The sequence below is a fragment of the Bacillus sp. LNXM65 genome (genome assembly GCF_002998575.1).
GTDB lineage: Bacteria > Bacillota > Bacilli > Bacillales > Bacillaceae > Bacillus.
Map to the genome: position 1 here is coordinate 1 of NZ_PVRB01000004.1, position 55,969 is coordinate 55,969.

At 41.2% G+C, this 55,969-nt stretch carries 65 protein-coding genes and 1 other RNA gene (1 of these 66 cut by a window edge); 20 read left to right on the forward strand and 46 right to left on the reverse strand.

The features are described from left to right. Positions 1–156: 156 nt before the first annotated feature. The 4 genes from prpB to C6Y03_RS08390 all read right to left on the reverse strand — a co-directional run bounded on the left by prpB (position 157) and on the right by C6Y03_RS08390 (position 4,376). Positions 157–1,074, reverse strand: coding sequence for a methylisocitrate lyase (prpB, locus tag C6Y03_RS08375; protein ID WP_106039169.1), 918 nt, complete (start codon positions 1,072–1,074; stop codon positions 157–159). A gap of 12 nt (positions 1,075–1,086) precedes the next feature. After that, a complete protein-coding gene (locus tag C6Y03_RS08380; protein ID WP_106031095.1) occupies positions 1,087–2,523 on the reverse strand; it encodes a bifunctional 2-methylcitrate dehydratase/aconitate hydratase in 1,437 nt (478 codons plus the stop codon). 2 nt (positions 2,524–2,525) lie between these two features. Beyond that, on the reverse strand, positions 2,526–3,668 hold the full coding sequence (gene mmgD, locus C6Y03_RS08385) for a citrate synthase (RefSeq protein ID WP_095285285.1): 1,143 nt from the start codon (positions 3,666–3,668) through the stop codon (positions 2,526–2,528). A gap of 168 nt (positions 3,669–3,836) precedes the next feature. Further along, positions 3,837–4,376 carry a DUF420 domain-containing protein gene (locus C6Y03_RS08390; RefSeq protein ID WP_003215636.1) on the reverse strand — a complete coding sequence of 180 codons (540 nt, stop codon included), beginning with the start codon at positions 4,374–4,376 and terminating at the stop codon, positions 3,837–3,839. Positions 4,377–4,574: 198 nt separating this feature from the next. Here C6Y03_RS08390 and C6Y03_RS08395 point away from each other — a divergent pair, with 198 nt between their 5' ends. After that, entirely contained in the window at positions 4,575–5,087 is a 513-nt protein-coding gene (locus C6Y03_RS08395) for a GNAT family N-acetyltransferase (protein ID WP_223260750.1), read from the forward strand. Positions 5,088–5,240: 153 nt separating this feature from the next. On the opposite strand, the gene C6Y03_RS08400 is transcribed toward C6Y03_RS08395, so the two are convergent. The 8 genes from C6Y03_RS08400 to C6Y03_RS08435 form a co-directional block, all read right to left on the reverse strand. Then, entirely contained in the window at positions 5,241–6,032 is a 792-nt protein-coding gene (locus tag C6Y03_RS08400) for a LysM peptidoglycan-binding and 3D domain-containing protein (RefSeq protein WP_060596542.1), read from the reverse strand. A gap of 256 nt (positions 6,033–6,288) precedes the next feature. Continuing rightward, entirely contained in the window at positions 6,289–8,070 is a 1,782-nt protein-coding gene (recQ, locus tag C6Y03_RS08405; RefSeq protein WP_106039170.1) for a DNA helicase RecQ, read from the reverse strand. 133 nt (positions 8,071–8,203) lie between these two features. After that, positions 8,204–8,389, reverse strand: a non-coding RNA gene (ssrS, locus tag C6Y03_RS08410) — 6S RNA. 132 nt (positions 8,390–8,521) lie between these two features. After that, positions 8,522–9,022 carry a TraR/DksA family transcriptional regulator gene (locus tag C6Y03_RS08415; RefSeq protein WP_066030771.1) on the reverse strand — a complete coding sequence of 167 codons (501 nt, stop codon included), beginning with the start codon at positions 9,020–9,022 and terminating at the stop codon, positions 8,522–8,524. 91 nt (positions 9,023–9,113) lie between these two features. After that, positions 9,114–9,761, reverse strand: coding sequence for an SDR family oxidoreductase (locus C6Y03_RS08420; protein WP_060596544.1), 648 nt, complete (start codon positions 9,759–9,761; stop codon positions 9,114–9,116). A gap of 172 nt (positions 9,762–9,933) precedes the next feature. After that, positions 9,934–10,272, reverse strand: a complete 339-nt coding sequence (locus tag C6Y03_RS08425; RefSeq protein ID WP_106039171.1) for a PH domain-containing protein — start codon at positions 10,270–10,272, stop codon at positions 9,934–9,936. Between the two features lie 443 nt (positions 10,273–10,715). Further along, positions 10,716–10,853: a DUF4025 domain-containing protein gene (locus C6Y03_RS08430; protein ID WP_223249850.1), complete on the reverse strand. Its 138-nt coding sequence runs from the start codon at positions 10,851–10,853 to the stop codon at positions 10,716–10,718. 49 nt (positions 10,854–10,902) lie between these two features. Beyond that, a complete protein-coding gene (locus C6Y03_RS08435; RefSeq protein ID WP_012010250.1) occupies positions 10,903–11,115 on the reverse strand; it encodes a DUF6501 family protein in 213 nt (70 codons plus the stop codon). A gap of 213 nt (positions 11,116–11,328) precedes the next feature. Here C6Y03_RS08435 and C6Y03_RS08440 point away from each other — a divergent pair, with 213 nt between their 5' ends. The 4 genes from C6Y03_RS08440 to C6Y03_RS08455 all read left to right on the forward strand — a co-directional run bounded on the left by C6Y03_RS08440 (position 11,329) and on the right by C6Y03_RS08455 (position 16,724). Beyond that, on the forward strand, positions 11,329–12,813 hold the full coding sequence (locus C6Y03_RS08440; RefSeq protein ID WP_060596545.1) for an aldehyde dehydrogenase family protein: 1,485 nt from the start codon (positions 11,329–11,331) through the stop codon (positions 12,811–12,813). A 104-nt stretch (positions 12,814–12,917) separates the two neighbouring features. Then, a complete protein-coding gene (locus tag C6Y03_RS08445; RefSeq protein ID WP_106039172.1) occupies positions 12,918–14,792 on the forward strand; it encodes a terpene cyclase/mutase family protein in 1,875 nt (624 codons plus the stop codon). Continuing rightward, the gene (locus C6Y03_RS08450; protein WP_106039173.1) at positions 14,785–15,606 is read left to right on the forward strand and encodes a superoxide dismutase; all 822 of its coding nucleotides are present in this window, start codon (positions 14,785–14,787) and stop codon (positions 15,604–15,606) included. Before C6Y03_RS08445 ends, C6Y03_RS08450 begins: the two co-directional genes overlap by 8 nt. A gap of 158 nt (positions 15,607–15,764) precedes the next feature. Further along, entirely contained in the window at positions 15,765–16,724 is a 960-nt protein-coding gene (locus tag C6Y03_RS08455) for a bile acid:sodium symporter family protein (protein WP_060596548.1), read from the forward strand. A 26-nt stretch (positions 16,725–16,750) separates the two neighbouring features. On the opposite strand, the gene odhB is transcribed toward C6Y03_RS08455, so the two are convergent. The 7 genes from odhB to cdaS form a co-directional block, all read right to left on the reverse strand. Beyond that, positions 16,751–18,007 carry a 2-oxoglutarate dehydrogenase complex dihydrolipoyllysine-residue succinyltransferase gene (gene odhB, locus C6Y03_RS08460; protein ID WP_034660924.1) on the reverse strand — a complete coding sequence of 419 codons (1,257 nt, stop codon included), beginning with the start codon at positions 18,005–18,007 and terminating at the stop codon, positions 16,751–16,753. A gap of 14 nt (positions 18,008–18,021) precedes the next feature. Then, complete coding sequence (gene sucA, locus C6Y03_RS08465) at positions 18,022–20,856, reverse strand: 2-oxoglutarate dehydrogenase E1 component (RefSeq protein WP_106039174.1); 2,835 nt, start codon at positions 20,854–20,856, stop codon at positions 18,022–18,024. Between the two features lie 224 nt (positions 20,857–21,080). Further along, the gene (locus C6Y03_RS08470; RefSeq protein ID WP_106039175.1) at positions 21,081–22,997 is read right to left on the reverse strand and encodes a vWA domain-containing protein; all 1,917 of its coding nucleotides are present in this window, start codon (positions 22,995–22,997) and stop codon (positions 21,081–21,083) included. 11 nt (positions 22,998–23,008) lie between these two features. Further along, a complete protein-coding gene (locus tag C6Y03_RS08475; protein ID WP_106039176.1) occupies positions 23,009–23,887 on the reverse strand; it encodes an AAA family ATPase in 879 nt (292 codons plus the stop codon). An 89-nt stretch (positions 23,888–23,976) separates the two neighbouring features. Continuing rightward, a complete protein-coding gene (locus C6Y03_RS08480; RefSeq protein WP_106039177.1) occupies positions 23,977–24,555 on the reverse strand; it encodes a superoxide dismutase family protein in 579 nt (192 codons plus the stop codon). A gap of 76 nt (positions 24,556–24,631) precedes the next feature. Continuing rightward, positions 24,632–25,939 carry a C40 family peptidase gene (locus C6Y03_RS08485; RefSeq protein ID WP_142393302.1) on the reverse strand — a complete coding sequence of 436 codons (1,308 nt, stop codon included), beginning with the start codon at positions 25,937–25,939 and terminating at the stop codon, positions 24,632–24,634. Between the two features lie 404 nt (positions 25,940–26,343). Then, positions 26,344–26,970, reverse strand: coding sequence for a sporulation-specific diadenylate cyclase CdaS (gene cdaS / locus C6Y03_RS08490; RefSeq protein ID WP_034660930.1), 627 nt, complete (start codon positions 26,968–26,970; stop codon positions 26,344–26,346). Between the two features lie 78 nt (positions 26,971–27,048). On the opposite strand from cdaS, the gene C6Y03_RS19485 reads away from it, so the two are divergent. Continuing rightward, positions 27,049–27,174, forward strand: coding sequence for a hypothetical protein (locus C6Y03_RS19485; RefSeq protein WP_262416988.1), 126 nt, complete (start codon positions 27,049–27,051; stop codon positions 27,172–27,174). A 58-nt stretch (positions 27,175–27,232) separates the two neighbouring features. Then, positions 27,233–28,594, forward strand: a complete 1,362-nt coding sequence (locus C6Y03_RS08495) for an MATE family efflux transporter (RefSeq protein ID WP_106039179.1) — start codon at positions 27,233–27,235, stop codon at positions 28,592–28,594. A 46-nt stretch (positions 28,595–28,640) separates the two neighbouring features. Here the strand turns inward: C6Y03_RS08495 and bshB2 are convergent, their stop codons facing one another. The 4 genes from bshB2 to rarD form a co-directional block, all read right to left on the reverse strand. Further along, entirely contained in the window at positions 28,641–29,306 is a 666-nt protein-coding gene (gene bshB2, locus C6Y03_RS08500) for a bacillithiol biosynthesis deacetylase BshB2 (protein ID WP_034660932.1), read from the reverse strand. Positions 29,307–29,324: 18 nt separating this feature from the next. Next, a complete protein-coding gene (locus C6Y03_RS08505) occupies positions 29,325–29,675 on the reverse strand; it encodes a YojF family protein (protein WP_034660934.1) in 351 nt (116 codons plus the stop codon). Beyond that, positions 29,672–29,953 carry a hypothetical protein gene (locus C6Y03_RS08510; protein WP_034660935.1) on the reverse strand — a complete coding sequence of 94 codons (282 nt, stop codon included), beginning with the start codon at positions 29,951–29,953 and terminating at the stop codon, positions 29,672–29,674. The genes C6Y03_RS08505 and C6Y03_RS08510 overlap by 4 nt, the downstream gene beginning before the upstream one ends. A 78-nt stretch (positions 29,954–30,031) precedes the next feature. Then, the gene (gene rarD / locus C6Y03_RS08515; protein WP_106031086.1) at positions 30,032–30,937 is read right to left on the reverse strand and encodes an EamA family transporter RarD; all 906 of its coding nucleotides are present in this window, start codon (positions 30,935–30,937) and stop codon (positions 30,032–30,034) included. A gap of 95 nt (positions 30,938–31,032) precedes the next feature. Here rarD and C6Y03_RS08520 point away from each other — a divergent pair, with 95 nt between their 5' ends. Next, positions 31,033–31,506 carry an Hsp20/alpha crystallin family protein gene (locus C6Y03_RS08520; RefSeq protein WP_106039180.1) on the forward strand — a complete coding sequence of 158 codons (474 nt, stop codon included), beginning with the start codon at positions 31,033–31,035 and terminating at the stop codon, positions 31,504–31,506. 40 nt (positions 31,507–31,546) lie between these two features. Here the strand turns inward: C6Y03_RS08520 and C6Y03_RS08525 are convergent, their stop codons facing one another. Both C6Y03_RS08525 and C6Y03_RS08530 read right to left on the reverse strand, forming a co-directional pair. Then, positions 31,547–31,762 (reverse strand): hypothetical protein, encoded by a 216-nt coding sequence (locus C6Y03_RS08525; protein ID WP_034660939.1) that lies wholly within the window; start codon positions 31,760–31,762, stop codon positions 31,547–31,549. Positions 31,763–31,837: 75 nt separating this feature from the next. Beyond that, entirely contained in the window at positions 31,838–32,170 is a 333-nt protein-coding gene (locus C6Y03_RS08530; protein ID WP_034660940.1) for a winged helix-turn-helix transcriptional regulator, read from the reverse strand. Between the two features lie 139 nt (positions 32,171–32,309). Between C6Y03_RS08530 and C6Y03_RS08535 the strand changes: the two genes are divergently transcribed. The 3 genes from C6Y03_RS08535 (at position 32,310) to C6Y03_RS08545 (ending at position 34,860) form a co-directional block, all read left to right on the forward strand. After that, a complete protein-coding gene (locus C6Y03_RS08535; protein WP_034660941.1) occupies positions 32,310–32,927 on the forward strand; it encodes a nitroreductase family protein in 618 nt (205 codons plus the stop codon). Positions 32,928–33,163: 236 nt separating this feature from the next. Next, positions 33,164–33,367, forward strand: coding sequence for a DUF3311 domain-containing protein (locus C6Y03_RS08540; RefSeq protein WP_034660942.1), 204 nt, complete (start codon positions 33,164–33,166; stop codon positions 33,365–33,367). Further along, on the forward strand, positions 33,367–34,860 hold the full coding sequence (locus tag C6Y03_RS08545) for a sodium:solute symporter family protein (protein ID WP_034660944.1): 1,494 nt from the start codon (positions 33,367–33,369) through the stop codon (positions 34,858–34,860). The genes C6Y03_RS08540 and C6Y03_RS08545 overlap by 1 nt, the downstream gene beginning before the upstream one ends. Positions 34,861–34,901: 41 nt before the next feature. Here the strand turns inward: C6Y03_RS08545 and C6Y03_RS08550 are convergent, their stop codons facing one another. Then, positions 34,902–36,287 (reverse strand): S41 family peptidase, encoded by a 1,386-nt coding sequence (locus C6Y03_RS08550; RefSeq protein ID WP_034660946.1) that lies wholly within the window; start codon positions 36,285–36,287, stop codon positions 34,902–34,904. A 151-nt stretch (positions 36,288–36,438) separates the two neighbouring features. On the opposite strand from C6Y03_RS08550, the gene C6Y03_RS08555 reads away from it, so the two are divergent. Both C6Y03_RS08555 and C6Y03_RS08560 read left to right on the forward strand, forming a co-directional pair. Continuing rightward, entirely contained in the window at positions 36,439–37,137 is a 699-nt protein-coding gene (locus tag C6Y03_RS08555) for a class I SAM-dependent methyltransferase (protein WP_106039276.1), read from the forward strand. A 92-nt stretch (positions 37,138–37,229) separates the two neighbouring features. Beyond that, positions 37,230–37,481: a hypothetical protein gene (locus C6Y03_RS08560; RefSeq protein WP_003216113.1), complete on the forward strand. Its 252-nt coding sequence runs from the start codon at positions 37,230–37,232 to the stop codon at positions 37,479–37,481. Positions 37,482–37,531: 50 nt separating this feature from the next. Here the strand turns inward: C6Y03_RS08560 and C6Y03_RS08565 are convergent, their stop codons facing one another. From C6Y03_RS08565 to C6Y03_RS08585, 5 genes are all read right to left on the reverse strand, one after another. Further along, complete coding sequence (locus C6Y03_RS08565) at positions 37,532–38,362, reverse strand: M15 family metallopeptidase (protein ID WP_060596558.1); 831 nt, start codon at positions 38,360–38,362, stop codon at positions 37,532–37,534. 69 nt (positions 38,363–38,431) lie between these two features. Further along, positions 38,432–39,127: a purine-nucleoside phosphorylase gene (deoD, locus tag C6Y03_RS08570; RefSeq protein ID WP_012010274.1), complete on the reverse strand. Its 696-nt coding sequence runs from the start codon at positions 39,125–39,127 to the stop codon at positions 38,432–38,434. Between the two features lie 112 nt (positions 39,128–39,239). Next, positions 39,240–39,557 carry a YodL domain-containing protein gene (locus tag C6Y03_RS08575; protein ID WP_012010275.1) on the reverse strand — a complete coding sequence of 106 codons (318 nt, stop codon included), beginning with the start codon at positions 39,555–39,557 and terminating at the stop codon, positions 39,240–39,242. A 54-nt stretch (positions 39,558–39,611) separates the two neighbouring features. Further along, positions 39,612–40,220, reverse strand: coding sequence for a phosphatase PAP2 family protein (locus C6Y03_RS08580; protein WP_106039181.1), 609 nt, complete (start codon positions 40,218–40,220; stop codon positions 39,612–39,614). Between the two features lie 50 nt (positions 40,221–40,270). Continuing rightward, positions 40,271–40,441, reverse strand: coding sequence for a YozD family protein (locus C6Y03_RS08585; protein WP_066030762.1), 171 nt, complete (start codon positions 40,439–40,441; stop codon positions 40,271–40,273). A gap of 119 nt (positions 40,442–40,560) precedes the next feature. Here C6Y03_RS08585 and C6Y03_RS19490 point away from each other — a divergent pair, with 119 nt between their 5' ends. Further along, entirely contained in the window at positions 40,561–40,695 is a 135-nt protein-coding gene (locus C6Y03_RS19490; RefSeq protein ID WP_258182067.1) for a hypothetical protein, read from the forward strand. On the opposite strand, the gene C6Y03_RS08590 is transcribed toward C6Y03_RS19490, so the two are convergent. From C6Y03_RS08590 to cgeC, 7 genes are all read right to left on the reverse strand, one after another. Continuing rightward, complete coding sequence (locus tag C6Y03_RS08590) at positions 40,692–41,372, reverse strand: hypothetical protein (protein ID WP_012010279.1); 681 nt, start codon at positions 41,370–41,372, stop codon at positions 40,692–40,694. The genes C6Y03_RS19490 and C6Y03_RS08590 overlap by 4 nt on opposite strands. A 144-nt stretch (positions 41,373–41,516) precedes the next feature. Continuing rightward, a complete protein-coding gene (locus C6Y03_RS08595; RefSeq protein WP_003215834.1) occupies positions 41,517–41,741 on the reverse strand; it encodes a YozE family protein in 225 nt (74 codons plus the stop codon). Positions 41,742–41,820: 79 nt separating this feature from the next. Next, positions 41,821–42,102 carry a YokU family protein gene (locus tag C6Y03_RS08600; RefSeq protein ID WP_080869528.1) on the reverse strand — a complete coding sequence of 94 codons (282 nt, stop codon included), beginning with the start codon at positions 42,100–42,102 and terminating at the stop codon, positions 41,821–41,823. A 2-nt stretch (positions 42,103–42,104) separates the two neighbouring features. Then, positions 42,105–43,505: a lysine 2,3-aminomutase gene (kamA, locus tag C6Y03_RS08605; RefSeq protein ID WP_034660953.1), complete on the reverse strand. Its 1,401-nt coding sequence runs from the start codon at positions 43,503–43,505 to the stop codon at positions 42,105–42,107. Between the two features lie 117 nt (positions 43,506–43,622). Next, the gene (locus C6Y03_RS08610) at positions 43,623–44,999 is read right to left on the reverse strand and encodes a sigma-54 interaction domain-containing protein (protein ID WP_106039182.1); all 1,377 of its coding nucleotides are present in this window, start codon (positions 44,997–44,999) and stop codon (positions 43,623–43,625) included. 167 nt (positions 45,000–45,166) lie between these two features. Continuing rightward, positions 45,167–46,462: a glycosyltransferase family 2 protein gene (locus C6Y03_RS08615; RefSeq protein ID WP_106039183.1), complete on the reverse strand. Its 1,296-nt coding sequence runs from the start codon at positions 46,460–46,462 to the stop codon at positions 45,167–45,169. Between the two features lie 17 nt (positions 46,463–46,479). Beyond that, the gene (gene cgeC / locus C6Y03_RS08620) at positions 46,480–46,800 is read right to left on the reverse strand and encodes a spore maturation protein CgeC (RefSeq protein ID WP_106039184.1); all 321 of its coding nucleotides are present in this window, start codon (positions 46,798–46,800) and stop codon (positions 46,480–46,482) included. 207 nt (positions 46,801–47,007) lie between these two features. On the opposite strand from cgeC, the gene C6Y03_RS08625 reads away from it, so the two are divergent. Both C6Y03_RS08625 and C6Y03_RS08630 read left to right on the forward strand, forming a co-directional pair. Continuing rightward, positions 47,008–47,409, forward strand: a complete 402-nt coding sequence (locus tag C6Y03_RS08625) for a hypothetical protein (RefSeq protein WP_106031081.1) — start codon at positions 47,008–47,010, stop codon at positions 47,407–47,409. Between the two features lie 15 nt (positions 47,410–47,424). Beyond that, positions 47,425–48,387 carry a CgeB family protein gene (locus C6Y03_RS08630; protein ID WP_106039185.1) on the forward strand — a complete coding sequence of 321 codons (963 nt, stop codon included), beginning with the start codon at positions 47,425–47,427 and terminating at the stop codon, positions 48,385–48,387. 28 nt (positions 48,388–48,415) lie between these two features. Here the strand turns inward: C6Y03_RS08630 and C6Y03_RS08635 are convergent, their stop codons facing one another. Further along, a complete protein-coding gene (locus C6Y03_RS08635; RefSeq protein ID WP_034660961.1) occupies positions 48,416–49,138 on the reverse strand; it encodes an acylneuraminate cytidylyltransferase family protein in 723 nt (240 codons plus the stop codon). A gap of 242 nt (positions 49,139–49,380) precedes the next feature. Between C6Y03_RS08635 and C6Y03_RS08640 the strand changes: the two genes are divergently transcribed. Next, on the forward strand, positions 49,381–50,409 hold the full coding sequence (locus tag C6Y03_RS08640; RefSeq protein WP_066030757.1) for an SDR family NAD(P)-dependent oxidoreductase: 1,029 nt from the start codon (positions 49,381–49,383) through the stop codon (positions 50,407–50,409). 51 nt (positions 50,410–50,460) lie between these two features. Here C6Y03_RS08640 and msrB read toward each other — a convergent pair whose 3' ends face one another. Both msrB and msrA read right to left on the reverse strand, forming a co-directional pair. Further along, positions 50,461–50,892 carry a peptide-methionine (R)-S-oxide reductase MsrB gene (msrB, locus tag C6Y03_RS08645; protein WP_060596568.1) on the reverse strand — a complete coding sequence of 144 codons (432 nt, stop codon included), beginning with the start codon at positions 50,890–50,892 and terminating at the stop codon, positions 50,461–50,463. Next, positions 50,889–51,425 carry a peptide-methionine (S)-S-oxide reductase MsrA gene (gene msrA, locus C6Y03_RS08650; RefSeq protein ID WP_066030756.1) on the reverse strand — a complete coding sequence of 179 codons (537 nt, stop codon included), beginning with the start codon at positions 51,423–51,425 and terminating at the stop codon, positions 50,889–50,891. Before msrA ends, msrB begins: the two co-directional genes overlap by 4 nt. 137 nt (positions 51,426–51,562) lie before the next feature. Here msrA and C6Y03_RS08655 point away from each other — a divergent pair, with 137 nt between their 5' ends. The 3 genes from C6Y03_RS08655 (at position 51,563) to C6Y03_RS08665 (ending at position 53,095) form a co-directional block, all read left to right on the forward strand. Continuing rightward, positions 51,563–51,994: a MarR family transcriptional regulator gene (locus C6Y03_RS08655; RefSeq protein ID WP_034660968.1), complete on the forward strand. Its 432-nt coding sequence runs from the start codon at positions 51,563–51,565 to the stop codon at positions 51,992–51,994. A gap of 54 nt (positions 51,995–52,048) precedes the next feature. After that, positions 52,049–52,309, forward strand: a complete 261-nt coding sequence (locus C6Y03_RS08660) for a hypothetical protein (RefSeq protein WP_034660970.1) — start codon at positions 52,049–52,051, stop codon at positions 52,307–52,309. 69 nt (positions 52,310–52,378) lie between these two features. Further along, the gene (locus tag C6Y03_RS08665) at positions 52,379–53,095 is read left to right on the forward strand and encodes a DUF4397 domain-containing protein (protein WP_223251475.1); all 717 of its coding nucleotides are present in this window, start codon (positions 52,379–52,381) and stop codon (positions 53,093–53,095) included. A 31-nt stretch (positions 53,096–53,126) separates the two neighbouring features. Here C6Y03_RS08665 and ypmT read toward each other — a convergent pair whose 3' ends face one another. From ypmT to C6Y03_RS08690, 5 genes are all read right to left on the reverse strand, one after another. Then, complete coding sequence (ypmT, locus tag C6Y03_RS08670) at positions 53,127–53,324, reverse strand: protein YpmT (RefSeq protein ID WP_034660972.1); 198 nt, start codon at positions 53,322–53,324, stop codon at positions 53,127–53,129. A gap of 22 nt (positions 53,325–53,346) precedes the next feature. Beyond that, positions 53,347–53,913: a YpmS family protein gene (locus tag C6Y03_RS08675; protein ID WP_034660973.1), complete on the reverse strand. Its 567-nt coding sequence runs from the start codon at positions 53,911–53,913 to the stop codon at positions 53,347–53,349. 9 nt (positions 53,914–53,922) lie between these two features. Beyond that, positions 53,923–54,684, reverse strand: coding sequence for an SGNH/GDSL hydrolase family protein (locus tag C6Y03_RS08680; RefSeq protein WP_223250486.1), 762 nt, complete (start codon positions 54,682–54,684; stop codon positions 53,923–53,925). Positions 54,685–54,753: 69 nt separating this feature from the next. Further along, positions 54,754–55,344: an SCO family protein gene (locus C6Y03_RS08685; protein ID WP_106031076.1), complete on the reverse strand. Its 591-nt coding sequence runs from the start codon at positions 55,342–55,344 to the stop codon at positions 54,754–54,756. A gap of 23 nt (positions 55,345–55,367) precedes the next feature. Further along, positions 55,368–55,969 carry the 3' portion of a DegV family protein gene (locus tag C6Y03_RS08690; RefSeq protein WP_106031075.1) on the reverse strand. 241 nt of this gene lie beyond the right edge of the window, so only the last 602 of its 843 coding nucleotides appear in the window; its start codon lies off the right edge, out of view; the stop codon is at positions 55,368–55,370.

The following is a 55,969-nucleotide window of genomic DNA, read 5'->3' on the forward strand; positions in this document are numbered from 1 at the left end:
GAGAAGAATTTCTAGTGTGGAACATGAGAAAAACACCTTCCTTAAGTGGGTTTTTCTCTATTATAAAATGAGGAGATGGAAAGTTTAAGGAAAAAATAAAGCTGTCGAGATTTTCTCGACAGCCTGAGCACTTCCGTTTAGGAAGTGCTTTTCATTTTATCTCTGTTCTTTCCCGATTTCCGGCAGGATCGTTTTCGCTAAATGCTGATCCAGTTCCTCATAGTCATCATATTGAATCGTTTCATACAGCTCTTTTCTCGTTTGCATGTCCTTCAAAATTCCTTGCTGCGTCCCCTTCTCCATGATTTCTGTAAATAAACGCTCATACGCTTTTGCAGCGACTCTAAGTGATGACACAGGGTAGATGACCATCTGAAATCCATACATCGAAAATTCATCTGCATGATAATAAGGTGTCTTACCAAACTCCGTCATATTTGCAAGAAGAGGTCCTTTTATGCTGCTTGACGCATGCGTGAAGTCTTCAGCTGTAATGAGCGCCTCAGGAAAAATAGCATCAGCTCCTGCTTCGAGATAAAGATTGCCTCTGCGGATGACATCCTCCATCCCGTTTACAGACTTTGCATCGGTTCTTGCAATCACTAAAAGCGTTGGTGCCGCTTGTTTGATGGCTTTGATTTTCGCGATCATCTCTTCTACTGGAACGAGCGACTTTCCGTTTAAATGTCCGCATTTTTTTGGCATTTGCTGATCTTCAATTTGAACAGCTGCCACCTTGCTCTCTACCATTTCTTTTGCCGCCCTTGCAGCATTCAATACGCCGCCATAGCCAGTATCCATATCGACCAAAAGCGGCAGCTGAGAAGCTCGAATGATTTCCTTCGCTTTTTCAGCCATTTCCGTTGAATGGATCATGCCGAGATCAGGCAATCCTTTGCTGGCACAAAAAGCGGCGCCAGATAAATAGAGCCCTTGGAAGCCCATTTTTTTTGCATAAAGCGCAGACATTCCATCGTGAACGCCTGGGATTTGAAATAAAGCTGATTTGTGCATTTGTTCTTTAAAGGCTGCGGCTAAATCTGCTTGACTTGATTCATCATTCACGATCCACACACTAGTTCCCCCTTATATGACGAATAGGTCCATAAATGCTGGTACGGTTGTTGTTTTTAATTGATTTGGATTTTGACAGAGTGACACAATTTGATCCACTTGTTTTTGTGGAAATCTTGTCTTCAAATGATAGACCCATTTCTTTTCAAGCAGCGGAATGCCTTCCTGCCTTCTTCTGCGATGACCAAGCGGGTATTCAATTTCGATTCGGTCTGTCATCGTCCCGTCTTTAAAGAAGATTTGCACACAGTTTGCTATTGATCTCTTTTTCGGATCTAAATAATCTGCTGTATAACGTTTATCTTCTTTGACAACCATTTGGTCCCGGAGACGATCAATGGCCGGATTTCGCGCCGTTTCTTCTTCATAATGGTCAGCTGTTAGCTCACCATAGATCAATCCAATCGCGGTAATATACTGCAAGCAATGATCGCGGTCTGCTGGGTTATACAGTGGCCCCTTCTTATCAATAATCCGAATCGCTGATTCATGTGTTGTAATCTCTACCCGGTCTATTTCATCTAATCGATCTTTTACAGCGTCATGCAGCATCATAGCGGCCTCTGCAGCCGTCTGGGCATGAAACTCAGCAGGATAAGCAATTTTGAAAAGCACATTTTCTATGACGTATGATCCTAGCGGCTGAGCGAGTGTGAGAGATTTTCCTTGCATAAGAACATCTTCAAAGCCCCACTTCTCAGCACTGAGCGGCGTTTGATAGCCCATTTCCCCTTTTAGTGTCATCATTGCCAGTCTTACCCCGCGGCTTGTTGCATCACCTGCTGCCCACGATTTCCTTGATCCTGTGTTTGGGGCGTGGCGATACGTCCTAAGCGGAGAATTATCGACAAACGCTTGCGATAAAACATGCTGCACGTCTTCCTTTGTTCCGCCAAGCAATGCACACACAACAGCACTTGTTGCTACTTTGACAAATAGCACATGGTCCAAGCCATTTCGATTCAGACAATTTTCTAAAGCGAGCACACCTTGAATTTCATGTGCCTTGACGATCGCATGCAGTACGTCATTCATCGAAAGCGGCTCTTCACCGTTTGCAAGCCGCGTTCTGCTGATATAATCACTTACAGCTAATATTCCGCCTAAGTTATCTGACGGATGTCCCCACTCCTCTGCAAGCCACGTGTCATTATAATCTAACCAGCGAATCATACAGCCTATATCAAAAGCCGCTTGAACAGGATCCAGCACAAACGAAGTGCCTGGAACTCTTGCTCCGTTAGGCACAACGGTACCAGGTACGATGGGGCCAAGATGCTTCGTACATTCCGGAAAATTGAGCGCCAGCATTCCGCAGCCGAGTGTGTCTATCAGTACATACCGCGCTGTTTCAATGGCTTCTTTGCTCGTAATCTCCCCGTCTACTGCATAGGCTGCGATTTCTTCCAATAGCTGATCCGTTTGATTGGCGACTGCTGTTTTATTCATGTTCATTCCCCCGTTTTTCTATCATCATCTGAGACTTTTAATCCTCTTGGCCCTAAATACCGTACTCTCGGTCTAAAAATGCGATTATGCAAATGCTGTTCAATAACATGGGCTGCTAATCCACTAGCTCTCGCAGCAAAGAAAATCGGTGTATAAAGTGAAATTGGAATCCCGAGCACGTAATAAATAGGTGCGGCGTAATAATCAAGATTCGGATAGAGGTTTTTCTTCTCTTTCATGTATGCCTCGCCTGCTACACACATGTCATAAAGCGTTGTATCTCCCTTTGATTCCGTAAGCGTTTTCAATGATCGTTTTAAAAGAGCGGCTCTTGGGTCCATTTTTCTCATGTATACCCTATGGCCAAAGCCCATCATTTTTTCTTTTGCGGCTAATTTTCGTTCAATCAGCGCAAGGAATCCTTCCGTTGTTTTTCCTTCGAGAAGCATGTGCATGACAGCTTCATTCGCTCCCCCGTGCAAGTCACCTTTTAATGAAGAAATCGCTCCAGTAAAAGCACCATACATGTCAGAATGTGTGGATGCGATGACTCTAGCGGCAAACGTTGAATTAGGCAGTTCATGTTCACTATATAATGTGAGTGTTTGGTCAAAAGCGGTGATTTCGTCTTGTGTTGGAGTACGTCCTGTGAGCATGGCTAAAAAGGTTTCAGTGTAGGATTTGGTCTGATCTGGAGAAATAGCGGCGTCTTTTGTGAGAATATGATAGCTTCCAGCAACAATGGCCGGCAGCTGGCCGAGTAATCGAACAGCACGCCTTTGTTGGCACGCTTCTGATCGATCATGTAATGCATCATCGTACCCACTAAGAGCAGATATGCACGTTCTCATGGCATCCATCGGATGAGTGGTTTTTGGCAGCTTTGTTAAAATGGTTTGAATGGTTGGATGTAAGTTAGTTTGTGAGGAAATGTCTTGCTGAAATTGGTGATATTCCATGGTATCTGGTAATCTTCCATAAATAAGCAGATAGGCTGTTTCTAAATAGGTCTTTTTTTGTGCCAACTCGATGAGGTCATACCCGCGAATTACAATTTCTTCTTGCTGCACATCTAAGTATGAGATAGACGTTTCGCTTGCCACAATGTCTTCAAGCCCCGGTTTATAATGCAGTTGTTCAGTCATCATATAACCCCCGTTTCGTTCAATTGTTGTTCTCCAAACGAGCAAACGGCCAGAAATGATGTGAGTCTATAGATGGGAAGATACCGTGCAAGTCGGATACCCAATTCCCATTTTATCCAAAGCACTGCCTCTTGTAAATAAAAGAACGTATGTCCAGTTGGGCATACGTTAGCTGTAGTATGGAGAAATCATCATATACACAATGACGCCAGTGAGACTGACATAAAGCCATAGCGGCATTGTCCAGCGGGCAATTTTACGGTGACGCTCGACTTGCATCTGTGCACCTCTAAACAGAGTAATCAGGGCAAGCGGTACAATTACAGCTGATAAGACGATATGTGTGATTAAAATAAAGAAGTAAATTGGACGGATGATCCCTTCTCCTCCGAAATGGGTATCAGCTGCCATTGAATGATACGTCACATACGAAATTAAAAAGACAAGTGTCGTTGAAAATGCAGCAAAGATAAATCGTCTATGCGCCTTAATGTTCTTTTGTTTAATCATGATGAGTGCTGAAAGTAAAAAGATAAACGTAAAGCTGTTCATCACGGCATTAAGTAACGGCAAAAATGTAATATCCAGATGGCTAAATTTATCTGATTTTGGCATTAAAAATAATAAAGCGATTAATCCGTTTATGGCAATTGTTAAAATGATCACAATACCAGTGAAATTTTTCGGTTTTTGATTCTGTTCGTTCATGTTTGAAAACCTCTCTTTATTAGTTCCGACTAAGAGTATGTTATTTAACTTTCTCTATAAAGTCAATGAATTCGCTGTCTTCGTCGAATTTTAGACAAACTTAAGGGTTGCAGGCGTTCTAACGGCTTGAAAGATCCATCCACTTCCTTTAGAATTGGAATTTATGTGATTTTTATCATTTCTGATATGAAAGGAGTAATGGACTTGTCAATCTTACAGGAAACAGCCAAAGATGTGAAGACGTTAGAGCAAGAATTACAGCAATTGCAGTTCCAAATGTATCGAATGCAAGAAAATATGAAAGATATTTCGAAAAAAGCAAAAATCATTGGCATCGATCAAGCGAAAGAAGATGAGTGGATGATCGTCTCTGCCATTGAAAGTGCAGATACATGTAAAATTATGTTGAGCGATTGTGAAAAAGCTTTTCGCGGACAATCTGATTTTTCCTTAATTGCGGAATATCCTGAAGAAGGAAAGATTCATATTGCCGATATTAAAGGCCCGCCAGATAATGGGTACGGCTCCATCTGTATGAAGCATTTAAAAGAAATCGCAAGAGAGCAGAACATACCAGTGATTACTGGCGACCTCGTCAAAAGGGACTGGAATCACGTGGATCGCTTGATTCATTTTTATGAAAAGCATCAATTTGATGTCCAAATCAATTGGAAAGAACAAAACGGAGAAATTTATTGGGTGGACAGCTAACGACAAAAACCAGCGTGTATCATAAGATATGCGCTGCTTTTTGTCGAAAATGCAAACTTTTCAGAAAAATATGTGTATTTTTGACCAAAAAAAGGGTATAATAAAAGCATCAGGCCGCCACCTGATGCTTTCTTCCAAAAAAACAATTGTTTACTAGTTAAGTACTTTTACTTTGACTGATTTTACGCCCCAATTTTGCGCTTGGGATTTGCTTGGTACATGTACATCAATTTTGTTACCTTTAATTGCGCCGCCAGTATCTGCTGCGATGGCTTCACCGTAGCCTTCAACATAAACCTTACTTCCTAATGGAATGACACTAGGATCTACTGCAATAACTTTTGCGTTTGGGTTTTTGTTTAAGTTTACCCCTGTTGCAGTGATACCTGAGATGCCACCATCATTTGCTGTATAAGCCGTAGCCGTAACAGTCATTTCTTTTTGTACACTTTGACTAGCAGAAGATGATTCTGCTTTAGCTGTTTCCTTTTTAGGAGCAGCTTTTTTCGTTGTTTGCTCTTTTTGGACAGGTTCCTGTTTTTGAACAGGTTCTGAGCTTACCGGAGCCGAGCTTTGACCAGCAACACTTAGTGTTGAACCAATCATAATTATATCTGAGTTTAAGTTATTCCATGACTTAATATCGCTAATTGACACATTAAATTTTTGAGCGATTTTCCAGAGGCTGTCCCCCTTCTGGACTTTATACTGCTCCTGAGTTTTCTCTTTTGAAGAGATTGTCAATTTATCACCTACATAGATCATATCAGTAGATAAATTGTTCCAACCCTTTAGGTCCTTTAGAGACACATCATTTTTTTGTGAGATTCCCCAAAGTGTATCACCTTTCTGTACAGTGATTTCCTTTGCAGAAGCTTGCTGCGCTCCAAATGCTGTTGTTGAGATTGCTGCAACAGCAACCAAGGACATAATAGTCTTCTTCATAAAGTAAATCCTCCCTTGTTAGCTTTTTATGGCGGCTAACGAGTGCTATCGTAACATATGTAAATGTCATTTCAATAACAAAACGATATGTTTTAGATTACAGTTCCTTTACATGAAACATCTCTCTCCATTGGTAAATCAGACCACAAAACGGCTTGATTCCCCGCCATATCAAGGTTTTAAAAGGATCGAAAACGACCTGATGAAAACGTGTCCAAGTGCAGCGAAAAAAATTTATTTTTCTTCTTTAAACACTTTATTTTTTCTCTTTTTCTATAAATAAACGAATTTCTTCTAAAAAAACATCTCCGTATTTCTCTCTTTTTTGAGCGCCAATCCCCTTAATTTGGAGTAATTCTTCATCTGTTTGAGGCTCTACAGCTGACATTTCCTTCAATGTTTGATCAGAAAATACAACAAATGGCGGGACGCCTTGCTCTCTAGCTAGCTTCATTCTCAGCAATCTCAATCGCTCAAATAATGCATCATTTTCTTGAATGGCCTCTGCTTTGATCGCCTGCTTTTTATACACTGTCTCTTGTCCAACTAACACTTTCTTCCCTTTATGGGTCACCTTAAGTGTTGGGTAAGCACCTTCAGACATGTGCAAATACTCTTCTGTAATTAAAAATTCAATGAAGTCACTGATTTGCTGAGCCGAATGTTGTTTCATTAAAGCATATGTAGGGAGACGGTCGAAACCTAGCTCAAGCACTTTTTTGTTTTTAGAGCCTGCCAGTACTTGGGCTATCATCATTTTACCGAATCGCTCATTCATCCTCACTGTACAAGATAACACCATCTGTGCTTCTCTTGTGACCTCTTCACGCTCTCTTTCATCAAGGCAGTTGCTGCATTTACCGCAAGGCGAACTAGCTGTTTGATCAAAATAGTCCATCACAAATTGCTGCAGACATTGTTCAGTATGACAGTAATCCACCATTTGCCTTAATTTAAGCAGTTCATGCTGATAGCGCACCTCATCTTCTGTTGACTGCTCAATGAGAAAGCGCTGCACTCTTACGCCTTGTGGTGAAAACAGTAAAATGCATTCACTTTCAAGCCCGTCTCTGCCGGCACGCCCAGCTTCTTGATAGTAGCTTTCAATATCCCTTGGAATTTGATGATGGATCACAAAACGTACATTCGACTTATTGATTCCCATTCCAAATGCTGATGTAGCGACCATAACCTGGATGTCATCATTTAAAAACAGGTTTTGCTGCTCTTCTCTCGTATGGTCATCCAATCCGCCATGATAAACGCCAGCTTTGATCTTTTGTTTTTTTAGTCGATTATAAATGTTATCCGCTTCTTTACGAGTTGCTGTATAAATAATGCCAGACTCAAGACTGTTTTTCTTCATATATTGTGTGATAAAACGGTCACTATTTTCCCCTTTGATCACTTGAAAGGACAAATTTTCTCTAGCAAACCCAGTAAAGATGGTTTCTTCTCCGTTCATGCCAAGCTGTTCACATATATCTTGGTGAACCTTTTTCGTCGCTGTAGCTGTTAATGCGACAATCACCGGCCTTTTTGACAGCTTGTTCAAGCATTCTTGAATGAAGCGATAACTTGGCCTAAAATCATGCCCCCACTCAGATATACAGTGCGCTTCATCAATCGCGATTAAAGGGATCGTTAACCGATCCAGCAGCTGAAAAAAACGTTCATTTTGTAAGCGTTCAGGTGTGATATAAAGCAGCTCATATTCCCCATTTTCGCATTTTTTCAGCCTTTCATTCATTTCAGCTGCGGAAAGTGTGCTGTTTAAAAAGGAAGAACGTATTCCCATCTCATTTAACGCATCGACCTGATCCTTCATTAAAGAAATAAGCGGAGATACAACGATCGTTGTACCTTCCATCATGAGGGCAGGGATCTGATAGCAAACTGACTTCCCTCCGCCTGTCGGCATAATGCAGACAGTATCCTTTTGTTTATTTACAATCGCTTCAATGGCTTGTTTCTGTCCTTTTCTAAAGACATCAAAGCCATAGTATTGTTTCAGGAGTGCTTCTGCTTGTTCTAACATCCAATTCCCTCTCCGTCATTAGTTTTGTCCATTTTAACATATATTCTTGCCTCTACAGGCGATCTGTCCAATTTCGCATTTTCACAAAATAAAAAGCCATTTTCCGAAATGGAAAATGGCTTGAATCATCCTAGGAAAAGCTGCGGATGCCGTAATCTAAGTAAGAAAGTTTTAAACCACCACTCCTCAAAGTGGGTGTTTGCAGAAACGTTCCTGTCTTCCTCTCTAAGGAGGCATGACATTCCGGCTTCAATATAAAACTCCCTATTACAGCTTAAAGGTTAAAACTTAATTAACATTACGCGCATCGCAACCTTTAAACTATATTACACGAAAGTTTATTAAATTTCAAGAGATCTTTTTTCTAAGAAATACTTATGTATACAAGATATTTGTCCTTGCACACATAAGAAAACATTATTCTGAAAAAATGTAACTTCCACTTATTATCCTATTTTTCTTCGTCTATGTCAACATCCTGCTCTTCCTCTAATCGTTCATACGTATCTGAATGCATCTGATCCATTGTTTCTCTATTTGTTAAATCACGCATTTGATCAGAGAAATTACGGTCAAACTCGTTTGGGTCTTGAGTCGTTTCTTCGTTTTTCTTCGCATCGATTGAATAACGTGTATAGGGGACTGCTTTTAAACGTTCATATGGAATGTCTTTCCCTGTTTTCTCACATATCCCATATGTTCCGTCTTCCATTCGTTTCAGTGCTGCATCAATTTCGTCTTCAAGCTGGCCATCAACTTGATCCAGCGTTTGTTCTGTCATGCGGTCTAAATAGATGCTCCCATGATCAGCGATATGGTTCCCAACACCATTTGAAATCTCGCTGGATTCACTTAGCATAGATTCTTCTTTCTTTTTTGACCCTTTCACATCTTCTTTTAATTGATTCAATCTTTCGTATAAATCAGCTTTTTGTTCTTTCGTTAAGCCCACGGTCAATCACTCCTTTCTCATTAACTTCCCGCTGCAAGGGAATTGAAAACATCAAAAAAGCCGCCGCCTTTTTGGCAGCAGCTTTCTTCTCTTACAGAGTGCGAAGTGCTTCTTCTACTGGTTTATCCCCTTTAATCAAGTCAAAGGATTTATTTTTCACATTGGATTCTGTTAAGCTTTCCACAAGTACAGCGGCTACGTCCTCTCTTGAAATCTCAATGTTCTGATTATCGGGAATATGCTCCGCAGCTTCAATCTTTCCTGTCTTTTCCTCATGCAGCAAGGCACCTGGGCGGACGATGGTATAGGAAAGCCCAGACTGTTTTAAGTGTTCATCTGCTTTTCTTTTCGCCTCATAATAAATTTCCATACTTCCTTGCCCTTTTCCCTGGTTTGGGTCATCGGCATTATAGGAACTCAGCATAACAAAATGCTGAATGTTTTCTTTTTTCGCTGTGTCGACAAGGCGTTTTGCACCTTCTTGATCCACTGCAATTGTCTTATCTGCACCTGTTTTTGAGCCTGAACCAGCTGCAAAGATGACAGCATCTGCTTGTTTCACAGCATCTGTCACATCCTTTTCAAGATCACCGATGACAGGCGCTGCACCAAGTTCCTTTAGCGCATCCGCTTGTTTTTCATCTCGAATGAGAGCAAGCGGCTCATGTCCTTTTTCTTTTAAATAACGAATGACGAGCCTGCCTGTATGTCCATTTGCTCCAGCAACTAATACTTTCATTGTTCATTCTCCTTTCTGTATCTGTTTCATCTTTATCCTTTTTTGCTATCATTCAAACACCTAAACAAAAAAAGCCCTTCCCAGAAAATATGGGTAAGAGCTCAGGCAATGTGCGATCTATTAAAATAAGTAGAATGAGAAAAGTGCATGGTCTATGTAATCGCAAGGTTGATCAGCAAAGATGTTTTGTCAAAATGGCTTGCACATCACTCAAATCCGTCTCTTTCGAAAAATCGAGTTCAAATACTTTTGAGGTTGTGACAAGCAGCATACCTGTGTCCTGATCAAACACGCCAGCTTCTTGAATGGCAAAACTTTCAATTGATCGATACGGCAAGGAGACCCTGACTTTCTTCTTAGAAAATACGCGGTTATCGCCAAAGATCAGTCGTTTATTGGTGAAACAAATTTGGTCGTGACGCAGTCTGTAAACAGCCTCAATTCTTTCCCCTTCAATTAGTAAGGATTCGAATTTCTTATCATTTTGTTTACTGACAGAAAAAATACCCACGTAAACCCCCTCTTCCTCCATCAAATTCCTTTATGAAAAAACGGACGCACGCTCTGTGGGTACGTTTTATTCTCACTTATAGAATACGCTATAAATGGTCGTTATTCCATTACGAATAGATTAAATTTCATTTAACTTTTTCTTTTTGATTCGATGCTCTTTCCTCTACTTATTTAGACAGTTAAAGCAGGAAAAAAGTTTCAGTTCTTTTTGAGAAAAATTGCTGAATGTTACCAATAAAAAAACAGTGATTTTTTCAAATCACTGTCAGCGTGTATACAAACCCTCGCATTCTTTGTCAGTCCTGCGCGCCGGTGCTCACGAATGTCAAATTCGCTCCGGTACTCGTCCTTCCTAGACTGCAAAGGTTTTCATGTCACGCTGAAAAATGAAGACAAAGTGCTAAAATAAAGATCATTTTAGCACTTTGTCAACAATCTGGCCTATTCGTCTTTTGGTGTATCAATGGTTCCCTCGGCATATACATCGGAAATCTGCTCAAGCGTAATCGCCATATCAGCATCTTCGTGATCATGCCAAGCATTTTGATTATTCTGCTCGTCTGTTTGCTTCTTTTTCATCATCATCACCCTTTACTGTTTTTCTTAGTATGAGTGATGATCACTAAAATCATTCAGCAGAAATGTCTTCGAAATACTCTTTATAATACCCGCCTACTTTACCTGTATTATCAACGACAAACAGGAATTCTTCTGTCTCATTTTTCACTTCATATGTGCTTCCAACCGTTAGTGCACGATCGACCATATATTTTTTCGCATTCGTATGTATACATTTTACTTGCTTTAACGTTTGAGCCGTTTGCCAGTTTTGATGGATCATGATTTAAAAACTCCTTTTTTCATCTATACATTTATTGTAGCCAATTTTTCGTGAAATGCAATGAGTGTTATGGATTGCTTTTAAACATGTCGTGTAATATGATGAATGTATACGTTTACACACATGTGCGTATACTGGTTCATTTGCTTCAGGTCCGCTTTTCCACCTAGAACTCGCAGAACAACCCATATCTTTAAGGAGGTTTGTTTATTTATGAGCTCTACAACACTTCAAATTAGTTCAAAACTCGATTCTTTTCTCCAAGGGACGAAAAAACTCTACATTAACGGTCAGTTTGTCACAAGTCACGATAACAAAACCTTTTCGACTCCTAACCCAGCCACAGGTGAAACCCTTATTGATGTATATGAAGCAGGTGCAAAAGACATTGATGAAGCAGTAAAGGCTGCCAAAAAAGCCTTTCAAGGCCCATGGCGCTCAATGTCTGCCGCTGAACGCGCCCGCCTCATGTTCAAGCTTGCTGATTTAATGGAAGAAAACCAAGAAGAGCTCGCGCAGCTTGAAACTTTAGATAACGGAAAACCAATTAATGAAACAACAAATGCAGATATCCCTCTCGCCATTGAGCATATGCGCTATTATGCGGGCTGGACGACCAAAATAAGCGGACAAACCATTCCTGTCAGTCAAGGGTACTTTAATTATACCCGTCATGAGCCTGTTGGCGTTGTAGGACAAATCATTCCTTGGAACTTCCCGCTGCTCATGGCCATGTGGAAAATGGGTGCTGCACTTGCAACTGGCTGCACCATCGTTTTAAAGCCAGCAGAACAAACACCCCTCTCTGCTCTTTATTTAGCTGAATTAGTGGATAAAGCCGGCTTCCCAGAAGGTGTGATTAACATCGTTCCTGGATTTGGTGAAACAGCTGGAAACGCATTAACCGATCACCCTGATGTAAATAAGCTTGCCTTCACGGGGTCAACAAGCGTTGGGAAACTCATCATGGAGAAAGCAGCCAAATCCATTAAGAGGGTCACATTAGAACTTGGCGGAAAATCACCAAATATTATATTGCCAGATGCCGATTTAAAGAAAGCCATTCCAGGTGCTTTAAATGGGGTCATGTTTAACCAAGGCCAAGTGTGCTCTGCAGGTTCTAGAGTCTTTGTTCACCGGAGTCAATATGATGAGGTTGTCGATCAAATGGCTAAGTATGCGACATCCCTCAAGCAAGGCGCCGGTCTTCATCAAGATACGCAAATCGGACCTCTTGTAAGTAAAGAACAGCATGAGCGCGTGTTAGGATATATTGAAAAAGGTAAATCTGAAGGTGCAACAGCCGTTGTCGGTGGCGATTGCCCTTATGAGGCTGGCTATTTTGTCTCCCCTACTGTTTTTAAAGATGTAGAAGATGACATGACCATCGCAAAAGAAGAAATCTTCGGGCCTGTCCTATCTGCGATTCCATACGATTCCATTGATGAAGTGGTCGAAAGAGCCAACCAGTCTGACTATGGATTAGCAGCAGGACTTTGGACAGAAAACTTAAAACATGCCCATGACATTGCTGCACGTCTTGAAGCAGGCACGATTTGGGTCAACTGCTATAATGTCTTTGATGCTGCAGCCCCGTTTGGAGGATACAAGCAATCAGGTCTTGGCAGAGAAATGGGATCATACGCCCTTAACAACTATACAGAAGTCAAAAGTGTGTGGATTAATCTCCAAGACTAATGACGCCTATAAAGCCGGTGACCATGTCATCGGCTTTTTTTTGTGATTGCATGTGACAGGCAGTCTCCTGAATATAGTAATAAAGGAAAGGAGCATGGCCGCATATGCAAGATTTCAAAACGAAAGTAAACGAATTTATTGATGAATTGCACATGCAAATGCTACGCAGACAACGAGAAGATGGCGCTTTTGTCTTCTGCTTTGAAGGCCCAATGATGACAAATGCTTTTTTGATTATGCTGTTAAAGGCTGTCGGTGATTCGGACCAGGCACTCGTTCATCAATTGGCAGAAGCAATTCGCGAAAAGCAAAATGAAGATGGTTCTTTTTCTTTGTATCATGATCAATCGGGACATGTAACAGCGACTGTGCAAGGCTATTGTGGAATGCTCGTTTCAGGGAGGTTTCAACAAGATGAGCCGCATATGGAAAAAGCAGCACACTTTATTCGATCAAAAGGCGGATTAAAAGACGTTCATTTTATGACAAAGTGGATGCTTGCCGTCAATGGCATGCACCCTTGGCCATACTTCTATGCGCCACTTTCATTTTTACTCATCCCTACATACTTTCCGCTGCACTTCTATCATCTTAGTGCATATGCAAGAATTCATTTTGTCCCAATGATGATTGCACTCAACAAACGATATACCTCTCATGAACAGTTTCCAAGCTTAGCACATCTTGATGCGAACATGTCTAAAAATCCTTTTGACTGGTTTATGGCAAGAGAAGAACGTTCCACTCACCACTTTCTAGCGTACATGCGGTCGTATACAGCACTCGACAGCCGCCTCGACTTTTTCGGGTATGAGGCAGCGAAGCGGTATATGTTTGACCGCCTTGAAAAAGATGGCACGCTGTACAGCTATTTAAGTGCCAGTATTTTTATGGTCTATGCACTCATGAGTCTTGGATACTCTCCAGGACATCATCTCATTTTAAAAGCAGTTAAAGGGATGAAAAAGATAGTCACTGACTGTGGGGGCAGGAAATATGCTGAGAATTCTACATCCACAGTTTGGGATACAGCGCTTGTCAGTTATGCTTCTCAGCGAGCAGGCAGAACACAAGAAGATCCAGTTATCGAAAAGTCTTTTACGTACTTATTGAACCGGCAGCAAATGAAGAAAGCAGATTGGGCGATTCATAACCGGCATGCGGCTCCGGGAGGCTTTGGTTTTTCAGATTTGAACACAAATAACCCTGATTGTGATGATACGCAAATTGTGTTAAAAGCCATTCCTCACACCTACGCACCGGTTCAGTGGAAACGAGGATTTGATTGGCTTCTTTCCATGCAAAACCGTGATGGCGGCTTTTCTGCTTTTGAAAAAAATCAAGATCACTTCTTGCTTCGTCATCTTCCGCTCGAATCTGCTGAGGATGCGGCCATTGACCCATCTACTCCTGATATTACAGGTCGTGTGCTTCATCTCATCGGTCTTGAAGAGAACAACATGTCACCACTCATGCAAAGGCAAAAAGATCATTGCGTAAAATGGCTTCTTGATCATCAAGAGAACAACGGATCATGGTTTGGCAGATGGGGCGTTTGCTATATTTATGGAACCTGGGCTGCATTAACAGGACTAAAGGCTGCTGGCATCCCCTCATCGCATCCTGCTGTTCAAAAAGCGTGTCGATTTTTAAAAACAATTCAATTGGAAGATGGCAGCTTCGGAGAATCGTGTAAAAGTGCAGAGGTAAAAAGATATGTCCCGCTCCCATTTGGAACAGTGGTTCAAACGGCTTGGGCTGCTGAGGCACTTTTACAATATGAGAAGCCGGATCACACAACAATTTTAAAAGCCATCTCATTTTTGATTCATCATCAGCACTCGAGTGAAGCCTTGCACTATCCAGTAGGCATTGGTCTTCCAAAGCAATTTTACATCACCTATCATAGCTATCCATTTGTCTTTCCAATGATGGCTTGTTCCACATTTTTAGAAGAAATGAGGCGTAAAAATGAATAAGGAAGAATATCGCATGCAGCTTAAAGATTGGCTTAGCTCCATTCAAGGTGCAGTTCAAGATATCAACATCCGTCAGAAAACAGAACATTTATCGTTCATCATGAATGATGAATATTCCAGTGAAGAAGAGTGGTACGAATTGGCTGAAAGTATTGCAGAGGATATGAAACCACTAGAAGCAATGCGAGATGTGGCAGCTGGCGACCATAAATTACCTCCGCTCCCTTACCGGTATGATGCACTAGAACCGTTTATTTCAAAAGAGATTATGTATTTGCATCACCAGAAACATCATCAATCATATGTTGATGGTCTGAACCAAGCTGAGCTTGCCTTAAAAAGAGCGAGAAGAACCAATGATTTTAAAATGATCAAGCATTGGGAACGGGAGCTTGCCTTCAATGGTGCGGGACACTATTTACATTGCATTTTTTGGTTTTCTATGAGTCCTTCAGGAAAACGAAAGCCCACTGGACAAATGCTGCGTCTCATTGAACAATCGTTTGAAAGCTATGATGCATTCAAATCCCAATTTTCAGCTGCAGCCAAACAAGTAGAAGGTGTTGGCTGGGCCATTCTTGTATGGGCACCAAGATCTCAACGATTAGAGATTTTACAAGCCGAACGCCATCAATTTCTATCACAATGGGATGTGATCCCTCTTCTAGCTCTTGACGTATGGGAACATGCCTACTATCTGCAATATCTGAATGAAAAAGCACAATATGTAGACCGTTGGTGGAATGTCGTTGACTGGCGTGAGCCAGAAGCACGACTAAAGCAAGCTCAGCAAGTGAAATGGGCCCCTTTTTAAGACGATACTCCATATAGGCAAATGCTTATATGGGGGTTTTTAATTCAATTTAGTTTACATAATTTTATTATGATCACCACTATAAAGAATGGGTTGTTTTTTCAGAAAATTTGTTTAAAATAAAAAAGATATGTAAGGAAAGAGAGTTGAAACAATAAATGAAGATTCTTTTAACTATTAGTCACTTTGCAGGAAGGACCTTTGCGATTTGGGTCATTGTCTTTGCACTTCTTGGATTTGCCTTTCCTGCCGAATTCTCTAAGATTGGACCGTATATTCCTTTTTTACTCGGTATTATTATGTTTGGAATGGGGCTTACCTTGTCCGCTGAAGATTTTAAAGAACTGTTTCGAAAACCTCTTTATGTTCTGATCGGGGTGCTGACGCAGTACACACTCATGCCGCTTCTTGCCTTTTTGTTAGCTTACGGACTGCGGCTTCCGTCTGAAATCGCAGTAGGAGTTGTTCTCGTAGGCTGCTGCCCAGGTGGTACAGCATCGAACGTCATGACCTTTTTGGCGAAAGGAAATACAGCTTTATCTGTAGCTGTAACCACCATATCAACATTGCTTGCGCCGTTTTTAACCCCTGTTTTCATTTTAATTTTTGCAAGATCTTGGTTACCTGTATCACCAGAGGCTCTGTTTTTATCCATTGTACAAGTTGTCTTAATCCCTATTATTTTAGGTATTCTTGTGAAATTGTTTTTTAAAAAACAAGTATCGTATGCGGTTCAAGCACTGCCGCTTGTATCTGTTGCCGGAATTGTGGTGATCATTGCTGCGGTTGTCAGTGCAAATAAAGAGCAGATTCTTCAATCTGGACTGCTGATATTGGCCGTTGTTATATTACATAATGGACTTGGTCTTTTATTTGGTTACCTGATCGCAAAGTGGTGCAAAATGGATATCCCTTCTCGTAGAGCGATCTCGATCGAAGTTGGCATGCAAAACTCTGGACTCGGTGCAGCTCTAGCAACAGCGCACTTCTCGCCACTTGCAGCCGTTCCAAGTGCCATTTTTAGTGTGTGGCATAATTTATCTGGTTCCTGGCTTGCAACATATTGGTCAAAAAAAGGAAATCCTGAAAATGAAAAAGAAAAAAAGCTAGCACCTTAACGGGTGCTAGCTTTTCAAATTGGAGATTATCCTTCAAGCAATAGCTGCTCCGGATCTTCAAGCAAGTTTTTAATCGTGACAAGGAATCCAACTGCTTCTTTACCATCAACAATCCGGTGGTCGTAAGAAAGAGCTAAATACATCATCGGACGGTTCTCAAAACGTTCTTCATCAATTGCCACAGGACGAAGCTGAATTTTATGCATCCCTAAAATTCCAACTTGAGGACTGTTTAAAATTGGTGTTGAAAGCAGTGAACCGAATGTTCCACCGTTTGTGATCGTGAATGATCCACCTTGTAACTCATTCAGAGACAATTTGTTATCTCGTGCTTTTTTCGCAAGATGACCAATTTCCTTTTCAATCCCTGCAAACGACAATCTGTCTGCATCACGGACAACCGGTACGACAAGTCCTTCGTTTGCAGCAACAGCGATGCCGATGTCATAGAATTTCTTCAAGACAAGCTCATCACCTTGAATTTCTGCGTTAAGTAGCGGATATTTCTTCAGTGCTGCTACAACTGCTTTTGTGAAGAAGGACATGAAGCCAAGCTTTACATCATTTTGTTCAAGGAACGCATCTTTACGGCGCTTTCTTAAGTCCATCACAGCCGTCATATCTACTTCATTAAATGTCGTCAGCATCGCAGCCGTTTGCTGAACCTCAACTAAACGTTTTGCAATCGTTTGTCTGCGGCGTGACATTCTCTCACGTTCAACAGGCTTTCCTGGTTGCTCATTTTGCACCGCAGCATTTGCTTTTGGCGCGGCTTTCGGTGCACTTGCAGGTGCTTCATTCTTTTGATAAGAAGCGACATCCTGCTTTCGTACCCTGCCCAGCGGATCTACGGTTGGAATCTCAGATAAGTCTAGTCCCTTCTCTCTCGCTAGTTTTCTAGCTGCAGGAGAAGCGATGGTTCTGCCATTACCAGATTTCGGCTCTTCTTTCACTGCTTCTTCTTTTTGAGCAGCTGCCGGTTCTTCTTTCGAAGCTGGTGCAGACTCTTGCTCAGGTGCTGGAGCTGCGGACTCGCTTCCGCCAGCTTCACCTGCTGCAATTGTTCCGATGACTTCTCCAACTTGTACAGTGTCACCAGAATCCTTCAGCACTTCTTTCAGTACACCAGATTCTTCGGCTGTCAGTTCGACATTGACTTTATCTGTTTCAAGTTCTAACAGGTATTCTCCCTGCTCCACATAATCGCCCGGCTGCTTTAGCCATTGGGCAATCGTTCCTTCCGAGATCGATTCCGCTAATTCAGGTACTTTAATTTCCGCCATTTTTCATTTCCCCCTTAGTTTTTGCGAGTCAAGCTATCAGATACAATTCGTTCTTGTTCTTTTTTATGCACAGTTGGATCACCCTCAGCCGTACTTGAACGTCTTCTTCGGCCGATATAACGTACTTTTACTTTTTCAGGCGCAATTTCACGTAAATATGGCTCAATGTATCCCCAAGCCCCCATATTTTGTGGCTCTTCTTGCACCCATACGATTTCTTCTAAGTTTGTTAGTTTCGATAAAATCGCTTTAATATCTTTGGCTGGGAATGGATATAGTTGTTCCACTCTCGCAATGTGAAGCCAATCTTTCGGCTCTTCCATTTGGGTAAAACGATCACTAATATCGATTGATACCTTCCCGCTAGATAGCACGAGGCGCGATACTTTTTCGTGATCATGCACAAGGCCTGGCTGTTCAAGAACTGGACGGAACTGCCCATCCGTTAATTCCTGGACTTCAGACAATGTGTTCGGGTTACGAAGCAGACTCTTCGGTGTCATGATGACAAGCGGACGAATCTCTTCACGAAGCAGCATTTTCGCCTGTCTTCTAAGGATATGGAAGTATTGTGCTGCACTTGTCAAGTTCGCCACTGTCCAGTTATTCTCAGCAGCTGATTGCAGGAAACGCTCTGTTCTACCACTTGAATGTTCAGGTCCTTGTCCTTCATATCCATGCGGCAAGAGCATCACTAGACCTGATTTTTGCCCCCATTTTGCGCGGCCAGCTGAAATAAATTGATCGAAATACACTTGAGCCGCATTTGCGAAGTCTCCAAATTGAGCCTCCCAAATGACTAACGTTTCAGGAGAATAGACATTATAACCATATTCAAATCCGATCACTGAGCCCTCTGACAGTGGACTATTATGAACAGTAAATGATGCGTTTGCATCACTCAGCTCATGAAGAGCAATAAATTCATCTCCAGTTTGACTGTCGTGAAGAACAAGGTTTCTTTGAGCAAAAGTACCGCGCTCTGAATCCTGTCCGGTCATTCGAATTGGCGTACCGTCTTTTAATATAGATGCAAATGCAAGTGCTTCCCCAAGCGACCATTCTACTTTACGGTCATCTGTAAACACTTTTGCACGTTTTTCAAGGATCCGCTTGAGCTTACCAAATACTTGGAAATCCTCAGGCCAGCTGATCAATTCTTCATTCAGCTTTCGTAATACATCAAATTCTACTGATGTATCCACTGCTGGGAAGCCATTTGATACTGGTTCTGGCAGTTCAATTTCTTGAATCGTATGCTCTTTCTTTGAAGGCACCTTTTGATAGGCTTCTTCTATTTTCGTCGCTACAGCCTGCTCGATTTCTTCACGCTGCTCTTTCGTTAGAAGACCTTCTGTAACAAGTTTATCTGCAAAGATATTCTTGACCGTTTTGTGCTTTCTGACTGCATCGTACAGCATCGGCTGAGTCGTAGAAGGCTCATCCATTTCGTTATGACCGAATCTGCGATAACCGATCAAGTCAATTAAGAAATCCTTCTTAAAGCGTTTGCGGTATTCTACAGCTAGCTGAACAGCCGCTAAACATGCTTCTGGATCATCTGCATTGACGTGAACAATTGGAATCTCAAACCCTTTTGCAAGGTCACTTGCATATTTCGTTGAGCGAGATTCATTGCTTTCTGTTGTAAATCCGATCATATTGTTTGCAATGATATGGATTGTTCCGCCCACCTGATAGCCTACAAGTTGACTTAAATTTAATGTTTCTGCCACAATTCCTTCTCCAGGAAATGCCGCATCACCATGAATTAAGATGGCTAATGCCTTTTCAACGTCTAGAGCTGGATAACCTTTTTGAGTACGTGTTTCCTGAGCGGCACGTGTGCTTCCTTCAATGATTGGATCAATGAATTCCAAGTGACTTGGGTTATTAGCAAGCGTGACTCTCGCACTCTTTGTATCTTCGTCTTTAATTTGGCGATCTGCTCCAAGATGGTACTTTACATCACCTGTCCACCCGTAGCTGATGCCGATAGAGCCTTCTGATGGAACAAGCTCTTTATTTGGCGCATGCTGGAATTCTGAGAAAATAATCTCGTATGGTTTTCCTAACACATGTGCTAATACATTTAAACGGCCTCTGTGTGCCATTCCAATGTTAATATTTGAAGTCCCTTGTGTAACAGACTCTGAAATAATTTCATCAAGTACTGGGACAAGTGCGTCTAATCCTTCTATTGAGAAGCGCTTTTGCCCAACAAATGTTTTATGAAGAAACTGTTCGAACTGCTCAACTTCTGTTAATCTCTTGAAAACAGAAACTAGTTTATCCGCTGGTTTTTTCTTAAATAGTTCACCAGACTCAATCGATTTTGAGAGCCAGTTTCGTTCTTCGAAATCATGCACGTGATCAAACTCAAATGAAATGGTACGCTTATACGTATTTCTCAAATGGTTAATGGCTTCTATGCCGTTTGAAATGTGTTTTGGTGCGTCAGGACTAATAATAGATATTGGAATATTCTTGACGTCTTCTTCTGTTAAACCGTACTCCTTTAAAGGAAACAGCTCTTGTAATTCCTTTTCTTTGCGAAGAGGATTGACGGAAGCATTTAAATGGCCATACGTTCTGATGTCTTCTGCCAGTTTAACGACTGATGCTATCTTTTGGATTTGTTCAGAAGTAACTACGCTATTTTCTTTTTTCCCAATTTCCTCCTTCATTTCACTCGGTGGTGCACCAAGTTCAACAAATATGCCTCTTAGATCTTCATCAACACTAGTAGGATCCTGGACATACTGATCGTAGAGCTCGAGCACATAGCCGAGGTTCGGACCATGAAATTCTTCCCAACTCAACGGTTGTTTCACATCATTTTGAAACATTTTGAACACTACCCCCAACTTTGATCATCAAGTGATTGAACACTATCTCGATATAACTTCCAGAACACAATGACCAAATTTATGTAATAAAACGCTTCCAATAATATTCTACCACTGTTTCGGATTACTTTCTACATTCTTTGTTCAATTAAAGATAAAAAATTCACAGAAAAACAAAAAATTTAAATCATTCCGAAAAATATTTTGAAGAAAGGGGCAAAACCTTATGCCCCAATGCTTTTATGCAGTAATTTCTTCAGTAATGGATATAAGACATCCGGCAATGTATCGACATCTGGTACAAAAATGCTGAACTTGCCATACATATCTTGAATGGTTTTTATCTGTGCTTCTTCTATCGGCGAATTGGATAAAAACACATTGATCACCTCAATACCCTTTTTCCTCGCCTCAAGAACTGCTTCATGTGTATCGACGATCCCATTTTGTTCGTAGCTGAAGGCAGCTGGCTCTCCGTCTGAAAAGACAATGAGAAACTTTTGCTCTTCTCTTCGTTTTAAAATCATTTTTGTCATTTGGCGAATCGCATAGCCATCCCGGTTATCCTCTTCTGGTTCAAGGGACATAATGGAAGGACCTGCATCAAATAAAGAATCTTTGAACGACACGACCGTGTTGAAATAGTTCGGCTGACTTGTTTCGGTTGCGTCGTTTGTATCTTCCCAAAACCCCACAATTTGATGTGGGACTTGAACGGATTTTAACGCTTCATGAAATAGAACAATTCCTTTTTTCGTCTCGTCCATCTTGTCAAACATGCTGGCAGAACAGTCTACTAATAAAGTGAAAACAGCATCAATCTCCGAAGAAGGTGCCTGTTTTTTATAGAAAAGACGCGGGTTAGACTCTGTAAAATACCGAATCAGCTTTTTACTGAGGCGTCCTGCATGAAGGTCCGTTTTTGGCCATGATTTTTTGTGTTCGAGCGTTTTTTGAATCATCTGTTTTAAGCGTTTCTGATAAGGCTCAATCTCCTTAGCGTGCTGCTTGTATACATCGATTTGTTCTGGCGCGGGAGGATCAGGTGAAATCATGACTGGAAACGCATATTTGTTCTCTTTTCCATTCTCATGAGCATCCGCCCCGCTTTCTTCTCCTTCAGCCTCTTCCAGCGCCTCAAGCTTTGAATAATCTTTTCGGTATGTTTGCTTGGCAGAGCCTTGGACAGTGCCGAGTGCTTGATCTCCGTCATCGCCTTCTCTTGCTGCATCCTTCCCGAGATCACTTTTACCGCCGTGCTCTAAATCAAATTGAAGGAAGCTTTTTGACGGCGCTTCTGTTTCTCGATGCCACACTTCCATATACTCCTGGTGGATATCTTCATCGCCCTCTTTTTCCCGGTCGACTTTGATGTCCTCACTTAATTTAGGTTTTCTTTTCAAGTCATGAAACAGCGGTTCTTTTGCCGCTTTTTCATAGTCCAATTCCGGGAAGAAAAAGTACGTATTCAGCATATCCTTATCAAGAAGCTCATCAAAGCCTTCCATTAATTCTTTGACAATGACTGCGATATCTCCGGTTGAACCCGCTTCATATACACGCTCAAGACTTGATTCAACAAACGGAATCATTGGGTTGATCCGCTCGTGAAGAGGCGGAATCTCTTCCAGCGGCGAATCAGCTGTCAGCTTCACATACATTGCACAATAGAGTGCATCCGTTAGAATGCTTCGCTCTTGGTTAATTGTTAATTGCGTCTTAAAGTGTCGCCGGTACAGCTCTCTTCTTCGTTTAAATACCTTTTTTGTTCCTGGGCGATCGCGTTTAATTCGCTCTTCAATCCGGATATCTTCAAACAGGCTAAACAATTGTTTACATAGATCAGGAATGGAAATTGTATGGGCATAGCGAATAATTTCCTGAAAGACAGTCAGATCACTATAAACGGTTCCTACTGCACGGAGGAACACATCACTTTTTAGCCCGGCTGTCATGTCTTCTTGTTTACGATCATCCCAAAAATGGCTGATGAAAATTTTCTTTTCAAAAGGCTCATAGTAAGAATGCACTCCGTATTCAAGCTCGACATCATCACTTTTTGCTAACGTTTTAGCTAAATCCGTTAATTCCATAAATAAAAATGAATCGATTCTGCTGTCATTAAATTTGATGAATTTCAAAAGTCAGAACCTCACTCGAATAATGTTTGGGCAATATTTCTTACCGCTGCTTTTTCTCGGTCATCTTCTAGCTTTTCAACAATCCCTCGTTCAACTGCACGAAGCGGCGGGATAAATTGCGCAAGATCACATGTGTCTAGGAGTGCACGGATGGATGCCGCTTCTTCACTTACCTGCCCGTTGTGCGCCTGTGTAATGAGGTCTGATGAGAGCTGCACGAATTGATCGATTAACCGTTCATCCTTTAATACAGATTGGGATTGCAGTACATCCTTTAGGATACCGCCGCCAATATATGGAACGTCAATCACAACAAAACGGTTTTTTAACGCTTCATTTAGAGGCACTGTGCCGACATAGCCTTCATTGATTGCCGCAATCACGCCAAAGCCTTCATCTGCTCGAACGACCTCGCCTGTAAATGGGTTTGTCATCATTTTTCTGTAGTCGAGTACACCGTTTAAAATAGGCAGTGTTTCCGGCTTCGCCATGTTGATTTCATCAATATATAAGAGATGGCCTTTTTTCATCGCTTTCGTTACGGGTCCTTCAATAAATTCAATAGAAGCAACTTGACCATCATTGTGAATGGTTTTATAGCCAATCAAACTTTCTGCATCAAGATCAACCGAGCAGTTCACACTATGCATCGGCTGCTGAAAGAAAGCAGATAAAGTTTCTGCTAGTTTTGTTTTACCTGAGCCAGTCGGCCCTTTTAAAAGAACGTTTTTGCCGAGTGCTAGTGCAATCATAGCATCTTGTATGATAGACGTATCCTGTGATTCATAGCCGCCTGTTCCAATAAGCGGACGGAATTCTTCTTCTAGTCCTTTTGCTTTTGCTTCAATCATTGCTTGAATTTCTTCTGGGAGTGATTGTTCGTTAAACATATATGATTAATTCCTCTCTTCGATCATTTTCCTCACCAAGTATACTAAAAAAACCTTTATGCACTCAATACATAAAGGCTAGACATCTGTTATTTTACCATTTCTTTTGTAATCGCTCCGCAAGCGATGCGTTTCCCTGAGTTTCCAGAAGGGTTGCTTAAGTAATCATCTGCTTCTGCATGAATGATAAAGCTCCGTCCATATTGATCGATTAATTGGTTTGGACCTCCCTTTAACGTCACATCTGGTACATTCACGACAACATCAATTTGTCCATCTGCCCCAACTTCTAAATTAGGCATATCTCCAGCGTGGTGGCCTTTTGGGTTATCAAATCCATGCTCCCGGTGTGTCGGATTAAAGTGAGCCCCTGCCGTTTCAAAATCTGGCGCTTCACATATTCCTGTTTCGTGAATATGGAAGCCATGAGGACCAGGCGGCAGATCTTTCGCTTTCACATGTAAATCCAGCCCATTTTCCGAGGAATCTCTTACTTCGATGCTGCCTATTTTTTGCCCGTTTTCATTGATGAGTGTCGTGGTAACTGGTGCTTGTTTAGGTGCTGCAACCTCGCTGATTTCTTCTGTCGTTTCTTTTTTCGGCGGTGCATGACATGCTGTTGCGACAAAGACCAGACACATCATGATCACCCACACTGACTTTTTCATATGACTGCCCCCTTTTGATATCAGTATGGACAATCTGAACAATAGGCAAACAAAAAAAGCCGAAAATCGGCTTTTTTTAGAAGAAACGTTTTGCACCTAAATAGGCTTTTTTCCAATATGGGTTGCTTAAGTTCGAGATCCCAACTCCGCTGTCACTTGCATGAAGGAAATCTCCTCCGCCAAGGTATAGTCCCATATGAGATGGACCCGCTTTGTATGTTGTGAAATAAACAAAATCGCCAACCTGAGGTGTGCTCACAGGTTTCATCATACTCCAGTAGCCTGCTGTGCTTAATCTGGATACAGACGAAACTTTATTAATGAGGTAATAAACAAAGCCGCTGCAGTCAAAACCAGATGGTGTATTGCCGCCCCATCTGTAAGGAATGCCTGTCAGCTTTTTCCCTTCTTGGATCATCGTCGTGATTTTTGCATTCATCGGCACATCATTTTTGTTATTATTGACCGGAGTTGTCGAACCGTTAGACGTAGAACCATTCGACCCAGTTGAGCCTGAAGCTGCACCATTAATTTTTAGAACTTGTCCAATTCTAAGCACATCGCTTTTTAAGCTGTTTGCTGTGCGGATGGATTGAACCTGCACTTTAAATTGATTCGCAATTTTCCATAAGGAATCGCCTGATTTTACAGTATAAGTTGTCGCTTTCCCGCTTGAAGGCGGGTTGCTTGGTTTAGCAGGTGCTTTCGGCTGACTTGGTTTTGATGCAGCCGTCCCTTTTACTTTCAATACTTGATTCGGATAAATCATATCAGATTTTATCCCATTCAATGTTTTGATTTCACCAATCGACATATTGAGCGAATTCGCAATTTTCCAGAGAGAATCCCCTAATTTAACCTTGTATGTACTTGATGAGGATGAACTATTTGAGTTCGTTGTCTTATTGTTTGAGCTGGAATTTGAAGAGGAGTTTGATGACTGGCCCCCGCTTGTCTTCGTACTTCCAGATACCTTTAGCTTTTGTCCAGGACGAATTAAGTCACTGTTTAAGCTGTTTAGACTTTTTAAGCTTGCGACTGACATTTTATGATTTTTTGCAATGAGCCATAAAGAATCTCCAAGCTTTACAGTGTAGCTTGATGTCGTTGAAGCATTTGATTTCGTTGCTTTTGATCCAGTTGACGAGCTGGATTTTTTGCTTTTTGCGCCAGGAATTTTCAAGCTTTGTCCTGCAAAAATCATCGTCGTTTTTAGTTGATTAAGAGATTGAAGTTCCGAAATACTTGTATTGTACTGTTCGGCAATCTTCCAAAGTGAGTCACCGCTTTTCACTTTGATCGTCTGTGCTTCTGCCGGTGCAGCAAACACAGCTGAGCCAGCGATCGCTGAAACTGTGAGGCCGGTTACTACTTTTTTCTTCATAGATGAATCTCCGCCTTTCATATTTCATTCAATAAGACTTATGTACTAGTTTTGAGTTTAGCATTTAATGGTTCTGCTTCTCTTGCACTATTTTATCTTTATTTCTATTATATTACTCGACATGTAGACGTTGGGCAATAACAAATAGGCTAAAGCAGCCAACTCAAAATGCTAAAACAAAGCCATATCGTTTCTATCGGCAGTTTGCTGTATTTATAAACATTTTTTAAGGAATTTTTAAGTTGACGTTTAGAAATTTGTCAAAACAAGCACGGTGCTAGTTTCATAGTTCTATTCTACATGACAAATTTTTCTGTATCAAATGACTTTTTACTCAATTGGCTGTTTTTTCTCCTCAAATGAAAAAAAGCATCCTTCCGAATGAAGAATGCAGCGATTCATTTTTATTTCCTTATTTCAGGTTCTTTTACAGTGAGCGGATAAAGGACTCCTTCTTTCGCAAACGACATTTTCCCCGTTTCTTCTGATACGACGAGAACAAGTGCATCGGTCATACCGGAGAGTCCGATCGCAGCCCTGTGTCTTGTCCCGAGAGAAGGACTAACTTTTTTTGAAGTAAGCGGGAGCACATTTGCAGCAGATACGAGTGTATTCTCTTTGACTAAAAGAGCACCATCATGAAGTGGATTTCCTGGGTAGAAAATGCTTTCTATTAATGAAGCACTAATTTTCGCATGAAGATTTGTCCCTTTTTGAATAAAATCCTCAACCTCATCACGCCTTTGAATCACAATAAGTGCCCCGTGTTTTTGTTTTGATAAGTTCTCAATGGCTAACGAAAATTGAGCAAATCCAGGTGTGAATTCTTCCATATACGATTGCAAATAAAACGAGGAAGCCTCTGCGTGCATTTCATTAAACTCATCATGTAATGACTCGAGATCACAAAGTAGACATTGCTCGATCTCATCAAGGGAATCAATAATGTCACTTGCATCCTTCATGATTTTCATCAAGTGTGTTCTCATGTCCACTTTAAATAGCGCTTCTTCATTCGTACGATTGATCATTTGACCTTTTCCCTCCTCCTTTTTGTTGTCATAAAATAACAAATTATGCGCATTCTATTGATATGGAGGTGACTTAATATGACCATTCAGAAAGTGATTCAATATGCTTGCAGCATTTTAGGTGTTGTCAGTCTTTCCTTTATTTATGCCCAAATGTTTAAAAAAACGAAGCCATCTAAGAAAAATAATCCGACGGGGAATTGATTTTTTTACATAGCATGATATAATCCTCTCGTTATTTCTGTTCAGAGAGGAACTTATGATGAGAGAAACAAATAGCATTCGAGCTAAGGTGACACTATTTTTAACCATTTTGATTCCGATTTTAATCACTCAAGCGGGTCTTTCGCTGATTACGTTTTTAGATACCGTAATGTCTGGAAAAGTGAGTGCAGAAGACCTTGCGGGTGTTGCGATCGGTTCTAGTATTTGGACACCCGTTTATACAGGACTTGCTGGTATATTAATGGCCGTTACGCCGATTGTCGCTCAGCTGATGGGCGCTGGGCATAAAAAAGATGTTCCCAAGGCTGTCTTTCAGGCGATTTATTTATCCTTTCTTTTAAGTATCGGTGTGATTGCGATTGGTACAATCAGCATCCCTTACGTATTAGGTGGACTTGGACTTGAGCAATCCGTAGAGGATATTGCGCGGCATTTTCTCAGTTTTCTTGCTTTTGGTATCATCCCGCTGTTTGGTTATTCGGTACTCAGGTCATTTATTGATGCATTAGGGAAAACACGTGTGACGATGTTCATCACGTTAACAGCACTTCCTATTAACTTTGCTTTAAACTATGTATTTATTTTTGGGAATTTTGGCTTTCCAAAGCTTGGCGGTGCGGGAGCTGGCCTTGCATCTGCGATGACGTATTGGGCCATTTTCATCATGAGTATTTGTATTGTCATGAAAGCAGAACCATTTGCCTCATTTCGTTTGTTTCAAAAACTGCCTCGAATCAATATCTCCCGTATGGGGCAAATACTGAAAATCGGTCTTCCTATTGGGTTTGCGATCTTTTTTGAAACGAGTATCTTTGCAGCTGTCACGCTGTTAATGGGTCACTTTGATACTGTGACGATTGCAAGTCACCAGGCTGCGATGAACTTTGCTTCTATCTTATATATTTTACCGCTCAGTATCTCAATGGCTTTAACAATTGTCGTTGGGTTTGAATCCGGTGCCAAGCGGTATAAAGACGCGCAAAACTACAGCTATATCGGAATTGGAACGGCGGTATTATTCTCATTGTGTACGGCGGCACTCATTTTGTTATTTAGACCAGAGATTGCTGGTTTATACACAGCTGAATCGGCTGTTTTACAGTTGACACAGCACTTTTTGATTTATGCGATCTTTTTCCAGCTGTCAGATGCAATTGCTGCACCCATTCAAGGGGCTCTGCGCGGCTATAAAGATGTGAACTATACGCTCATTGCCGCATTTGTTTCTTACTGGGTGATCGGTCTTCCTTCCGGCTATTTGATTGGCACCTATACCTCATTTGGGGCATTTGGCTATTGGATTGGTCTCATTGCAGGACTTGCCGCTGGTGCCGTCGTCCTCTTTATCCGCCTCAGATTGATTGAAAAACGCTTGCTTCAGCAAGCGCCCAATCACTAAAGACGACACAAAAAAAGCAGCTGATCGATGTCAGCTGCTTTTTTATTTAGTCATTCCATTGGTACGTCCAGAAAATTTCTTCATCGAACCATTTTTGGACGACAGGTTCTTTGTTTTTCAGCTTCTGTTCAAGCTCTCTCAGCATGCCTTCTGTTTGCGTTCTATGCGCTCTCAGTGCATTTAATTTGATATCTGCTACATCTGTAATGTCGATCATAATATCTGCATTTCCCAGCACTTCTTCTCTATTTCTCGTAATGGCCATGCAGTATGTGACAGGACGGTCTTCTTTTTTCTTACGGTAAAGAGCACGAATAACCGCTTCGCCTGTCGCATCATGATCAGGGTGTACACCGTGTCCTGGATAAAACGTGACAATCAGTGTAGGTTTGACTTCATCAATGATGTTTTCCATCACATCAGCTAAATACTCGTCGTCTTCAAATTCCAATGTTTTATCACGAAGTCCAAGCATACGTAAGTCTGTGATATCCATTTCTTTGCAGGCATTGATTAATTCCTGTTTTCTTAATTCAGGAAGTGTTTCACGGTTGGCATATGTTGGGCTGCCCATATTTCTGCCCATTTCCCCAAGTGTCCCGCATGCATACGTGACTGGGATTCCGCGTTTTCTGCTTTGTGCAATGAGACCTGCAACCCCAAAGGATTCATCATCTGGGTGAGGCAGCATCACTAGTACATGTTCGTTCATGACTCGTCACCCTTTCTTCTACACCTGAAATGGTGTTTCACTAATTTGTAATGAGATCGCTAGTTTTCCGTCTGGCAAGTGCCCTGCTAACAGCAGGCGGCCATGGTCATCAAACACATAATCCGTTAATCCTTCTGCGTAAATCCAGCCATCTTCTGTTTTCATTCCAACACGGTACGGACCTTGTCCTTTTATTTTCGCCTGTGAATAGACGACTTTCGCATTTCGGATATATGCCACAACCGTCATATTTTGTTCATTTACATGAGCTGAATAAGAACCAGTTGTCGTTTCAAGATGAACGAAAACTGGACGATTTAAAAACGATTCAAGATGTGTTGTGACATCTTCCGTTTGAATTGGTTTCATGAGTGGTTCCTTCCTTCATTTTGAATTAATTCTCGCAGCTTTTTTGTATGTAAGCTGATCAGCTGCAGCTGATGATCATGCTCAAGCTCACTTTCTAATATTCTCTCTACAGCGAGCACATATTTTTGATGGAATGATTTTCTCGCCCGCGGATGAGTGCGCGCATCGCTTAAATCATCACATATCGCCTCGAGTAAAGAAGACATATCATCGACATCAAGCTGACGATTTTTCCATAAAGATTGATAAGCGGCTGCAAGCTCATTGGCAGATGACATGTAATCACCTCTACAGTTTTGGTAACAACTTATTATGACATGATCCGCATTCAAAAAAAAGCAAACTGCTTGTTCCACTTAATGAGAATTCGCTGTTTTTTTCATGCGTAATTGAGAGGTAGTAAATAATAAAATCGCCACCCAGATACAAAGAAACGTCACGATTTTAGCTGAAGATAAATGCTCGTGATACACAAATAACCCCAAAAACAGCGTAATCGTCGGTGCAATGTATTGTAAAATGCCCACTTGATAAAGAGGAATTCTTTTTGCGCCTTCAGAGAATAAAAGAAGTGGCACCGCTGTAAAAACCCCTGCAAAGAATAAGAGACCAAGCGATCCGAAGCTGTTAGGATTCATTGTCACCACAGGTTCTTTTAAGAAGAACAATATGTACACAAGGGCCGCCGGGGCTAAAAGCAGCGTTTCAATTGTCAATCCAATTGCACTCGTGAAGCTCATTCTTTTTTTAATCAATCCATAAAAACCGAAGCTAAAGGCAAGTAATATCGCAACGACAGGAAATGAACCGTACTGAATCGTGGAAAGAATCACCCCAGTGGCGGCAATTAGTATCGCAATGGTTTGTAATTTATTGAGCCGCTCTTTCAAGAAAATGATGCCTAGTAAAACAGAGACAAGCGGATTAATATAATACCCTAAACTAGCTTCTAGCATGAGATGGTGATTGACTGCCCAAATGTACACATACCAGTTAACCGAAATTAAAATAGCAGATAAAAGTAGTGAAAAAAGTGCTTTACCATCCAGCATGAGACCCTTCACTGTCTGCATCGCCGGCCGGACTTGTTTTAAATACAGTAGAATACCGCACATAAAAACAAATGACCATAAAATTCTGTGCGCTAAAATTTCGCCTGACGAAATATGCTCCATCAGTTTCCAATATAAAGGGAATAGTCCCCATAATGTAAAAGATGCTGCCGTATAGAGAACACCTTTTGATTGTTGCTGATCGTTCAATCTAACCATTCCTTTCTAAACCTATCGTATATTATAGCACGCACTCAGGTGAATGGGCATATACTAATTCAGGGCATTTAGAAAGGATGATTTGCATGTTTGACTGGAACCGATTATTCCCTTTTCAAAAGCAATTTTCAAAAGAAGCCTTAAAGAATTCAGACCCTAAAGACGTTGAGCAGTATGTCAATCAAGTGATGGAAAGTGTATTCGGCTCCAATTATCCTGCTCAGTTCCCTTTTCAGGATCCACTCTCTCAACATCAAAAAACGAGAGAAACAGACGTCAAAGGAGAAAAAGAACCCGAAGTGGAAGTGTTCGAAACCACTGATCACGTGTTCGTTAAAATTGAGCTTGCTCGGCCGAACACAGAAAAAGTAAAAATCAAACATACAGCCAACCTGCTGTTTATTGATCATTTTCCTGAGGAAGGCACGCAGAAGAAAGTTGTCCTTCCTGCTGCTGTAAAAAGAAAAGGAACGAAGGCTTCGTATCAGGACGGTATTTTGGAGATTATGTTTTTAAAGCATGATGATCCGGGGATCTCTGAAATCGATATTCCATTATAAAAAGCCTGCTTTCATATAGAAGCAGGCTTACTCTTTTTTCTTAATAGTATGGTGGATATCCGCCGCCATAAGGTGGTGGAGCAGGCGGTGGTGGCGGGTAATATGGACGGGGATAATTAAAAATCGCACTTCCTAAAAATCCGCCAAGCAGTCCGCCGACTAAAGGAGCGCCAAAACCAAAAAACAAAGGGACTCTGGATTCATATGGCGGAATGCCAGGGGCGCCGCCTCGGAAATACGGAGTATGAGGGTACATGCATTTCTCCTCCTTTGTCATGTGCCTAACATCAGCATATTCATCAGGAGTCAAAACGTTTGGGCAAACCTGAAACTAGGCTTGCTCCTTTTTTTCATGAGATTCTGTATACTCCCCTGCCCACCTAGATACCTCATGAAACACATTATTTAGCGCATTTCCTTTTTCAGTTAAACAATAAATGACTTTAACAGGCGTCTCAGGCAGAACAGTTCGCTCTATAATCCTTTCTTGCTCAAGTTCTTTTAAACGCTCTGCGAGCATTTTTTGACTGATAGATGGGATAATGTCCGTCATGTCTTTAAAGCGCTTTGGACCATCAAGCAATACATGAATAATGAGACCATTCCACCTTTTGCCTAGCAGTAAAAAAGCTTGCTGAATGTGTGGACATAATTGAAATTCCATAAATTTCAGCCTTTCTTTTCATGATTGTTTGACAAACTAACGGTATACAATTTAAAATAACTCTAGTTACAATAAGTAAGTTTCTCACTTTTTTAGTTATTGTACCATACTATTTGCAAAAACGGGAGGAAATATCCATATGGCGACTGATCAAAAAACAATTGACATTTTAAAACAAAGAGCTTCAGTAAAAGAGTATGATACAACTCATGAAATGACAAAAGAAGAGTTAACAGAGCTTCTTGATATCACAACTAAAGCACCATCTGCGTGGAACCTTCAGCATTGGCATTTCACTGTTTTCCATAGTGCTGAATCTAAAGCGAAGTTACTTCCAATCGCTTACAACCAAAAGCAAATCTCACAAGCATCAGCTGTTATTGCTGTACTAGGTGATCTTGAAGCCAATCAAAATGGTGAAAAAATCTACAGTGAGCTGGCAGAACAAGGCTTCATTACTGAAGACATCAAAGAAACATTGATGACTCAAATCAATGGCGCATACCAAAGCGAGCAGTATGCACGTGAAGCTGCGTATTCAAATGCTTCATTAGCTGCTATGCAATTAATGATTGCTGCAAAAGCAATGGGCTATGATACATGCGCAATGGGTGGTTTCAGTAAAGACGCCTTCATCAAAGAATTCAATGTAAGCGGCCGTTATGAGCCAGTCATGTTGATTTCAGTTGGTAAAGCAGCGAAAGAAGCTCATAAAAGCAATCGTTTCGACATCGAACAAGTATCTGATTTCCTTTAAAATTGGCAAGGCCTCAGCTTTCATGCTGAGGCTTTTTTTATTTGGTTTAAATATTATTCCTACATACTTTCTTTTCACTTTACCCCTTTTCACCTTCACCCTTTCTCCTTTTTAAGAATGAAAGCGTTATATTAGTATGATATTCGCCAAAATGATTGTTTTTTCTGAAAATGGTCTTGTGATCTAATCTGACAACTGCTATTATTATGAAATTACAAAAAATTCAGGAGGGAATCATGAATAAAAAATTGATACTGGCACTACTTATAGCGATTCCATTCATCGGACAGCTCGCACTGCTGCCCTTTGCAAATCGTATTCATCCATTTGTGATAGGGCTTCCTTTTTTCCACTTCTGGCTCTTACTATGGATTGTTCTCACACCAATCTGCACATTCATCATTTACCGGATGCAACATTCAAATGGAGGAACTGACTAATGCAAGGAAATTTAACAGCTTTATTGATTACTGCAAGTATTATTTTCATCGTCGTGGTCATCGGATTTGCCGCTGGCCGGGATAAATCATCGAGACAGTCAGTAGAGGAATGGTCTGTCGGCGGGAGAAAATTTGGCGGTCTGCTCGTCTGGTTCCTCGTAGGCGCAGATTTATATACCGCTTATACCTTTTTAGGGCTCACTAGTACAGCCTATACAGCTGGAAGTGTCGCTTTTTTCGCTATCCCCTATTCAGTTCTAGCGTATTTTATTGCTTATTTCTTCTTACCAAAGCTATGGACGGTTGCGAAAAATCATAACCTCACAACGCTCGCTGATTATGCACGTGAGCGGTTTGACAGCAAGCTGTTATCCAGTTTGATTGCGATTATTGGAGTACTTATGCTGATTCCTTATATTTGTCTTCAGCTGAGCGGGATTCAAGATACGTTAACTGTCGCTGGTACTAGTTATATTAATGTGAATGCAGTTGTTATTATTTCATTTATTTTAGTCGCACTTTATACATTTTTCAGTGGTATTAAAGGTCCTACATATACAGCCATTATTAAGGATATTCTCGTTTGGGTCATCATGCTGTTTATGGTGGTTTCACTGCCAATCATTCATTTTAACGGCTGGACCCCGATGATGAATACGTTAGCTAAGGAAGCGCCACAGCTTCTGACAATTCCTGACGGCGGTCCTAAAGGCATTTTATGGTTCATTACCGCTTCAGGCGTTTCTGCCCTTGCTTTGTTTATGTGGGCACATGCGGCAACTGGGGTTTTTACAGCCAAAAGTGCAGATGCCATCCGTAAAAACAGTATGTTTTTGCCTCTTTATAACATCGTATTGATTTTGGTCATCTTCCTTGGATTTATTGCCTTTTTAGTCTTACCTGAAGATACAAATCCAAGATTTGCTCTTCTTCATTTAATTCAAACGTCATATGGTGGTGTGATGCAGGGCCTCGCTTATTCAACAATTGCACTGGCTTCCCTCATTCCATGCTCGATCATGGCCATTGGCGCATCGAATTTATTTGCCAATAATTTATACCGTGACTTAATTCATCCGAATGTATCACCAAAAAGATTGACCATCATTACACGTTCAATGGTGTTTATCGTCATCGGACTGGCCCTTTTATTCGGGATGCTCTTCCCAACAGCACTTGTAACGCTTCAGCTCATTGGCGTTTCAGGAATGGTTCAAATTTTCCCAGCCATTGCGATCAGCTTGTTCTGGAAAAAACAATCGAGAGAAGCAACGATTGCGGGGTTAGTTGTTGGCATCATCGTCACCTTTACAGCCAATATCTCACAAGTCACGTTCGGTCTTTATGAAGGTTTTCTCGGTTTACTAGCAAACGTTGTGGTCATCTTGATCTTGAATCCATTCTTCCAAAAGCATGTCACAGACAATTCTGTCATAAATGATCTTTTTGAAAAAGATAACGAAAAAACAGAAGCGACTGTAAACAACGCGTAAACATAAAAAGAGCAGTCCCCCTTATGAGGACTGCTCTTTCTTTATTTCATTTCTTTTTTCAAAACTTCAATGGCTTTTTTCATTTGTGTATCATTGTTCTTTAACTTATCTTGGATCTTTGTCATCAGTACTGTCGTTGTATCTCCTGTCAGAATACCGTCTGTTTTCAGATCGTTGTCTGTTTGGAAGCGTTTGACGATAGACTGGAAAGCTTGATCGTACTCACCATTTGCTTTTGCTTTGTAGCCAAGCGCTTGGAACATTTTTTGAGCCGCTTTGACTTCATCTCCATTGTCATTCAGCTGATACGATTTTTTCGGACTTAAGTATGGCAGCTTTGCATAACTTGGGAGCGATGCTTTGACCTGTGGTTCAATTCCTTTTTTGTGAATCCAAGAACCATCCGGCGTCAGCCACTTGGCAATGGTTAACTTGACGCTAGAACCATCATTATAGCTTTGTGCATTTTGAACAGTTCCTTTACCAAATGTCTTTTCACCAATAATTTTGATACCTGAAGATTGGTGCAGAGCCGCCGCCATGATTTCAGCAGCGCTGGCTGAGCCGCCATTTACAAGAACAACTGCCGGCTGATGAACTTTACGTTCTTTTTCAGCCTTGTACTCTTCTTTCTTCCCTTTTTCTTCAACTTGCATGATGACTTTCCCTTTATCGATAAAGTCATTACTCATTTCAATCGCTTCTGTCATAATGCCGCCTGGATTATCTCTCAGGTCGATGACAAAGCCTTTTGCCCCTTTTTTCTCGAGGTCATCAATGGCTTTATCTAGCTCTTTCGATGTTGTTTCAGCAAAGGACGTAATTTGGATTTCTCCTATTTTGTCTTTTGTGAGTTTTGCATACACCGTTTCAAGCGGAATGGTGTCTCTTGTGATCGTCACATCAACATTGCCCACTCCTTGGCGGTTAAGGTGCAGCTTGACATCCGTTCCTTTTTTCCCTCTAATAAGAGAAACTGCTTTATTGACCGACATGCCTTTTGTGCTTTTCCCATCCACCTTTAAAATACGATCATGAGGTTTCAACCCGGCTTTTTCAGCAGGAGAGCCTTTAATCGGTGCGACAATTAAAATTTGCCCATCCTTCTCTTCTACTTGTGCACCAATTCCTTCAAATGATGATGAAATGGTGTTGTTAAATCCTTCGGCTTCCTCCTGATCCATATATGTAGAGTATGGATCATCAAGTGATGCAATCATTCCTTGAATCGCACCATCTACTAGTTTTTGATCATCCGTTTTTTCGTAATACTCATCTTTTACCTTCGTATACGCCGCCATGAGTTTACTAAACTTCTCGTCTCCTGAGACACTGACAGCCCCTTGTTTTGTGATCACAAATGTAATCGCAGAGGACAGGGCCGCTGTCACCAGAATGGCGATCACGAACTTAAATTGTTTTTTCAAAAAAACACCACCTTTATCTCCTTTCATTATTATCAAGGACGATGCTTCATCCGTCAACCAAAGGATCGAAGTTCTCTTTGAAAAGATAAGCCATTTGACCTTGCATTGCATAATCTTTAAAGAGGATCTTGATAAGGAAAGAAGGGATTTTATGAGTGATTATGTAGAAATGCTTGCCTATTTTGGCGTATCCAGTGCCCATCCTGGCGGAATTGAGTTAACAAAAACGATGCTTCAGCATATAAAATTGACGCCGGATGCACATATACTGGATGCGGGATGCGGGACAGGACAAACGGCGGCATATTTAGGAAATATCGGTTATCAGGTAGAGGCGATTGATACACACCCTTTGATGATTGAAAAGGCCAACCTGCGATTTGAGCGAGAAGAACTGCCGATCCGCGCATTGCAAGCATCGATTGAACAGCTGCCATTTCCAGATGAAGCGTTCACTCTTCTCATCAGTGAATCTGTTTTAAGCTTCACAAACCTTCCTGCTGCACTTGCTGAGATCAAACGAGTGCTTGCCCCTGGAAGTCAAATGATCGCAAATGAAGCTGTGTTAAAAGCACCCCTTACACCAGAGGAGCTCGCCACCGTACGAGATTTTTACGGGTTCCACTCACTCTTTTCACTTGAAGAATGGAAGGAGCAGCTAAAAGCAGCAGGATTCCATGACTTTCGCATTCTCTCATTTGATGAACACATGGTACAGGAGGAGCCGACAGAAATGGAATTATCTGAACACATCCCGCCTTCTCTTTACGAAACGCTGCAAACACACTACGATCTGATTCAAGCGCACCGGAAGCAGCTAAGCCACATTCTATTTGAATGTACCGTATAAAATGAGCGAATCTCCTATATGTTTTGTCCAAACTCTATGAGGTCTCTCGCATAGGATAAGAGTGAACAGAGTTTGTCATAAGGAGGAAAAATATGGAGCGCTATCAAAAGCTTTGTCAGCAGCACATGGGAAAAGTCGCTAGAATCACAGATCGTAATGGCAGAGTACATGTCGGACGCATTGAGCGGGTGACAAACCGTAAAGTGTATATTCGTCCAGTCGGCGGTTCTCGCGGCGGCTTTGGCTTTGGTTATTACGGAGGGTATTACGGCTGGGGTGCCGCTTATGGCATCGGGCTTGGTTTCATTACAGGTTTCGCATTAGCAGGATTGTTCTTTTTTTAAAAGAAGAATAAAGAAGGCCCCCCGAATAGCTGGGAGGCCTTTTTATTTGATTAGATTTTCTTCACTTTGTTCATGTACTCTTCAAATGTTAAATCGTGATCATGCATCGCTTTTGCTGCTTCTTTTCCAACATAGCGCAGATGCCACGGTTCATATTCATATTTTGTAATATCTTCTTTTCCTTTTGGATAACGAATGATAAAACCATATTTATAGGCGTTTTTAGCCACCCATTTGCCATCAGGTGTTTCACCAAACTTTTCAGAGATGTCAAAGCCGGCACTTTTTGAGGAAATGTCCATGGCAAGACCTGTTTGATGTTCACTTTCGCCTGGTAAAGCTACTGCTTCCTGCGCTTTGTCTTTGCCTTTTAATTTGACTTCACTATCAAAAATGACTTTTTGACGGTCATAGGAGCGATAGCCAGATACTGCAGCCAGCTCGAAGTTTTTCTTTTTCGCATCTTTGAATAACTTCTCAAGTGCTTCCGCTGCTTCTTTACGAATATATCGTTTTTCAATATCCTCTGAAAAAGAGAATTCTACTTTTGGTACAACGAGATCAGAAGGTTTATAGGTTCCTGGTAATGCGTATTCTTTGTTGACAAGAGCTAGCACGTTTGCAGGATTTTGAATGGTTTTCAGCCCACTTACCACCTTGATGTCATTGAAATATTCACTCTTTAATGTCAGCTCTTGATCCGATGAATCTGCTGTATTGTTTGAGTTTTGCTGGGTAGATGAATTTGCTGCGCTCTTTTGTTCGTTTGTTTTGTTCGATTCAGATGTACCGCTTTTTTGATCCAGCAACTGGCAGCCCGATAGTGCGGCTGTCAAACCAAGAATCGATGCGATTGAGAGTATTTTATAGCTTTTCTTCATGACATACCTTCCTTTTGCTCTTCTAAAAAAAATAAAGATGCGCTACATCGTAGCACACCCTTTATACTATTATAAAACAGAGTCTAGTGCAATTAAGATCATTTCGTCAAATGTCGTTTGACGCTCTTCAGCCGTTGTTTCTTCTCCTGTGAGAACATGATCACTCACTGTCAGAATGGATAACGCTTTTCGATCAAATTTTGCTGCAAGCGAATAAAGAGCTGTTGTCTCCATTTCAATCGCTAGGATACCGTATTGAGCCATGAGTTCAAGTGGTTTTTCATTGTAAAATTGGTCTGCTGTAAATACATTACCGACACGTACAGCGACATTTTTTGCTTCTGCTGTATCGTAGGCTTTCTTAAGCAGTCCAAAATCAGCGCAAGGTGCGTAATCAATCGGTCCAAACGCCACACGATTCATTTGTGAGTCTGTTGAAGATGTTTGAGCTAAAATGACATCACGCACGTTGACATCCCTTTTGATAGCCCCGCAAGATCCGACGCGGATTAAGTTTTGAACATCATAGCTTTGAATGAGTTCATTCACATAAATCGAAATAGAAGGTACGCCCATTCCGGTACCTTGTACAGAAACGCGCTTTCCTTTGTAGGTTCCAGTATAACCATACATTCCGCGCACTTCGTTATAGCATTCGACATCTTCTAAATATGTATCTGCAATATATTTCGCACGAAGCGGGTCGCCTGGCAGCAATACCGTTTCTGCAATTTGTCCTTTTTCTGCTCCAATATGTACACTCATTTTTTAGCCTCCACTTACGTTTACTATGTGATTTATCCTATTTAGTATAAACGATTGAGCCTAAAAAAGAAAATACCAGCTGAAGCTCAAGCTGGCATCGTCAATCATCTATTTAACTCATCGTCATCAGTCGTTCACTGCGTTTCCATCCTGCCGGAAAAAGCTGATAATAGCACTTTCCTTTCTTCTTATCATCAATCACAACAATATCACCTGTTGTCATAAACCGTGCATTGTAATCACTAGGGACTGTATCATGTACATTAAATGTCGAGAATGCTTTTTCCAGAACATCCAGGTGTGTTCTGCCGCCAATCTTTGTCCGATACACAGGCTGATGCCCGCTTGCAGCGCCATATTCAGGTGTCTGATAAATGGTTAAGTGAAATGCTGAAGGTTTCTTTTGAAAAAATCTCAACGTCAATTGCATTCAAATCCCTCCCCTTTTATATAAAATTGGCTGGGGTCTGTCAATTTCCTTCTTCTATTTTTGTCGAATGACAGACAATTTTTCGTCAATCTTTTTACAAATGAGAAATAAAGCAAGTCCTATCGCAAAACCGCCTGCAACATCTGTCAAATAATGAACACCGATATACATTCGGCTGATCCCAATCAAAAGAACACAGAACCCCGTGATCAAGTAGACGATTTTTTGTCTTTCTTTCAGCCATGGAATCATTTCAACTAATAGATAAGCTATAAAAGGATAGATTGTGGCTGCATTCATCGAATGTCCGCTCGGAAAGCTGTAATACGTTTCATTGACAAGATGATCAAAGGCCGGTCGCTCTCTAGCAAACATTCCCTTTAGTTCATGATTGATGGTTTTTTCTGTGAGATATAATAGAAAAAGCATCATGATAGAGTAATAGCGCTTATACATGAATAGTACGACACTAAAAATGAGCATGATTGGGACGAGCAGCGCACTAATGCCAAAGTCCGTCAAAGTCAGCATGACATCATTTAAAAAAGGGAGTCTGATGCTCTCAAACCATAAGATGATCTGGTTGTCCAATTCTTGACCCGCACCAGATACCATGAGCGCAGCAATGGCGCCAAATAAAATCAAAAGAAATAGGATATACACGCGAAAGATTCTCCTCCCTCTCTCTTCAGAATCTCTTCAAAGTATAGTGCCTACCACGCCTCTTCTTCAACTATCATTGCTTTTTTCAGCATATATTCAAACGTAATGTCAGCCAGCTCAAACGTTTCTAGCTCAGCAGGTATGTACCCTCTTTTGACCAGCTCCATGTAGAAGAATTCCGCAATTTCCTCTGTATCAATCACCAAATCTGCTTCTTTCATTACATTCCGCCTCCTTTTTTATGATGTATGAACGACGCCTGTTTTTTATTACAGTTTGTCATAATGGCTCATTCCATACATATAAATGCAGTAAACAAAAAGAAAAGGGGTTTGAGGCAATGAAATGGTTAAGCATATTAGATGGAGAAACGTTTGATCAGGTGATGGGCCGTATCTTGAGGGGATGGTTTTATGTGATTGTTTTTTTCTGTGTGCCTTATTTTTTATTCGTGTTAGGACAAGTCTTTCTTTAACCAAAATGCTCGTGTAAACTTTCCAATATAAAATCCATCATATCCTTGTATTCTGGATCTTCGAAAAATTCGTAGAGAATTTTATAGTCATTATATATATCAAGAAGCTCATCCACTATAGATACAGCGAGGAATTCTAGTGATGCTTCGCTTTCTTGTTTCTCTTCTAATTGTAATAGAGCCGTTTGAACCATATCTTCTTCCATTTCTTTTGAGGTTTCACCGACGTAATGCACAAAAAGAAGCTGATGAACGAACTGGTCCATCTCATACTTCCTCAGGACAAGCGTTAAGTCTTCCTCTTCTGTTTCCAGCCACTCTCCGTCCTTTAGCCTCGTGAGTTCGTAAATGACATCTTCCCAGCCGTCATCAAGGTATCGCCATATTTCAGTCCGATGGCCAATAATTTTAAATAGCTCTTTTCCGTAATCTTTTACATATACAACATCGCCAATGAGGAACTCATATTCAATGTCCAGCTTTTCTGTATCCACGATCACCCCGTCGTACTCATCGTAAAGCTGAAGTGATGTTTCAAAATAAAGCACCTCATTATGATTGACCTCATACAAATAGTGCTGGTCAATTTGATGGACTTTTGTAATCGTTCCGACTGTGCCGTACATGACAACGACGACAATATCCCCTACTTGATATTTTGGTGCTTTCGCCTTCATTCTGTCTCCCCCTTGCCCGACTTTTGGTCTTAACGTATCGTATGCCGGCGCAAGGAATTCTGCATGGGCAACCACACCATGCAAAACGCCATTTTATTTCTCATAAAAAAACCGCTTCTCCCATCTGGAACAAGCGGTTGTTTGTTATTTTTTTTTGACTTCTACTTCATATTGCTCAAACGCTTCGTCAAATGTTGTCATTGAGCTCAAATAATCGCCATTTAATTCTAAATAGGCACACAGCTCATGATAATCAGTGGACGCTTTCGGGAAGCTGTGATCCTCATAAGCAGCATTTGCAAAATGGCTGATTTCATCTTTCGGTTTTGGATGTCTGTACTTCATTAAATAATGGTAAAACGACTTCACCTGTTTTTCCCTCCGCGACACTCTATTTTGTTGTTATATTATACAGCAATTTGATGACTTGTATAGGCGGAGGTACAACTTATGATGAAAAGTCAAAGTAATTTCGCTTTAATAACCGCTCCATGCTCATTAATTCTTCGTATGAAATTTTTTCTGGAAGTTTTGTCTGATCCACTAAAATTAATTGATCTTCTATCTCTTTGACCGTCTCATCCTTTTGATATAACATGCCGCAGTGCGTGCAGGAAATGGACGGTGTTTCGATGATTTCAATTGATTGTGTGCCAGTGATCAGTTCCCAATAGACTGTTGTCTGCTCTGCGTTTGCTTTGTTTTCCTCACACCAATCACATGTCAGCAAGGTCATTTCTCCTCCTTTACAGTTTGATCTTTTTTGAGCTGTGCTTGATATTTTTTCTCTTTTAATTCATCTCGTTTTTCACGTTTGTTTTTGAGTGTGTCATGCTCAGGATTTGTCTCATATGCTTCTCTTCGTTTCATCCGGCTTAAATTCTCAGGCGTAAACGATTTCGCTTCATCCTGAAATAGTGCGGTAACACCAATTGCCGGTTCTTGTTTCTCTTCATAAATTTCATTAAAATACGCATCTGCCTGGCCTGCCACGTAATGCTCTGGTTCAGGGTAAGAGGTGATCACACCTTCAAAGTTACGAAGGACGACTTTGTCAGGGCTTTGCGATAATAAATAATTTGGCTGTAAGGCGATCTTTCCTCCGCCTCCTGGTGCATCTACAACAAAGCTTGGCACGGCATACCCGCTCGTATGCCCTCTTAAGCCTTCAATGATTTCAAGACCTTTTGATACTGGTGTTCTAAAGTGGCCAATCCCCTCAGATAAATCACATTGATAGATATAATAAGGTCTGACCCGTATCTTCACGAGATCGTGCATCAGCTTCTTCATAATCGGCACACTGTCGTTAATACCTGCAAGGATGACAGCCTGATTACCAACAGGGACGCCGGCATTCACAAGACGTTCGCACGCTTCTTTCGCTTCTTTCGTAATTTCAATGCTTGTATTGAAATGGGTATTCAGCCAAACCGGATGATATTTTTTCAAAATCTCGCACAGCTCATCTGTAATGCGCTGCGGAAAGACGACCGGCGCGCGGGTTCCTATCCGAATGATCTCAACGTGCGGAATGTCTCGTAAGTTTTTCAAAATGTATTCAAGCACTTGATCATTGATTAAGAGCCCATCTCCGCCGGAAATTAACACATCCCGCACCTCAGGTGTTTCTCTAATATATCCAATGGCAGCATCTAACTGCTTTTTTGGCACGCCCATACCGATCTGGCCGGAAAAACGTCTTCTCGTACAATAGCGGCAGTACATGGAGCACTGATTTGTTACAAGAAAGAGCACACGATCTGGGTACCGATGCGTTAACCCCGGGACAGGTGAGTCTTCATCTTCATGCAGCGGGTCTTCCAAGTCATATTTTGTTTTATGCAGCTCCTCAGCGATTGGCACAGATTGCATACGTACTGGGCATCTTGGATCGTCTGGATTCATCAGTGAGGCATAGTAGGGTGTAATGTTGAGTGGAATGGTTTTGGTGGAAATCTTCACCCCTTCTCTTTCCTCTTCTGTTAAGTTCACGATTTTCTCTAAATCTTCAAGCGTTTTCACGGTATGCGTCAGCTGCCAAATCCAGTCGTTCCACTTTTCCTCAGGTACATCCTTCCAAAGCTCAATGTCCTTCCAATGACGCGCCGGTTCATACAGTTTCTGATTCATATCCATTCCCCCTATCAGCATTCACCTTATACTATGCAAGTTATGTGCCAACATGGGAAAATGCCCCTATTCTTTACAAAAGGAGCTTTACCCGTGATATTCAATGGATGGTGGTGCCTATTTTTCGGCATCTGCATATTTCTTCAGTTTATACTGCAACGTTTGTCGAGGGATTTTTAAGGCTGCGGCGGTTTTTTTAATATTGCCATGATGCTGATTTAAAGCTTCTTGAATCAAAGTTTGTTCAAATGAAGAAACCTGACTTTTTAAGGAGGCGTCGGGTGTTTCTTCCTCGAGCTTCTGCGTACGTAAATGAGCAGGAAGGTATGAAGGAGTGATGTCTTCCGCTTCCTTTGGCATCATCAATACGGCATGCTCAATGGTATGTTTTAATTCTCTGACGTTTCCCGGCCAGTGGTGAGCCATAAACAATTGTTCCGTTTCTTCAGAAAGGCGTTTGACGTTTTTTGAAAACTGCTGATGATAGGTTTGAATGAAATGGCGGGAAAGCAGCGGGATGTCTTGCTTTCTCTCACGAAGCGGCGGGATATGAAAAGATGACACATGCAGTCTATAAAATAAGTCTTCTCTTAAAATTTGCTTTTTCACTGCTTCAAATGGGTCCATATTGAGTGCAGTAATGAGTCTTACATCCACTTGAATCGCTTTTGCATCCCCAATGCGGCGCACAACACCATCCTCTAACACACGTAATAATTTCGTCTGCAGCGTGAGCGGCATCGCTTGCAGTTCATCAAGAAAAAGCGTGCCTCCATCAGCCAATTCAAAGAGCCCCTTGCGATCAATTGCGCCCGTATAGCTCCCTTTGACAGATCCGAATAATAGGCTCTCAAGTAGCGATTCTGGAAGTGCTGCACAGTTTTGCGGAATGAACACTTGGTTTTTCCGGTCAGATTCATGAACAATGGCTTGAACGAGCACTTCTTTCCCTGTCCCTGTTTCCCCGTAGACAACAACTGATGACGGATAAGCAGCTGCTTTTCTTGCCTTTTCAAGCATTTCTTTTAAGAACGGATCATTTGTTAAAAATGAAGCAAAATCATGCATTTGTTCTGCCCCAGCCACATCGTGTATCCGTTTTTTTTGATCTAAACGATTTGAAAGGGCTGACAGCTTCGATACATCTTTTGCGACTTCGACCGCGCCTATTAGCTTGCTTTCTTCAATAATGGGCAATGTCGTGTTGACGGTTTCAATTCTTTCTCCGTTTTTATTCAAATAGGTTTGCAGCGAATGATAAATGGGCTTCCCAGTTCTCAAAACATGCATAAGCGTACTTGTTTTTTCTGTTAAAGAGGGATACACCTCAAGGATGTACTTGCCAATCACCTCTTCTTTTTGTAAACAGTCAAACTTAGCGGCATTATGATTGTAAAAGATCGTCATGCCTTGATCATCTACAACATGAATGGCTTCATCAATGGCTTCTAAAATTAATTCAAACCAATCCGCTCTTTCGACAACTTTCCCCATTCTTTCCCCCTCACTTTCAGTGCCAAAAAACCGGCATCTATTGCCGGATTTTCAGCGGCTTGATCGGCTTGATTATCTTCATCACACGTTCTCCTGTCCTTTCATGTTTCGCTTTTTCCTTGCAACTTCCTGCTTTTTTTGTCTATAGCGTCAAAAAAGCACCCCTCTTATGAGGAGTGCTTTCGCCCTGATGTTTGATAAAGAGACATATCAAATTCTTGCAGCGATTCCATATACAGCGGCACTATCGGCTTTCCTTCTTGAAATAACGTAAATTGGGAAGGGTATAAATTAATTGGCTGATGATAAAAAGCAAATCGCTTCACGACATCAGGATCAATACGGTAAAAGGTATGATGCATCAGTAAATAGACATCTTGTTTCCATTTAAACAGCCGCCTGTTTGGCGGACTAAATACTGGAGAAACTTGAATCATACCGCCATCTTCAAACATCTGAAGCCGTTCATTTGAAATCGTATAGATCTCCTTAGGGTGAAACTGAAAATATTGCACGTCACGTTTTGAAGCAAATCGCCTTTTTTTCTGATCTTCAATATAATAGAACGTTTTTCCATGATCTGCCGTGACAACTGTATAATTTGGTACTGCCAGCATGTCTTTCATCTCATATTTCATCGCACATAACGATGGCACCCGAATCGCGCGCCTGTTTTTTTCGTTCACCCAGCACCTTTCAATTTCATGAAGATTGCCGCCTGCGATTTGGTAGTAATCCCCTTCCTTTTCAATCACCGTTCCGTCAATGAGATCATACGGCATACTCGAAAACAGATGATGAAAGGAATGAGGGGTTTTATACGTTGTATCAAGTACATCTCTTAATGGAAAAAACGCGGCAAATTGATTCAGCCTCATCCAAAAAACAGAATCTGCATGATGCCAGTGTTTAGGCTCATCAGCCCAATATTGTCCGTATTTTTCATGAATTAGCGGAAGCAAACGCCTTCTGTGCATGACCGAACAATGATCCACTTGAAAGGACGCATGCTCCAAGATTTGGTCCGCTTCACGCACAAAGCTCATGGTCTCGACTAAATGCTTATCAACATGCACGACCCGCTGCGAGGAATACACAATATCGATATGAGGATTCGACTGAAAAACATCCACCATTTTCTGCAAACGATCTTGATGATACACAGTATCATCTGTTAAATAACAAATGAGCTGACCTGTTATACGGGTTAGCGCTTCATTAATAAGCGTCGCATACCGTACGGTTAACAGCCGTTTTGCAGGATGAACCGTGCGTGAATACAGATGAATGCGTTCATCGTCTAAATAGGGCTGGATCTTTTGGATGGTGCCTTGTTCTGAGCCATCATCCATAATCAGAAGCTCCCAATTTGAATACGTTTGTTCCACCATACTCTTTAGCACACGATCAATGAAATCAGGTTTATTGTAGCTTGTTAAAATTACCGATACTTTCATGATCATTATCCTTTTTAATTAGATTAAAAAGCCCCCCAGCTGACAATGTTCACGTAAGGAACATTCACTCTTAGCTGATTTGTCACGTTTTTAAAGACTGCTACTGTATCAAAGAGCTGCACAACAACTACGTTTTGAAGGACATCTCCATTGACTAAATGAACACGTGGCAGCGGAATGCCAAGCTCAAGCCATGGACGAAGTAATTCTTTGATGTCTGACACACTCTCTTCCTCACTTTCTTCTAAAAGACGAAGAAGAAGTAAAATCAAGATGACTTCAAGTACTCCTTCTGCTTCTAGTAATTCTTCGTTCCAACCATTTAATAATTGTTCAAATTCCATTCATAATCCCTCTCTCTTCACATTTAATCTTTACTAGAGTATGAGAATCACTTCATTTAGCCTCAGCATTTGAAAACATTTTTAAAAATGTGTGAAGTAATTAAATGAAAAAAAGAACAAAGAATCAGCGTTCTGCTTATACCAAAAAAAGTGAACGGCATATACATAGGGGTGAGTTTGAATTGATGAAGAAAGGATGGGGAAAAAATGAGCGACAAGCGTGCCGAATTAAAAAAAGAACTATTGAAAGTGTTTTTCAAACCACTTACTCGTGCATTAACAGTTAATCTTGAAGAAGGAGGAGTTCAAATGGAAGAAAAATTGAACAATTTATTAAGTGAAGTGGCAGCTGAGGCATCACCTTCAGATTCTGCTACAACACTCGATGTATCGCAGCCAGCAAGATGGATTTTTGCAAGACTTGCACCAGGAACTGTCATTAGCATTGTCACTGACTCAGGAGATTTAATCGGGCCAGTTCAATTCGTAGCATTCAATGCTTCAACGGGTGTTGTATTTGTTACACAAGAAAGCTCAGTTACACCAACAGGCTCTGCAACGACTTTATTAGATGTAGATAAAGTTGAAAGTGTTACGTTCACATCTTAATGTGAGAGGGCCATCATGAAGCTTCTTTATATCAGCTCTGGCTACGGCGGAATCTATCACATGTTTGATCAATGGGTAGAAGAGAGCTTCATTGATTCCCCCTTTTCATGTGTAAAAATTGATCGAGAATCTCTACCCGCTCACATGCACAAAATCCGGACATTTTCTCCGGATTTTGTTTTAATGATGATCGGTGATCATGTTCCGAGCGAAGTGCTTCATCAATTCAAACAAGAAAAGATCCCGATCGTTTTGTGGATGACAGAAGATCCCTTTTATACAGATGTGTCAGCTGCTTGCACGCGTGATGCGCGGCTCGTATTAACGATTGATGAAGGAGCTTTGCCATTTTACAAACAATTGGGCATAGGTCACACCCACTACTTTCCCATTCCGGCAAATACACGTGTTTTTCAAAAAAACGAATCGCCTGAAGAGATGTGCAACTATGACATTGCACTCGCCGGCTACCCTTATCCCAACCGCATCATCGCCATTGATACACTCTTACAACAGAACAAATGGCGGATTCTCGTTGCAGGTAAGGAATGGCATCGTCATTTAAATAAGTCACGAAGACATTATCGAGATCTCACACTAGTGACCAATTGGCTAAGCCCTCAGCAAATGGCGGACATCTATCAGCAATCAGCGATTGTTCTTAACCCGCACAGGCCGGCTCAGTTTGCCTATAATAAAAACAAAGCCATGATTCAAAATGTAAGCCTGAACAACAGAGCGTTTGATATCGCTGCAGCTGAAAGCTTTCAATTGACGGATCTACAACCGCCGCAAGCTTTTTCAAGCTTCGTTTTTTATAAAGATGAGGACGATTTGCTGGAACAGGTTGAATATTATGGATCAAATGCCGAGAAAAGAAAAGCGATCGCACGAAACAATTACGAACAAGTCGTTCCCTGGAATACATTTGAGACATTTCCACACAGGCTTTATGAGATCGTAAAAAGCGCCCTATGACCGGGCGCTTTTCTCGTTGAAATTCATCTTATGCATAACCCTCCGCATCTCGGCGAGCCAATAAGACTTTCTCCGCTTTCTCAAGGTCTTCCTCCTGTTTCACCACGAGTGATTTTTGGCGATCCATGATATACGCTCCAACAGATCCTTCTAAAAAGGAATGAATGCATTCTTTTGCATATGGAACATGAAAAGCATACACTGCTCCATTTAAACGGCCATACGTATATGGCTGCTCATGCTTTGGCATGAAAAAGTAATGATTGTCCTTATATAAAGTGGCTTCATTATTCTCATGCAGTGTCCATGTTTCATTTGGGTTTTCTAGCGCCTCTGTAAAAGATGCCATGCAGTCATAACTCCCTTCTACTAGAAGCTGCAAGCACTTCTCAATATCTTCCGGCTCTCTTAAAGGAGACGATGGATGCAAATATAGAACAATATCAAAGGTCTTCCCCTCACGCTCTAAATAAGCAAGCGCATGCTTCACAGCTATGAGTGACGGTGTTTGTTCCGTTACATGCGTGTCTGGCAGTTCAATCACATGGGCTCCGTAGTGAGATGAAATGATTTGAGTATTGACATCCTCTGTAGAGACGATGACTTCATCTAACTCAATCATTTGCAGTAACGGCTGAATGGTCCAATAGATGAGCGGCCGCTCCGCCAATACGCGAATGTGTTCATCATGCTGATCGCGCCTACTTCTAAAAGCTGGTATCAAGGCTAAAATACGATTTCCCCTATACATGTATTCCCTTCTCCCCTCGCGCAAAGCTCTCTTCATTTTCACCGAGCTGATCGCAGTACTGAAGTGTTCAGGTCTCTCGTTTTTCTACTTGTTCTCTTATCTCTCCATATTCTATTAAGACGTCAAGCAGATGGTTATAATTTGTTCACCTAATTTATATAGAAAGTGGTTCTTTTCCTCAAACGGATACCGCTCTTTCACATATGATGCAAAGTAGAGAAATGAGAGTTGGGGGATTAGATATGTCCAAAAAGATAGAAACGAGTTTGAAGGCTTTTTTTCGTGACAAAACGATATTAGTCACAGGCGGTACGGGTTCGATCGGCCGTCAAATTGTGAAAAAATTAACATCATGCTCTCCAAAGAAGATTATCGTCTTCAGCAAAGATGACAGCAAACAATACATGATGAAAAATGAGTATGCAGATCATCCAGAAGTTGCATTCGCTTTAGGAGATGTACGAGATGCAAGCCGCGTGAGACAGCTCGTCAAAGGCGTTGATATCATCTTTCATGCAGCCGCCTTAAAACAAGTACCCACTTGTGAAGACAATCCGTTTGAAGCCGTACAAACAAATATTATCGGCGGACAGCACGTCATTGAGGCTGCAATCGAACATGAAGTCAGTCATGTTGTCAACATCTCAACTGACAAAGCAGTTTCTCCGACCAATGCCATGGGTGCAACAAAATTGATTTCAGAAAAACTATTTTTCCAAGCAAACGAAAGTATTCCGAATCAAAAAACGATGTTTTGCTCTGTGCGTTTTGGCAATGTGCTTGGATCAAGAGGTTCCGTCATTCCCATCATGCTCCAGCAGCTGTTAAATGAAAAACCTTTGACCGTAACTGACCCTAATATGACACGTTTTTTTATGTCCATCGAAGAAGCTGTCTCCCTCACACTTCAAGCAGCCATCATGATGAAAGGCGGCGAAACATTCATTCTCAAGATGGAGTCATTACAGCTTGCTGATCTCTTAAAAGCGTTTTATGAATATGCCACTCAAATCAATGTCGCATCCCCGGATATTCTCGTTGTTGGGAAAAGACCTGGAGAAAAGCTTCACGAAGAGCTCACATTTCCGCACGAAGCAGATGCACTATTTGAGCATGAACAATTTTATGCCATTTTACCAAGACCACAACTGCACGCTGACTTTCAAAAAGTCGACTTAACCAATTACACATCAAATGAAGCGCCTCTCATTACAAAAGAAAAGCTATTCCACATCATTGAACAATTACATCACACGCATCATAAAAAATAAAAAATCGTCACACGGAAGCAGATGCCTTCCATGTGACGATTTTTAAATAGATCAATCAAATAGATGTTTCAAATCCCCATAGCCTTCTTTTTCAAGATCATCTTTTGGGATAAACTTCAAAGCGGCTGAGTTAATACAATACCGAAGACCATTTGGTCCTGGTCCATCAGGAAAGACATGACCTAGATGAGAATCAGCTGTCTTGCTGCGCACCTCTGTCCGCACCATCCCATGGCTCGTATCCACCTTCTCCGCTACTTCCTCATCTTCAAGCGGCTTTGTGAAACTCGGCCAGCCGCAATGGGCATCAAACTTATCTAAAGATGAAAAAAGCGGCTTGCCTGAAATGATATCCACATAAATGCCTTCTTCTTTGTGATCCCAGAATTCATTTTGAAATGGCGGCTCAGTGCCATTATTTTGCGTGACTTCGTACTGCATTCGGTTTAATTCTTTCAGACGCTTTTCTTTTTCGTTTGTCATGATTTATCACTCCAATGGGACTCAATAAAACCCGCTCTGCCCGAACCGACATGATATCGTTCGTAGTGCATTTTGTTCTTTTTATAATAATGCTGATGATATTCCTCTGCGGGATAAAAAGGACCAGCATCTAAAATTTCTGTCACAATTGGCTTTTGGAAAGTGCCGCTTTGGTTCAGCTTCTCTTTCGATGCTTCTGCAAGCTTTCTCTGCTCGTCATGATGAACATAAATACCTGTGCGGTAGGACTCTCCTCTATCACCAAATTGCCCTCCATCATCTGTTGGGTCTATTTGCTGCCAATACAGTTCTAATAGCTTTTCATACGGGAAAACGTCTGGATCAAACGTGATTTGAACCGCTTCTCTATGTCCCGTTGTATTTGTACATACTTCCTCATAGGTCGGATTCACTGTATGTCCGCCAGTATACCCTGATTCAACTTTGATAATGCCCGGCTGTTCATCAAAAGGTTTAACCATACACCAGAAGCAGCCTCCTGCAAATGTGGCTAATTCTTGTTTTTCAGACATATTAGTGCCCCCTTCATTTAAAAAATGGTATCATCATATTATAACATGATGAAAAATAATGAAAATGATACGACTTGTATACCTAAAATAAAAGAAAGCATTCTGTCGTATCTTAAAATATAATGGGGGTTTAATGATTGGAACAAAGAAAACAAATGATGTATGAAATGGATTCTTTACTGAGAACCGTATTTAAGCAGATCCGTTATGAGATTAACAGCCTGCTCGAAAACGAATTATCTCGGAATGAATTTCTCATTTTAAATTTGCTTCGTGAGCAAGGTGCAAAAAAAGTAACGGAATTTGCGTCCATTCTAGGGGTGTCAGCAAGCCATATCACAGCTGTGACCGACACACTCGTAGAAAAGGGCTGGATTACCCGTATCCGTTCTAAAGAGGATCGCCGCATCATCAAAATCCACTTAACCGATAAGGGTAAGGAAATTACTGAGCATTTTGAGAAAAAGAAAACAGAATACTTTATGGAGCGATTTGAGTCATTCGACGACGAAGAACTGAAAACAATGATCAAATTATTTAAAAAGCTGGATAAAAGTCAAAAGGATTAAGCATAGATTTTAGCGCTCTGGACATGCTACGGATAAAAAGAGGTGGAATGAACCATGACAAGCCCTTATCTTTGTCCAAACTGTAAAACAAACAGAACGCGCTTTAATCTGATTGAGCAGCTTTCAGAACCTGTGAAGCTGGATCCTGCGACCGGAGCAGTTGTCGAAAGATACGAAGGAGAGCAGCTTTCTCCTTTTCACGTGAGCTATCAAGGTCCTCAAATAAAAGTCCAGTGCGGCGTTTGTGGTTTAATTGAGGATGAAAAAACGTTCATTAAGCTAGCTGAATATCATCAATATTCTTCTCCTTCTTAACTTGCGGGCCTGACGGAAAACGTCAGGCTTTTTTCTATGCTTCTTTTGCCTATACAGATCGCCTTTTTCATGCATACGCTACAAAAAACACCATCGCATAAGAAAGTAGGGATTGATGACATGCAGCAGCTCTCTTATCATGACTTTCCATACCGTCCACTCGCTGCGGGCTTCGAGCACCCTCAAAGCAGCCCTTCATCCAAAGCCTTTATTCGGCTCTTTCACGCTGCACCAGATCTTAGTGAGCTCGCTGTATATGTGAATCGGAATGAGGTCTTGAAAAAAATGCCTTACAGTCATTTGACAGCTTATATGGAGTGGGATGAGGGAATTTATGAGATAGAAGTGTTCAAGCTGGCCACAAAAGAAAGAGTTCTTCATTCTTGCATGATGATTAAACGTAGCGAGATTTACACCCTATGTATCACAGGTGCTCATGCAGGTTTTGCGCTGCTGACAGAGCGGCAAGACCCTGTGATTCAACACGAGGACCTATCAGCCCTTACATTTGTCCATCTGTCTCCAGACCTTCCTTCCATTGATATATATGAACGTGATCAAGGGGTGTTATCAAAGGAGCTTCATTATGTAAACAGCACTCACATTCATCATTTCTCCCCGAATAAATATCATTTTGAATTAAAAGCCGCCGGTACTCAAAGTGTACTGCTTGATATCCCAAAAGTTCATCTGCAAGCAAATCGCGCATACCTCATTCTGCTTCATGGCTTTGCTAACGGAGAGCCAGAGCTTATGGCGAAGGTGGTCTTGTCTCAGCAAATATAAAAAAGAGCCTTTCCTCAATGGAAAAGGCTCTTTACGAGACATCTTCAGCTTTTTCTTGCTTTTGAAAATCAAAAGCAAGAATCATGATACCTAGAAATAATGCACAATAGGCAATATTTAAGTAAAACTGATCGATATTTTCTGCTCTTAAATCAGTGGCAGCTGTAATGCCAAAGTACGCAGCAAATAAAAGCGACAGTAAACTAAAATATTGATAGACTCGCTTCATGATTTCACTCCTGACTCACTTTCTATTGCTTTGGATGATAATATGAGAACTCAATTTCATCGTTCTCTAGATCAATTTTGTTTGCTTTCACATACATATCATTCGTCAGTGGCATTTCTGAAAGGCGTACTTCAACCGTTTTTTGATCCGGTTTCACATGAACGAATTCTGGCAGTTCATAGAACTGGCCCATGTAGCTTAAAACAAAACTAATCGGAATGCTCAATTGTCCAATTGAAAGGCCATCCACTTTCAACAGCACATCACCATTATCTTCGACAGTTGGCGTAAATGAGACGTTTGCATCAATAGTCGAAGAGAAAGCTTTAATTGCGCCTGTCACTTTCACATCTTGATCGATCGCCACATGAAAGTCTGGCATATCACTTGATCCTTGATTTTTCAAGTAATCATTGATAAAGCTGGTGAGCGATTCCTTTGAGCTAGATATATTAAAAGAATACTCGCTTTTTAATTCTTTAGTTGAAGCGGATTGACCGCCTGGCAGCATCATCAAAATACCGCAGGCAAGAACAATCAATAGATTGATTGCAAGTAAAATAAAAAATAAGCTTTTCCACTTTTTCATACGTTCACCCTATTCCTTCGGCAGTCCTTCTTTTTTCACTTTGGAGAATAAACGATTTGCCATAAGAGAGTACCCCTTTTGGTTTGGGTGGAAATCATCATCTGCCAGTAATTTTTCATCAGAATCTTCCTCAAATAAATCTGCTACATTGATCATATCAGCGTTGCCGTCTTTTTTCAGTTCCTTTTTGGCAGCGGCATTCCAATCTTTGACGACTTCATCAATATCTCGCAGCTCAGACAAACTGAACTTAAAGGGATTGTACATGCTGACATACATGATCTTCGCATGATCATTGTGCTTTCTCAATTGAGCAAGAATGGTTTTAAAGCGCTCCTCAAAAGGACCCTGCTCTTTTTGAAAAGGAGCAAACGTCAAATTGAGCACATTTTGATGGACAACATGCATTAAGTCATTGCCGCCGATCGTAAAGAAAATATAGTCAGCGTCTTTCAGTCCGTCTTGCACCTTTTTTTCTTTTAATCTTTTTAATAAATCTACCGTTCTACTGCCTTTAATGGCATAATTTTTTAATGTGACAGATTGCACGCCGTCCACCGCTTCTAACTTGTCACGGGTCATGCCTGCATATCCTTTTTTATGTTGATCTCCGATTCCTTCTGTTAAGGAATCTCCAACCGCTGCGATCGTAATATGTTCTTTTACGTCTTGTGTGTCTTCTAGTTTATCCTTTATGCCAGCCTCTTGCGCGGAACATGCAGAAAGAACAAAAGCTAGAGACATCACAATCAAAATCAAACGAGCCTTCAAACGATGATGTCCCTCCTTTTTCTGATTAAAAAAGTGTATCATGTTTTCGCTCATTTGAACATCCTTATGCTAGCTTCGATTCAGCGTTTTGATGTCCTTGATAATTTCATCATAAGGTGTATTTTGTACACCATCATAATTTTTCATCACTTTCCCTTCTTGATCAACTAGGAAAAACAATGACTGATGAATCACTTGGTCTTCATCTTCAGGTTTCTTCACAATGGTTTTAAAGCTCTTCATTGCGAATTTTTCGATTGCGGACTGTGAATAGCCAGTGAGAAAATCCCAATTTTTAAAGGACAATGGATATGCTTTCGCAAATTCTTTTAGCTTGTTCGGTGAGTCTACCTCCGGGTCCACGCTAAAGGAAATGATATGAGCATCCAATTTTTCTTCTTTTAACCGTTTTTGCAGCTCTGTCATATGAGCAGTCATCGGCGGACAGATCGTTTCACAGCTTGTGAAAATAAAATCTGCAACCCATACTTTCCCCTTCAAATCATCCAATGACACCTTTTGACCATCTTGATTTTCATACTCAAACGGCTGTATTTGATAATTTAACGCATCTTTGATTTGTCCATTTGAACATGAGACTAAAAGAAGCACGCTTATGATCATAAGCGTACCAAGTGAGGCTCCCCTTTTTTTAAGCATGGTACGTCCATCCCCTTTTTCAATCAATCGGTATAAAAAGTAAAGCCTATTGCGCCTTTTCCAGTGTGACACGAAATAATCGGTGTTGTGTAGGCGATGTCAACAAGTGCTTCAGGTGTGTGATCAAGCAGCGCTGATTTGAGCTTTTCAGCGAGTTCTAATGCATCTGCATGCGCTATTCCAATGGCTTGAACTGTTTTTCCTTTCACGGCCTGTACATACTGTTTGGTCAAATAGCGGACAAGAGCAGAATAGCTTCTCACATTCGCTTCCGGCGTGTATACCCCGTCCGTTAAGCTGGCAATTGGTTTGATGTGAAGAAGGGAGCCGATCAGTGCCTTCCCTCTTCCAATTCTTCCACCTTTCACGAGATTTTCTAATGTATCGATTGTGACAAATAGCTTTGTTTTAAGACGGATTTTATCCATTTCTTTGATGATGTCTTCACGGCTTGCACCATTTTTTGCAAGCTCTGCTGCTTTGGTGACTTGAAACCCTAATCCATAGGAAATAAAATTTGAATCAATCACCGTGATGTTTCCGTCTACCATTCTCGAAGCGCTTTCAGCAGTTTGAACAGTACCACTCATCCCACCAGTTAAATGGATACTAATGACTTCGCTTC

Excerpts from the sequence above, each read along its gene's own strand:
- C6Y03_RS08530 (WP_034660940.1), bottom strand. The coding sequence starts at position 32,170 with ATGGAATTTCAATTATGTCCACACATTCAGCAAGCTTTTTTACTGCTA.
- C6Y03_RS08590 (WP_012010279.1), bottom strand. The coding sequence starts at position 41,372 with ATGAAGGCGAAAGCACCAAAATATCAAGTAGGGGATATTGTCGTCGTT.
- C6Y03_RS08625 (WP_106031081.1), top strand. The coding sequence starts at position 47,008 with ATGAGCGACAAGCGTGCCGAATTAAAAAAAGAACTATTGAAAGTGTTT.
- C6Y03_RS08615 (WP_106039183.1), bottom strand. The coding sequence starts at position 46,462 with ATGATCATGAAAGTATCGGTAATTTTAACAAGCTACAATAAACCTGAT.
- C6Y03_RS08630 (WP_106039185.1), top strand. The coding sequence starts at position 47,425 with ATGAAGCTTCTTTATATCAGCTCTGGCTACGGCGGAATCTATCACATG.
- C6Y03_RS08455 (WP_060596548.1), top strand. The coding sequence starts at position 15,765 with ATGAAGATTCTTTTAACTATTAGTCACTTTGCAGGAAGGACCTTTGCG.
- C6Y03_RS08545 (WP_034660944.1), top strand. The coding sequence starts at position 33,367 with ATGCAAGGAAATTTAACAGCTTTATTGATTACTGCAAGTATTATTTTC.
- C6Y03_RS08520 (WP_106039180.1), top strand. The coding sequence starts at position 31,033 with ATGTTTGACTGGAACCGATTATTCCCTTTTCAAAAGCAATTTTCAAAA.
- msrB (WP_060596568.1), bottom strand. The coding sequence starts at position 50,892 with ATGACAAACGAAAAAGAAAAGCGTCTGAAAGAATTAAACCGAATGCAG.
- C6Y03_RS08535 (WP_034660941.1), top strand. The coding sequence starts at position 32,310 with ATGGCGACTGATCAAAAAACAATTGACATTTTAAAACAAAGAGCTTCA.
- C6Y03_RS19490 (WP_258182067.1), top strand. The coding sequence starts at position 40,561 with ATGAAATGGTTAAGCATATTAGATGGAGAAACGTTTGATCAGGTGATG.
- C6Y03_RS08575 (WP_012010275.1), bottom strand. The coding sequence starts at position 39,557 with ATGCAATTGACGTTGAGATTTTTTCAAAAGAAACCTTCAGCATTTCAC.
- cgeC (WP_106039184.1), bottom strand. The coding sequence starts at position 46,800 with ATGGAATTTGAACAATTATTAAATGGTTGGAACGAAGAATTACTAGAA.
- C6Y03_RS08430 (WP_223249850.1), bottom strand. The coding sequence starts at position 10,853 with ATGAAAAAGAAGCAAACAGACGAGCAGAATAATCAAAATGCTTGGCAT.
- C6Y03_RS08635 (WP_034660961.1), bottom strand. The coding sequence starts at position 49,138 with ATGTATAGGGGAAATCGTATTTTAGCCTTGATACCAGCTTTTAGAAGT.
- C6Y03_RS08505 (WP_034660934.1), bottom strand. The coding sequence starts at position 29,675 with ATGAAACCAATTCAAACGGAAGATGTCACAACACATCTTGAATCGTTT.
- C6Y03_RS08675 (WP_034660973.1), bottom strand. The coding sequence starts at position 53,913 with ATGAAAAAGTGGAAAAGCTTATTTTTTATTTTACTTGCAATCAATCTA.
- C6Y03_RS08525 (WP_034660939.1), bottom strand. The coding sequence starts at position 31,762 with ATGTACCCTCATACTCCGTATTTCCGAGGCGGCGCCCCTGGCATTCCG.
- C6Y03_RS08485 (WP_142393302.1), bottom strand. The coding sequence starts at position 25,939 with ATGAAGAAAAAAGTAGTAACCGGCCTCACAGTTTCAGCGATCGCTGGC.
- C6Y03_RS08610 (WP_106039182.1), bottom strand. The coding sequence starts at position 44,999 with ATGGGGAAAGTTGTCGAAAGAGCGGATTGGTTTGAATTAATTTTAGAA.
- C6Y03_RS08435 (WP_012010250.1), bottom strand. The coding sequence starts at position 11,115 with ATGATCCATCAAAACTGGCAAACGGCTCAAACGTTAAAGCAAGTAAAA.
- deoD (WP_012010274.1), bottom strand. The coding sequence starts at position 39,127 with ATGAGTGTACATATTGGAGCAGAAAAAGGACAAATTGCAGAAACGGTA.
- C6Y03_RS08565 (WP_060596558.1), bottom strand. The coding sequence starts at position 38,362 with ATGAAGAAAAGCTATAAAATACTCTCAATCGCATCGATTCTTGGTTTG.
- C6Y03_RS08640 (WP_066030757.1), top strand. The coding sequence starts at position 49,381 with ATGTCCAAAAAGATAGAAACGAGTTTGAAGGCTTTTTTTCGTGACAAA.
- C6Y03_RS08475 (WP_106039176.1), bottom strand. The coding sequence starts at position 23,887 with ATGTTTAACGAACAATCACTCCCAGAAGAAATTCAAGCAATGATTGAA.
- C6Y03_RS08450 (WP_106039173.1), top strand. The coding sequence starts at position 14,785 with ATGAATAAGGAAGAATATCGCATGCAGCTTAAAGATTGGCTTAGCTCC.
- cdaS (WP_034660930.1), bottom strand. The coding sequence starts at position 26,970 with ATGATCAATCGTACGAATGAAGAAGCGCTATTTAAAGTGGACATGAGA.
- ypmT (WP_034660972.1), bottom strand. The coding sequence starts at position 53,324 with ATGAAGCGAGTCTATCAATATTTTAGTTTACTGTCGCTTTTATTTGCT.
- mmgD (WP_095285285.1), bottom strand. The coding sequence starts at position 3,668 with ATGACTGAACAACTGCATTATAAACCGGGGCTTGAAGACATTGTGGCA.
- C6Y03_RS08560 (WP_003216113.1), top strand. The coding sequence starts at position 37,230 with ATGGAGCGCTATCAAAAGCTTTGTCAGCAGCACATGGGAAAAGTCGCT.
- C6Y03_RS08440 (WP_060596545.1), top strand. The coding sequence starts at position 11,329 with ATGAGCTCTACAACACTTCAAATTAGTTCAAAACTCGATTCTTTTCTC.
- recQ (WP_106039170.1), bottom strand. The coding sequence starts at position 8,070 with ATGTTAGAACAAGCAGAAGCACTCCTGAAACAATACTATGGCTTTGAT.
- C6Y03_RS08540 (WP_034660942.1), top strand. The coding sequence starts at position 33,164 with ATGAATAAAAAATTGATACTGGCACTACTTATAGCGATTCCATTCATC.
- bshB2 (WP_034660932.1), bottom strand. The coding sequence starts at position 29,306 with ATGAACGAACATGTACTAGTGATGCTGCCTCACCCAGATGATGAATCC.
- C6Y03_RS08585 (WP_066030762.1), bottom strand. The coding sequence starts at position 40,441 with ATGAAAGAAGCAGATTTGGTGATTGATACAGAGGAAATTGCGGAATTC.
- sucA (WP_106039174.1), bottom strand. The coding sequence starts at position 20,856 with ATGTTTCAAAATGATGTGAAACAACCGTTGAGTTGGGAAGAATTTCAT.
- C6Y03_RS19485 (WP_262416988.1), top strand. The coding sequence starts at position 27,049 with ATGACCATTCAGAAAGTGATTCAATATGCTTGCAGCATTTTAGGTGTT.
- C6Y03_RS08495 (WP_106039179.1), top strand. The coding sequence starts at position 27,233 with ATGAGAGAAACAAATAGCATTCGAGCTAAGGTGACACTATTTTTAACC.
- C6Y03_RS08665 (WP_223251475.1), top strand. The coding sequence starts at position 52,379 with ATGCATACGCTACAAAAAACACCATCGCATAAGAAAGTAGGGATTGAT.
- C6Y03_RS08390 (WP_003215636.1), bottom strand. The coding sequence starts at position 4,376 with ATGAACGAACAGAATCAAAAACCGAAAAATTTCACTGGTATTGTGATC.
- C6Y03_RS08395 (WP_223260750.1), top strand. The coding sequence starts at position 4,575 with ATGGACTTGTCAATCTTACAGGAAACAGCCAAAGATGTGAAGACGTTA.
- C6Y03_RS08420 (WP_060596544.1), bottom strand. The coding sequence starts at position 9,761 with ATGAAAGTATTAGTTGCTGGAGCAAATGGACATACAGGCAGGCTCGTC.
- C6Y03_RS08660 (WP_034660970.1), top strand. The coding sequence starts at position 52,049 with ATGACAAGCCCTTATCTTTGTCCAAACTGTAAAACAAACAGAACGCGC.
- C6Y03_RS08685 (WP_106031076.1), bottom strand. The coding sequence starts at position 55,344 with ATGCTTAAAAAAAGGGGAGCCTCACTTGGTACGCTTATGATCATAAGC.
- C6Y03_RS08510 (WP_034660935.1), bottom strand. The coding sequence starts at position 29,953 with ATGTCATCTGCCAATGAGCTTGCAGCCGCTTATCAATCTTTATGGAAA.
- kamA (WP_034660953.1), bottom strand. The coding sequence starts at position 43,505 with ATGAATCAGAAACTGTATGAACCGGCGCGTCATTGGAAGGACATTGAG.
- C6Y03_RS08445 (WP_106039172.1), top strand. The coding sequence starts at position 12,918 with ATGCAAGATTTCAAAACGAAAGTAAACGAATTTATTGATGAATTGCAC.
- C6Y03_RS08380 (WP_106031095.1), bottom strand. The coding sequence starts at position 2,523 with ATGAATAAAACAGCAGTCGCCAATCAAACGGATCAGCTATTGGAAGAA.
- odhB (WP_034660924.1), bottom strand. The coding sequence starts at position 18,007 with ATGGCGGAAATTAAAGTACCTGAATTAGCGGAATCGATCTCGGAAGGA.
- C6Y03_RS08555 (WP_106039276.1), top strand. The coding sequence starts at position 36,439 with ATGAGTGATTATGTAGAAATGCTTGCCTATTTTGGCGTATCCAGTGCC.
- C6Y03_RS08480 (WP_106039177.1), bottom strand. The coding sequence starts at position 24,555 with ATGAAAAAGTCAGTGTGGGTGATCATGATGTGTCTGGTCTTTGTCGCA.
- msrA (WP_066030756.1), bottom strand. The coding sequence starts at position 51,425 with ATGTCTGAAAAACAAGAATTAGCCACATTTGCAGGAGGCTGCTTCTGG.
- C6Y03_RS08400 (WP_060596542.1), bottom strand. The coding sequence starts at position 6,032 with ATGAAGAAGACTATTATGTCCTTGGTTGCTGTTGCAGCAATCTCAACA.